Genomic DNA, 57,671 nt, shown 5'->3' with positions numbered 1-57,671 from the left:
TCTACAGCAACAGTGACAGCCGGCTCGTTGTCCACCGCAACCTCACAGGGCGTACCAACCTGCTGAGAACCGTGACGCTGCCCTTCGGCGGCCATATCCATATTGGCTACCAGCAGACAGAGCCGAATTTTGACATGCCCGGCCGCCGCTGGGTGATGTCCAGCGTGGAGACCACCGGCGGCTATACGGAGAACGGTGCCACAAGTACGCGCAGCGAGTTCACCTACGAGGGAGGCTACCGCGACCGCCGCGAGCGTGACTTCTACGGCTTCCGCAAGGTAACGACACGGCAGATAGACACGGAGAAGGAAAGCCACGACATCTACCGCTATTCTGTAGACACCTATGCCAACAATCGGGATTACTACCTTCACGGCCTTGTGACGGACGAGAGCCTCTATGACGGGGCCGGCAGGAAGCTGCAAGGTGCCTCCTATACTTATGAGACGGTGAAGGTACAGGATGCGCCCGCTTGTGCAGGTACTATCGGCAGCCACCACGACAATATGGAGGTGCTCTTCCCGGCCCTGACCAAGGTCGTCCAGTCGAACTTCGACGAGACAAGCGGCGACAGCCTGACCACGAAGGTGGAGAACACATACGATGATTTCGGCAACCTCCTCACCTATCAGGAGACAGCGGCCGGTGAGAAGCTCGATGCCAGAATTGATTATCACAAGCTGACGGACAAGCACATCGTCAGCGTACCGAGCCATATCACTGTCAGCAGCGGCGGCAGGACCTACCGTGAGCGCAGCACGAAGGTGGACGGCAACGGCGAGATCACGGAGATTACGCTCCACAATGGCGACAAGCCGTCCGTCTACGACATGACCTACGACAGCTACGGCAACATCACCCGTATGACCAAGCCGGAGAACTACAACCACCAGCGTATGTTCTACGCCTACACCTACGATGACCTCTACCACGACCTTGTGACGAAGGTCAGCGATGCCTACGGCTACAGCTCCACCACCACCTATGACGGATTGTGGAACGCTCCCGCCACCACCACCGACCTCAACGGCCAGCGGATGGAGTACACCTATGACGCATTGGGCAGACAGGCCACCGTGCGCGCGCCCTACGAGATAGAGAGCGGCCAGCCCTTTACCATCAAATTCGAGTATTTCCCCAGGGAGCGCAAGGCGCATACCATCCACTACACGCAGGACGGCAACATCGACACCTACACCTTTGCTGACTCCCTCATGCGTGCCATCCAGACCAAGCAGACGGGCGTGGTATGGAACGGCGGCAGTGCTTCCAAGGTGAGCATCGTCAGCGGCAGGGCCGTGCTGGATGCCTTCGGCAGGAACATCGCCGCCTACTATCCCACGACGGAGAGCTATGGCAATATCGGCACCTACAACACCGCCACGGGCGACCTGCAGGCCAAGACCGAATATGACACCCACGACCGCACCGTCAGCGTCACCCTTGCCGACGGCAGCACCACCAAGAGCGCCTACACCATCGGCAGCCACGGCGGCGTTCCAATGCTGGAGACGAAGGTGACGGATGCCCTCGGAAGGACGGCGGAGAGCTATACCGACGGGAAGGGCCGCAACCGTGAGACGGTGCAGCATGCCGGCGGTGAGAACATCACCGTGAGATATGCCTACAATCCCGTGAATGAGGTGACGACCGTGACGCACCCCAACGGCAGGGAGACGAAATACGAGTACGACCAGTTAGGCCGCAAGCTGATGGTGAGCCACCCCGATGCGGGCGAGACGGACATGACCTACGATGCGGCGGGCAACCTCCTTACCAAGCTCACGGCACAGCTCAGAAAAAGCATCTCTGACAAGGGCTGCATCACCTACACCTACGACTATGAGCGGCTGAAGGAAGTACTCTATCCCGAGAACCTCTTCAACCGGGTCACCTACACCTACGGACAGCCGGGCGACAAGTACGGCCGTGCCGGACGGCTCGCCCTCGTGGAGGACGCATCGGGCGGAGAGGCTTACTACTACGGTCGTCAGGGCGAGGTCACCAAGACCGTGCGCACCGTCATGGCGAGCGTGGCGGACATCCGCACCTACGTCTATGGTGCCACCTACGACAGCTGGAACCGTGTGAGGACGATGACCTACCCCGATGGCGAGGTGGTCACCTACCACTACAACGCCGCCGGACAGGTGGAGAGCCTGACAAGCAGCAAGCAGGGCAAGGAGAGTAGCATCGTGGCACAGATAGGCTACGACAAGGACGGCCATACCGTCTATCAAAAGCTTGGCAACGGCACCGAGACCACCTACACTTACGACAAGCAACGGCAGCGTCTGCAGGATATGACACTTACAGGCAGCGGCAGCACATTGATGCAGAACAAGTACCGCTATGATGCCGTGGACAACATCCTCGGTATCACCAATGCCGCCAATCCGCAAGGACTGACGAAGCTCAACAAGGCGAAGTTGGGAGGGGCGAGTACGCACACCTACCAGTATGACGAGCTGAACCGCCTGATTCATGCCACGGGTAAGGCGAAGAATGCCTCCTATGACATGGCAATGACCTTCGGTTTGATGAGTGAGCCGCTCACGAAGACACAGAAAGTAGACTCCACGGCTACGGCAAAGAGCTATAACTTCACCTACAAATATGAGGATGATAGCCATCCCACTGCTCCCACGCAGATAGGTCACGACCATTACACGTATGATGCCAACGGCAACCCAATACTTGAAACGAATGACAGTACAAATACTACAAGAGAGATGTACTGGGACGAGGACAACCGCCTGATGGTACTTTCAGACAACGGCAAGACGAGCCGCTACACCTATAACGCCGGTGGCGAACGCATCATGAAGAGCTACGGCACGATGGAGGGCGTGTATATCAACGGCGCACCGGAGGGCATCACGTTCCATGAGACGGATAACTTCACGCTCTACCCTGCAAGCATCCTCACGGTAAGCAAGAACCGCTTCACCAAACATTACTTCATCGGTAGTCAGCGCATTGCAAGTAGGATTGGCACAGGCACATTCAACAATGTCTATGGAGTAAACGGCAGTTACGTCACCGCCGGTCAGCGAGATTATGCCGAGCGCATGAACCAAATCCAGTCGCAGAAGGAAGCATACTACAAAGAGCTTGGCATCGCTCCGGGCGTACCAACGGAAAAAGGTGCCTACGGCGACCCGGAGAATACGGGTGTAGGCTACAACTCTGTCCTCACCGAACTTGGCAACCACGATGTGCCGCAAGGCTGGGTACAGACACCAAAGCATAACACGACAGAGGGCAGCACACCGGGGACACCCGTCAGTTGGAATGAGCCGAGCACTCCTGACGACCCACAGGCAGGCTATGGCTATATCCCGAATGATACTACTACGGAGGAGACTTTCTTCTTCCATAGTGACCATTTGGGTTCGACCTCTTACATCACGGACGGCAAGGGTAACATCACGCAATATGATGCTTACCTGCCCTATGGTGAGTTGCTCGTTGACGAACACTCGTCATCCGATGAGATGCCATACAAGTTCAACGGTAAAGAATTTGATGAGGAGACGGGATTGTACTATTACGGTGCGAGGTACATGGATCCCGTAGCAAGTATGTGGTACGGTGTGGATAAGTTGGTCGAAAAATTCCTTTCTGTTTCTGCGTACACTTATTGCAAGAATTCCCCTTTAAACTATAAGGATGTTCGTGGATTGTTTCCTAAGGGGATAGTGTCAATTCACTATGAAATAAGAGAATTGGCAACAAGCAGCAGCATTACTGGTACTATCACAACTACAAGGCAAAGAAAGGCATATTACCGCTTCACGGAATCCACAGCTCACCTGCTTTCACTCGTCTCAGGAGTATCAGAAACATACATTAGAAATGTTAAGTTAGAGGAATTTGCGGGGCAGCCAAAGAACAATAGCATCACTATTGGTGCAGATCCCATGAAAGTAAGGATGCTTGTCTCACCCACGTATTTTGACGAGTCTGGAAGCACCCAAAACGAATATTACGACTGGTGGATGAGAGAATTCTCGCATGAAGTCGGTCATATAAAGCAAATATGCAGGGATAAGAGCCTCACTCTATACCTGGTCAAAACAATTTTTGGTTATGTGTCGACATTAAGTCATGACAAATCTCCAAGGGAGATAGAAGCTGAAAAAGGATCTGAAAATTATGAAGACTTTAGAGATTATGTAAAAACAAATCTAAAATCAAATATTCTAAATTTGCTTAGAAGCAATAAATCTGAAAAGGAAAAAATACAGCAGATTGATAAATGGTGGAGCGAATATCAACAGAAAAAGAAATGAAGATTTTATCGGTAATTTTATTTTTTATCACAACCCTTGGATTCATATCATGTAGTGATGACAACAACTTTTGTGTAGACGAGAAGAAGCAAATCATCATAGTTCACAACCTGATGAGCTTTAAAATAGTCCGCGATAGTCCTGATGTCGTTGGAACACGTGAATATACAATAAGAAAAGCTAATGCATATAGTACAGAAAAGAGCGATACCATATTTTTTAATAGGAAGACAGAAAATCTTTCTATAAGGGCTTTTGATAGTTTAGGCGTGTATAGCCCGAATATCATAGAACTCTTACCTAATTCTAAATATATTTTAACTCATTTCGGAATGGGTGGTAGTGGTTATATCAAGCAATATATATGGACCGATTCAAAGGCAAATATACACACGAAATCGAACTTCAATGAAGCGGATTAAGTTCAAAAGATGTGATAGGACAAGGAGAACAGCAACCTTGTACTATCTATCAACGGAAAACCCAGTTACTGCGATGCCAGGTGATCTACGACCTTATTGGTCCGCAAGGTGATGATGAACCACCCATTTGCACATACACGTGAGACATCATTGACAATTTCTTGATTGCTGAAGGTCTTCTCAATATCCTGGTATTGGCGTAGAAAATCCATCCCCTTGAAAGTCACGATGTAGCTGTAAGCTTGTGTGAGAGAAACCTTCTTCTCGACAGCGAAATTGGTGATAACAGACACGACGAAATTGCTTTCCTCTTGGTTGAAGCCAAATCTGTCAATGACATTAATCTGCAATGCCGAACCCATCTTACCAAGAATGAATGATGCACCTCAGGCGTTATCGGTGCGCCATGTTCTATCTTCGACACGCGAGACTCTTTCAGGCCAATGAGCTTTCCAAGCTGGCCTTGCGTAAGACCTTTTTCTTCCGCTCCTCGCGTATAATCATCCCTAAACTATTGTTCTCCATATCTACCTAACTGTTGTTGTTTACCGCAAAGGTAAGCAAAACTTTCCAAACATGGAAAATTGTAGACGAGAAATTTGAACTTATAAAAAGTTAAAGGCAAGACTTGGACTCTTAATATTTCATAACAGCAAATAGAGTAGCTGCCTTAGTAGTCGCTAAACACAGCCTTTTTCGACATGCACATTTTTGTACCATTTACCTTGTAACTGTTTGATAATCAGGCTACATTTTATTTCCACATGAACACCGTCGTCCGCCAGCTCCTGGAGCAGAACACCGACGTGGTGATGGTCGATACCGGCGACTCTTACGAAGGCATCTGCCGCTATTTCAAAGGCACCTACATCACCTACTCAAAAGAGAAACCCATCTCGATGAATCCGTTCAAGATTACGGACACCGAGTATGCCCAGAACTTCGGCGAGAAGAAGAACTTCCTCAAGTCGCTCATCTTCCTCATCTTCAAGGGCAGCGAGGCACCCACGAAGATCGAGGACAAGATCATCAACCAGACCATCGTCGAGTACTACGAGTCCTACTTCACCCCCTTCAGGGCGTTCACCGACACCGAGCGCGAGCAGCTCCGCAAGCGTCTGCTCTTAGAGGACAAGAAGAACGGCACGTACGAGAAACACAGTAAGGAACTGGAAGAAAAATACAAACATAGTGAGTATGAAACAAACACCCTCGAACCAGAGTACCCCGGAACATCCGAAGATCCATCTGCCTTTGGCGGACCGGATAGTGAATATGATCCTCTCGATTTTGCTGCTGACATTCGTCTGGCCGGTGACGGTTCTCTACATCCTGCTCAGGAGAAGGAAGCTTACGCACGAATCCAGCGGAAAGTGAACAAGCTCCACGACCTCATCAACGACAAGGCCGCCACCGACGGCGAGAAGGTTGCCGCCAACCGCCAGCTCATGCGCCTGATGCCCCAGCTCATCGAGGGCAACTACCTCATCACCATCGAGCAGCGCATCGACCGCATGGAGAAGCAAAGAAGAAAGATGCACGTCGACAACCTCAGCTTCAACAGCTACTACGAGTTTGCCATCGAGCGCATCCCGCAGATCATGAGGGAGAAGAGCATCACGTTCGACATCGACAACTTCGCCGCCATCTTAGAGCAGTTCTACAAAGGCGGCGAGCTCGAGCACACGCTCAACAACGACGTTGATGCCAGCCTCTTTGACGAGAAGTTCATCGTCTTCGAGATCGACAAGATCAAGGACGACCCCGTCCTGTTCCCCATCGTCGTGCTCATCATCATGGACGTGTTCCTTCAAAAAATGCGCATTAAGAAAGGCCGCAAGGCCCTCATCATCGAGGAAGCGTGGAAAGCCATCTCCTCACCGACCATGGCAGAGTACATCAAGTACCTCTACAAGACCGTGAGAAAGTTCCACGGCATTGCCGGCGTGGTGACCCAGGAGCTCAACGATGTCATCGACAGCCCCATCGTCAAGGAAGCCATCATCAACAACTCTGACGTAAAGATTCTCCTTGACCAGAGCAAGTTCAAGGACCGTTACGATGCCATCAGTGCCATCCTCGGACTGACGCAGGTGCAGAAACAGCAGATCTTCACCGTCAACGCCCTCAACAACCACGACGGCCGCAGCTACTTTAAGGAAGTGTGGATCTGCCGCGGACAGTACTCCGACGTCTATGGCGTGGAGGAACCGCCCGAGTGCTACTGGGCCTACACCACCGAGCGCGCCGAGAAAGAAGCCCTGAAAGTCTATGAGCGGCACTACGGTGACATACAGACTGCTATCACGAAAATTGAGGAAGACCGCAAGAAACTCGGTATCAAGAAGTACCTTGACTTCGCGGTGAAAGTAAACCAAAAACAGAAAATCATGCCACTATGGGACAAATCAGACTGATACAGACAAAGTTCAAAGACAGCTATAGAAGCCGTTGCATAGTTACAGCGGCATTGCTCCTCTTTGCCACCACGCAGGCTTTTGCCGGCTGGCGTCTTGTCATCGACCCCAAGACCATCGGGCAGGTGACCGCCAACACCGCCGCGCAGAAGGCCATCGAGGATAAGCACAACGAGCGTCTGGACACCATCTCTGCCAAGCAGAAGAAGATATTGCAGTACACCGCCACCATGGAGGGCATCAAGGAACTCTACCACCTGACGATGACCAATGTCCGCGGCTTCGGTGAGGAGACAGCCTACTACAAGGAAATTTTTCTCCTTAGTGCCGACATCCTCACATCCGTGCCCACGGTAACAAAGTACATCTTCTCCCACCCCGTGAAGAACTACGTCCTCTGCCTTAACGAACTCTCGGATGTCGTCATCGAGACCGAGGGGCTTATCCACGACTTCATCGACGTGGTGAACAACGGCAAGGTACGCCTGCCCGACAATCCCATCATCCGCCAGAAGATACCCGACGGCGGCGGACGCTACAACATGGGTCAGGGCGACGGCTATAACTTCATGGACCGCTACACCCGTCTGACACTGGCCAACAAGATCTACTCCCGTCTCTATGAGATGAAGTGCAAGATGGACGTGATGGTGATGATGTGCCAGTTCGGAACATGGGGCGAGGTGTTCTTTGCCATCGACCCTGAGAGCTGGGCCGCCGTCTATCAGGCCAGCGGCATGGTGGACGGGATAATCAGAGACTGGAACGGAATCGGCATCTAAGAGCCACCACCCCCTCTCCAAAATAGAGGTGAGTAATTACCATCAAGAACCAAAAAGAACACCGAATGAACTATGAAGTACCATACCATTATAATATGCCTCTTGGCTATTGCCATCCTCTATCCCTCGAAAGCCCATGCCTTCGACTATCCGAATGACCAGCCTACCATCGAGGCCTTGATCTCGCTGCACAAGCTCATCAAGAAGGAAGAGGAGAAGGCACTGGAGAAGGTGGCCGTAAGCTATGGCGAGCAGAGTCTCGTCACCAAGGGCGCGACGAAGTTCAATGACGTGCGCATGACACTGAACTCTAAGCTCAACAACGCCTACAGCTACGTCATCCTCGGCGCGGCACTCGCCTCTACGGGTACCGACCTCTACTGTCTTATCGACCAGTATGCCACGTTCACGAAGAACACCGCCAAGTACGCCTTCAAGAAGCCGGCAGTGATGTGGTACTATACCGAGGCCAACTACGCCTGTGCGCGAGAGATAAAGAACATCAAGGCTCTCTACGCTACACTTACCGCCAGCGGACTGAACCTCATGCGTGCCAGCATGGACGAGAAACTGGAGCTTGTCAACACCCTCCACGGCTATATCTCCAACATGCTCGGCATCATCGACTCCGCCAACCTCTGGTGCAGTATCGTTGCCATGGGCGGCTTCCACTATGACTACATCTGGGATATCCTCAACAGTGATGTCAAGGATGAGATAGCGAAACAAGTCATTGACAAGTGGTACGGGGCGTAGTCAGAGAAAGATTTTAAATGATGATAGAATTACACACATGTAAAACGAGTAAAAAGCGACAATACCATGAAACATAGTCATTCTTCCATAATCTCCATAATGTGTACAGCTCTCGCTTTCCTCTTTGTGGGAAGCGGGAGCGCTTATGCGCAAAAGAAAGTGCACGATTCACAAAAAGAGAAACAGTGGCGGAGCATGGAGACCGGTCCTTGGGACTTCGAGCCCGGCTGGTACTACTACTTCCTCCACAAGAACTACTCCGGTGCCGAGACCTACTGGAAGTGGTCCGGCTTCAAGTCCGGCTACCGTGTCCGCTTCAAGGAACACAAGTCCAACGTCAAGACCATCATGCCGCGCCGCATCGCCCAGGAGGAGCTGCAGAAGGAGAAAGTCAAGAAAGCCGAGGAAGAGCGTGTCAAGGTCAAGGAGATGCACGACGAGGAAGTCGTCCGTGCCGCCGACCGCAACGTCGACCTTGTCTACTCCTCCTTCAAGGATGACTTCAACCGTATGCAGGGTGCCATCACCGAGGGCCTTACCTTCTGCCTTACTAAAAGTAAAGGAAAATTGTACCCTCAGGTTAACGAGCTCCAACGTCAGAACGACATGATTTGCCAGTCCATCGCCTACACCCATAAGCAAGGTATAGGCAACGAGCTTGAAAACTCCAAGCGTCAGGAAGCCTATGTGGAGTACAAGAAGCAGATGGAAGAACTCGTCTCACGCGTGGCTCACCTTGTAGGCATGGCACAGCAATATTATTAACCTTGAAAACCACAGAACATCATGACAGACATACTATTATCAAGTTCAATGTTCATCAACCAGCTGCTGACGATGGGTCTCCCTGCCATCGACGACAGCCTGATGCGCCTGTTGACGGCCATGGAGACCTTCCCCAAGTCCGCCGTCCTCGGCAGTGCCATCAGCTTTGCCAAGATGCTCGGTCTGTTGCTTGCCCTCTGCATGGGCTCCTACGAGTGCTGGATGATGATGCTCGGCCGCCGCGGCATGGACGTGATGAAACTCGCCCGTATCATCGGTCTCTCCCTGTGCATCACCTACAGCAGCTACATCTGCATGTCGCTCAAGATGCCCGGCAAGGGCCTGGAGGATGTGACCCGTCAGATGGCACAGAGCAAGAACCGGGAAGTGGCGGCACTGGAGCTGAAAGTCGCCCAAAAGCAGGACGACTACCTCAAGCGTCTCCGTCAGGTCCAGGACAGTATTGAGACCGCCAAGCAGGTGCAGGAGATCGGTGAGGATGCCCATTGGTGGGATAAGCTTATTTATAACATGGAGAACCTCGGCTCCACCATCAACAACTACGCCCAGCGTGCCGCCGTTGCCGCCGAGACCAAGGTCAGCGAGTGGATCAACGACGTTATACGCTTCGTCGGCGAGCTCATCTTCCAGATGTCCTACTATGGCATGCTTGTCGCCCAGCGCATCTTCATGACCATCCTCGCCACCTTTGCTCCAATCATGTTCGCCTTGAGCATCGTTCCGCCATGGAGCAACGCCTGGGCCCAGTGGATGGGCAAGTACCTGTCGCTTTCCCTATGGGGCTTTGTCGTGTACTTCTGCCTTTACTATATCGACTTCATATTGATGTACAACCTCATGGAGGACATCAAGGCCTACGACACCCTTTTGAGAGGCACCGTGAACTCATGGCAGCAGATCGGCGCCTTGGGCTTGCAGGGCATCGGCTCCAACTGTATGTACGCCATGGGCATGCTCGTGGGCGCCTACGTCCTCCGCTTCGTGCCCGAAGTAGCCTCATGGCTCATCCCCGGCGGCATCAGCTCAAGTGCGGGAACCGCTTCCGGCAGTATGGCACAGACCCTCGTCTTCGGTGGCGCCAGCTACGCCATGGGTGCCGCCACGACCACTGCCGCCGCAGGAGCCGCCGTAGCCACCGGCACCGCCTCCATCATCGGAGCCGCCCAGCAGTCCCACAGCGACGGTGGCAGTGGCTTCAACCAAACCGCCAGAACCTTCATGGCTCAGACTGGATTGGGAACATCCTACAGTCGTGGTGCCGACTCCGCTCGCAGTATAAACAATGTGGGCAAGTCCGACTCCAACTATAGACCTGGAGGAGCCGAAGGAAGTTAAGAGTTAAAAGATAGGAGTTGGGAGTTGTCAAGCCATGCGAGACAACTCCGACTCCTAACCCTAACTCAAAAGCTCCTATCCACGACTTAAAAACTCATAAACTTCTATCTCATAACTAATACAATTATGCTGATCCAATCCTTAGAACAGAAAACCAAACTGGCCCTGATGACCGTCATCCTCACGTTGGCGGCATGCACGGTCATCTGCATCTTCACCGTCTATCATAGCTCCAAGCTCGTCAGTGAGGAACGCAGTCAGATCTATATCCTCGACGGGGACATCCCCTTCCTTGCCGAGCGCAGTCTGCAGGAAGCCAACTTCGTGATGGAGGCCAAGGCGCATATCCAGCTCTTCCACCAGTACTTCTTCAACCTTCCGCCCGATGACGACTATATCAAGTGGACCCTCGGCAAGGCACTCTACATGGCTGACGGTACGGCAATGAAACAGAAGCAGGCCATGGAAGAAAACGGCTTCTACTCCGACATCATATCGAGCAGTGCCGTCTGCACCATCAAATGCGACTCCATCCAGTTCAACGAGCACGACAAGAAGTTCAAGTACTTCGGCACACAGCTCATTAAGCGTCGCAGCCGTGACCTCAAACGCTCCATCATCACCGTGGGTGAGATAGAGAACGTGCCAAGGACACAGAACAATCCCCACGGACTGCTCATCACCAACTGGAGAACTCTCGAGAACAAAGATTTGGATTATTGATAAATTGAATACCATGAAGATTTTTAAACGCACCAAAGCAAAGAAAGACGCCAAGATAGCGGAAGGCATCAAGTCACTGACCGACAAGTTCAAGCTCAAGGACAAGATAGCCAAAGCCAACCAATGGGCAGACAAGCACAAGAAAAGAGTGTCCGTCATCACGATCAGCATGCTCATGCTCTCACTGATTGTCGGCACGTGGCTCACCCTTACCTCCACCTACAACGAGTCCGACATGATGAGCGGTCTGTCCGACGTGAAGCCCGCCTTCGACGGCATCCGCCGCATCCAGCGTCTGAAGTCCATGCAGGTGGACCAGACCGTGGAACTCACCAACAAAGGCCAGCAGCTCAAGCATGACCTCGACTCCCTTGTCCGTCTGCCCGTCAAGAGCCATAAGGACTCCGTGGACATCATGGTGAAGTACCGCCAGCTCGAAATCGTGGTAAAATACCTCGACAATAAGCAATAAACACAAAACAATAAAAAACATATGATATGAACTTACAGAAACTCAAGCGTCTGAACCTCAGACAACCCAAGTACATTTTCCCTCTGGTCATCTTCCTGCCCCTGTTGGGGCTCATCTACTTCGGCATGGAGACCTTCAAGGGCAACGGCAAGACCACCGGGAACGTCGTCACCGACTCCATCAACATGAGCATCCCCGATGCCCGTGGTGAGGGCATGGACAACAAGATGACGGCGATGAACAAGCACTTCGCCGAGGACGGAGCCTTTACCGCCGTCGACGGCATCGGCGACGAGTACGAACAGAAGGACACCACCGGCAGCGGCTACAACGACGAGGAGCGGCAGAGTATCGATGCCGTCAATGCCGAACGCCTCCGTCAGCTGAAAGCCGAGGAGGACCTCCGCGAACGCCAGCGTGCCAACATGAACCGCATCAACGGCTATGGCAGCAGCGGCAGGAGCCAGCAGGAAGACCTCAACGCCTATGCCCGTGAGCTCGACCGCATCCAGAACCGCAGTATGGAACGACAGCGGCAGTACCAGGCCGAACAGGACCGTCGTGACAAGGAAGAGGAAGCCGAGGAAAGACGCCAGCGTCAGGAGATGATCGACGCGCTCACCGGCAACACCAGGAAGAAAGGCAAGAAGGAGGAGAAGGCAGAGATTGTCGAGAAAGTCAAGGAGGACAACTCCGAGAAGTTCAACACCGTTGCCAGCTCAGAGAATGTCGACGAGCCGCTTATCAAGGCGATGATAGACCGCACGACCAAGGCACGCGAGGGCACCCGTCTTTGCTTCAAGCTCCTCGACGACGTGACGGTGAAGGGCATCCGCCTGAAGAAAGGCTCCTACCTCTACGGTATCGTCACCGGATTCGGACAGCAGCGTGTCAAGGCGAGCATCACCAGCATCCTTGTCGGCAACAAGTTCATCAAGGTTGACCTCAGTGTCTTCGACAACGACGGCATGGAGGGCTTCTATGTCCCCGAATCCACCTTCCGTGAGATGGTGAGGGACGCTGGCTCCAATGTCGCTGCCCAGAATATACAGTTTGACGTGAACGGCACCGGCAGCTTGTCCCCGGAAATCATCGCCCTGCAGGCCTTGCAGAACATGTATCAGTCTGCCAGTTCCGCCGTATCGAAAAACATCCGCAAGAACAAAGCCAAAATCAAGTACAACACCATTGTCTATCTTATCAATACACAACAGGACTAAAAAACTAACTAACTCAATAACACTCAATCCAATATGAACATGAAGACAATATTCCTTTCACTCGCCCTTATGCTTTCAATGGCCATCCATGCGGCACAGCCCGATACGGTCAAGGTCCGTTACATCCACCGCCTCACGGAGGACGACGCCCGCATCTTCGAGCGCAACCTTCAGAAGACCGTCATCTACGTCAATGACCAGGTGACGACTCATCTCATCATGCCGGAGAACATCAAGCTCGTGGACATCTCCACAGACAAGCTTTTCGGCAACCAGTGCGCCGACAACATTGTCCGTCTGAAGCCCAAGTCCACGCTGATGGACAACGAACTGGCAGGAACGGTAACGGTCATCGGCGAGCGCCATATCGCCCAGTTCACCGTCTACTACACGAAAGCCCCGAAGCGTGCCCACTCCGTCTATACCGTCGGACAGGAGGACATCCGCGACTACACCAACCCAGAGGTGAGCATGACGCATGGTGATATGTCGCATCTGTGCTGGTCCATCTTCATGAGCTGCCGGAAGTGCTTCCGGGTGCACGGCAAACAGTACGGCATCCGTGCGCAGGTGAACAACATCTATACTGTTGGCGACTACTTCTTCATCGACTTCTCATTGGAGAACAGGAGCAACATCAAGTACGACATTGCCGAGATTCGTCTGAAGCTGATGGACAAGAAGGAACTGAAGGCGACGAACTCACAGACCATCGAACTGACACCTGTCTACATGGTCAACCATGCCGACCACTTCACGAAGTCCTACCGCAATGTCATCGTGCTGAAGAAGCTCACCTTCCCCGAAGAGAAGAAGCTGCGACTTGAAATCACCGAGGACCAGATCAGCGGTCGTGTCAGCTACCTCGACATCAACTACCGTGACATCCTCAATGCCGATGGCTTCGCGCCTGAGTTGCTGAGAAGCCTGCATTAAGTTCTCACCACAATATTTTTATATCTCGCCAAGTCGCTAAGTACGCAAAGTTTCAAGCCCGCAAGGATGATGGCTTTGCCTTCTCTTAGCGTCCTTAGCGCCTTTGCGAGAGATAATCCGTGCAATCCGTTTAATCTGTGAGAAGTAAAGAATACCTGTGAGACATCAACCGGTGTGCGCAACTCCTAACTTCTATTTCCTAACTTCTAACTTATCTAACTGTGGAAGAAACCCGTGAACAGCAACAGATGTACAACTTCTTCCGTTCGTGCATCTACCTTATTCTGATTGTTGAGATTGTGATGAACCTCCCCATCACCTCTGACAACCGCATGACCGCCTTCGTCCTTGAGCTCTTCCACCGCTTCAAGGTCTTCGACAGCGTCCTCTCCTGCAAGGTCATGGAGCTTATCTGTGTTGGAGTGACCTGCATCGGCACCAAGGCACGGAAGAGCCTGAAGTGGAATATGAAGACGATGGTCGTTTATCCGATGGTGGCAGGATGTACGATGACGCTGCTCTGCTTCGTCTTTCATAAAGGGGCATGGGACATCTATTTCTCCGGCTTCCCGTTGAACCGCTGCCTCTACGCTCTCTGCTCTGTCATCGGCATCATGCTGATCCACCAGAGCCTCGACGCTATTGCCAAATACTTCAACACAAAGATTGGCGATGACAAATGGAACTTCGAAGACGAGTCGTTCGAGCAGAGCCATAACAAGGAAGAGAACGAGTACAGTGTCAACATCCCTATGGTCTATTACTACAAGAAGAAGTTGAACCACGGCTGGATCAACATCATCAATCCCTTCCGTGCCACCATCGTCTTGGGTACGCCCGGCTCGGGTAAGTCCTTCGGCATCATCGACCCGTTCATCCGCCAGCACAGTGCCAAGGGCTTTGCCATGATGGTCTATGACTATAAGTTCCCGGCACTGGCCCGCAATCTCTTCTATCAGTACTGCAAGAACCGCAAGCAGGGCACGCTGCCCAAGAACTGCGGCTTCCGCATCGTCAACTTCACCGACGTGGAGTACTCCAACCGAGTGAACCCCATCCAGCGGAAGTATATCCCTGACCTTGCAGCAGCCTCCGAGACGGCAGCCACGCTATTATCCTCCCTCAACAAGGGAGGTGGTGAGAAAAAAGGTGGCAGTGAGGCCTTCTTCCAGAACTCCGCTGAGAACTTCCTTGCCGCCATCATTTACTTCTTTGTCAACTTCCATCCGACAGGCTACAAGAACGGTAGGAAGCTGACCCGCTACGTGCTGTGGAATAAGAGAAAACTCCGTCTTGTCATTCGCAGTTGGAGAGACTATAAGGCACTGGATGAACAAGGCAATGTTGTCCTTGACTTCATCGACTGCAACAGCAACAATGTCTCCACCGACAGCGACGATATGTTCGTTGACTTGAACGGCTTCTCCTATCTCAACGGCAACAAACAGGAGATACACATCGAGCGCAGTTGGTACGAGGACGAAGACGGCAACAAGGTGGAACCCGACACCATTACTGGCGAGTACTCCGACATGCCCCATGTGCTGAGCTTCTTAGGCCGCAGCTACAGCGAAGTATTCGACATACTAATGGACGACCCCAAAATCATGTCCCTCATGGCACCATTCCAGTCAGCCTACAAGAACAAAGCCAATGACCAGTTGGAAGGTATGGTAGGAACGCTCCGTGTCAATGCCGCCCGTCTTGTTTCCCCAGAGGCCTATTGGGTGTTCACCGGCGACGACTTCGACTTGAAAATCTCCGACAGGAACAGTCCCAGCTACCTCGTCATCGCCAACGATCCTGAAAAGGAACAGGTCATCGGCTCGCTCAACGCCCTCATCCTCAACCGTCTTGTCACGCGTATTAACAGCAAGGGCAATCTACCGGTAAGCATCATCGTCGATGAGCTGCCTACGCTCTATTTCCACAAGATAGACCGTCTTATCGGTACGGCGCGAAGCAACAAGGTGGCCGTCACCCTCGGCTTCCAGGAACTTCCCCAGTTGGAGGCCGACTACGGCAAAAACGGCATGCAGAAGATCATCACAACTTGCGGCAACATCTTCATGGGTGCAGCCCGCAACAAAGAAACACTTGAATGGGCGCAGAATGATGTCTTCGGCAAAGCCAAGCAGACATCGAAGTCCATTACCATCAACGACTCAAAGGTCAGCACATCCATCAGCGAGAAGATGGACAACCTCGTTCCTGCGGCTAAGATAGCCGACATGGCAACCGGCTGGCTCGCTGGACAGGCTGCCCGCGACTTCACTCCTACGGAGAAGAAATCCTTTGCAAACATCAACCTTGAGGAAAGCCCTGAATTCAGGACCACGAAGTATTTCTGCAAGACCAATTTCGATATGGGTAAGATACGCCGTGAGGAATCCCACTATGTGGAACTACCCAAGATTTACGCCTTCAAGAGCCAGCGTGACAAAGAAATCATGCTCAACAGAAATTTCAAGAAAGTAAACGACGAGATTGAGAACATGATACGGGATTTGTTAGGCAAATCAGAAGAGAAAAACTAAACCAACGATAACCAAACCACAACAAAATGACAAGAATTGAACTTGACAGAATCTGCTCAACTTGGGGGCTAATCCGGGAGTTGGGCTTGCGTCCGAGTGTAGAGAGAAGGGTAATAAATGATGTCATTCACTATGATATCAACACCGTCCGTGAATTATGTATGAAGAATGAGGATGAACTTCTTCGAATTCCCTCATTCAACGACGTGATGATTTCAAGTCTTGGTGATGCCCTTGCCAAGTACGGGTTGCACTTTGGTATGAGCGAAGCTGAACTTGACGATTACATGGACAGAGAGTACTTTAAGACTCATGGTATGCCGAAATCATTCAGTGGAACCAATTCCAAAGAGAAAGTGATATTAGAAAATGTTGCCTCGTCAGAAACAGCAAAGCTGGCTGATGATGACTCTGGTGAAAAGCCCGTTCCACATCGTCCATTAGTTGAAGTGAAGGAAGAACCCTTCATCAAGACATCCTATTTCGTCGCGAGTTTCTTGGGTGGAATGACGGGTTGTATGTTCATGATGATTGTAAAGCTGTTCTTTACCATCATAATCGACCTCTTCTAAGTAACGCGAAAGGCAACCGGTATTTTGTAGCAGGTTGCCTTTTTTGCGCTTCAGCCATACTGATGTAGCATCGGATAATGAATATCCCTTTTAGTTTTTGTTTTATCAGCTAAATAGACTTGCTCAAAGTCTATATTCCCCCTCCCTCACGTTCAACCATTTGGATTTACTCGTAATTCATGTATCTTTCTGACAACTATTGGGCTAATCATCATCTTCATCCGTATCGTTTTCGGCATCCTCGATGGCCTTCCAATCAAGCAGATTGTCATCGAGAACGTCATTAATCAAAGACTCCGGCCAGATTACCGTATAGTCATCCAGTGAGACGTTGTCCATTACCATCATCTCCTCTTCTGAATATACAGTGTTAAGTCTTGAACATATAATTCTGAGTTTTCAATTAATTTGTAGCGATAACCTTCTAAAATACGTTTTTCTTTGGTCTTCCTCTTTTCCTTCCTACCTTTTTCGACTTGTATCCCGGTTCACACCCGACTGGGATGTCAAGCCCCAAAGCCTTTGCAATCTCTACCTGCTTTCCGACGAAAGGTGTTATCTTAGAGGCATGCCCCTGCCGTTCGATACATCTTATGTTTCTCATCTCGTCAAGCATGTCCAGCGAAGAGGGGAACATGCTGTGAAGGTCTGTTGTCTTCCAGATGTGTCTGATATATGATCCGATGACCAGCCCGACGAACAAGACGAACAGCCTGCCGGTCTTGCCGTCCTCACTCCAATTCCGCTGTCTGTCAGAGCACATCTCCGTCTTCATCTGCTGGAAGTACTTCTCCTGCTCGTCTCTCAATTTGTAGTGGGCCAGAGCTTGTGGGGATGTCAGATCCAGCCCGAGCGTTACAATGGCAACAAACCCTAACAGTCTGAGTGAGTCGTTGTACTTCTTCTCGTTCTTCTCAAAAGATATGACATGTCTTTTCTTGTCCAACTTTACGTCAAACATGCAGAAGTCTTTCTTCAGGGTATCGTCGTCTGGTGCTTCTTCCTTGTCTTCAAGCATCTTCTGAAGACAGCTTCTCTGCCCTTCGACTTTCATGTCTATGTTGATTTGCCCTTCGCTTCTCCACGAGGGATTGAAGAACAGATTCAGGCGCATCTTGCTTGCTGCCTTTTCGGACTTACCCTTTCCATGTACCTTGTAGTCAATGTCGTACTGCTTGTAGTACAGCTTGCTGTCAAGGTCTATCTCCATTCCGTCCGGACGGACATTGAAGTCTCCGAGGCTGTCTATTTTGTCGCTGATAAACTTGTGGCCGGTCTTCATGCACATTATAGCGGGCCGGCCATGAAGGATGTTGTCCTCAAGGATTTGCACTGTCCCATAGCCCCTGTCCGTTATCATTACGTAATTCATGAAACCAGCACAGCGAAGGTCAGACTGGATGACACCCATTGTGCGTGAGTCAGGAATGTTACCGGGAAAAGACCTGTAATAGATGGGCATGTGGTTGCTGAGAGTATAGACTACAACTTCATTCGTCTGCGCCAAAGCAATGCTCTCTTTGTTGTGCCCCCAGCGTATGTCGGCCAGGCTGCTTCCGTAAGCAGACCTGCTTGTGGAGTCAACAGCACAGAGCTCCATCTTTCCAATTTTTTCAGAACGAAGACGTAACAAGGCCTGGCGGTCTTTCTCGGTGATAGATTGCGTAAGACGGGTGATGTCTCCCGGCGACATTTCGCGCGCGGACGGAGTCTTGGTGTATCTCTGCCAGCGAGCGAGTCTGCTGTAAGAATAGCTGGAAATATATGGGAACATGGCAAGTGTCATGATATTATCCACTTTCTCCTTGTTTCCCTCGAACACCTTCTCCAGATCCTCGCGTATCTTGGTCTTCTCCGCAACTCTTTCCATAAGCCACACGTCGCCATACAGACGGTTCTGCGCATCTCCATTGTGGGTAGGCCTCCCCGCTTTCCTCGTGCTTGGCAAAGAGTCCAGTTCGCTCAAATCCCATCCCTGTGGGAATACCAATTGCTTTCGCTCGGCAGGAGGCATGTAAAGATATGCCTTGTCTGGAATGAACTTCAAGCTTTCGGTCACTGTGCCTAAATGAATGCTTTTGTTCATACGCTTACCTGTTGCCTCGTTCGTTACACGTGGGCGTAGTGCTGCATATCTATATCCGTTATTAATGTGAAGCGTCACCTTGTGAGCAGTCTCATCGCTTATGGGTCTTGCCATTGTGCTACATCTTTGATTATCGCTACAAATGTAACAATAATAAATGAAATGGCAAAACATAATAAGTTAAATGTATACTGATTTATAGATAATTAGCTTTTCGACCAGCGTTATCGCTACAAAATAATCGAAAATTCAGATTCTTAGGGTCGCAAGTGAATCCGAATGATTGTTCGACTTTCTCCTGCGACATTTTTGATATCTGTTCATTAAGCTTGGCATAGCCGTTTGCCATTGCCTCCAACAATTCTGGTTTCGTTTTGGGATTTGCCATAGTCTTATCATTCTATATTTGTTACTACCTGTTATCTCGATTCGCCGGTTTAGACTCGTCTGGCATTCAGGTTGGCTTTAATACACTAACGTCTTACATACCATAATATTACTTCTTAATCAATCAATCCCCAAAATATGATGCATGGAACGTATTTGATGCCACAAAATTACTAATAATTTATGCAAAAGGCAATATTATAATCATATTGCATGCGTAAAAATATTGTATATTTATCATTTCGTTGCTTCGCATACGCACGTCATCATATTATTTTGAATGTGTTAGAATAATAGAGTTTATTATGATACTTATGTACTTAAAATACTATTTCAATATTAATTAGGATTATTATTCACTTTTGATAATACTTCAAAAAACAGCATTTTTGTAGAGAAAATATTAACCATTAAATTATCAGCATACTTATTTAGCTTGTTTTAACAACCTATATAACATGTTGATTTTATGAGTAATACACATCTGTTTTCTAATTCAAGGTATTCTATTACCTTTAAGAGTATTCTGTTGTATTGTCCTACAAGCAAATTTTCACAAATTTGCAACATGAATACGATAGGTAAAAATACAAAGAAAGTCAGAAAAACGGGTCATCTGATATTTCCAGTGGGTTGATGATTGTTTTATCCCAGTACAGTCACAACCCTATACACGAAGAAAGGAACATCGTTTACTCCCTTAAGCTCTGATCTGAAGCACTTGATCTTTGAGTTTAGAGACTCTGCAGAAGCATTCGTATCCCTGTCGATAAAGTAGTTGAGTATCTCATCTTCATAGAACTTGACCGTGTCTCGGACAGCCTTGATTTCCCTAAGAGTGCATGCATTTACTTCTTTGTACCATTCCTCGAACTTAACCTTGGCTGTCTCCTTTGTAAGAGTAGTGCTTCTGAAGATAGAGCGCAGCTTGTTGATAAGGTTGTATGCTTCTTCAAGTTTCGGATAGAACTTAAACAAAATTTTAGCTCTTGCTTCCTGATACAGAGACCACTTCTCACGACTCTTCAGCAGCTGCTTACTACATTTAGTCAATACTTCTATAAGCGTCTCACCATTAGCAAGTCTCGGCGGCGTGAAACGGCTGTTCTTACGCATAGGTTTACGTCCACGGTTGCTCTTACGCCACTTCTTTCCGTACTTTCTCTTCATTCTGTCCTTGTATGCCTTACGCTGCTTATCGAGTCGCTCAAGTTTCTGCTTGAATCCTGTCAACAGTTTCCTCAACCTCTTAACAGCCTCCCGTTTCAGGCGCAGGCGTATCTCATCTATGGCTCCTCCACAGTTCTTTATCACATGGAAACAATCACGTGTAACACGAGCCTTAGGGAAACACAAACCAGCAATAGAGCGCATACTGTCCGACAAGTCCATAGTAATGCTAGTTACTTTCACTCTTTCCTCCAGAGGTATCTGGTTGATGATCTTTGCTACGTCATCAGGCTTAGTGCCTTTGACCATTGCAACGACAGCGCCCTTCTTGCCATGAGCCGCCTTGTTATGAAGGATAGTGTAGACATCATTGCCGATGCTGGTTTCGTCAATACCAAGACGGTGACCCGGATTTTCCTCTTTGAGCACCCATTCCTCTGCATGGTCCTTCTGATTCCAGCTTCTGTAGTCGCTCAGGATGTTCTTGTAGTTTTTTTTCAAGAGTATCGCCATTAATGCCATAGGTCCCATCCTAATGCTCTGGATGTTATAGTCCCGTTATCTAAGCGTTCTCTTTAAAAAAGCGCGAAATCCTTAGAATATCGCGTACCGAAATGAGCCAGCTCATACCTGTCTGTCAGATCTACTATGAAAGTCGTACCATCAGGCTTTAACCAACGACGACGCTGCACATGAAGTATCATACGATGAGTGCGGACCGGGAAGTCCAGCAGCTGCATCTCGGCTGTGTAGCCGTTGCTTGTAGCATCGCTCATGTCCGGAGTTCGGTTATCCCGTTCTTTAAGATAAACATGCAACTGCTTCTTGAAGACCTTGTCTTCATTATCCAATGTCTCTTTAACGTCTGCTACGTCAAAGTAATCGAGTACACCTGGAGGCAAAAGGAAACTTGCCAATGTAATTAATGCGTCGTTCTGCTGTTTCATAATGCAAAGGTAACAATAAAAAGCAGTGCCAGCAACACAAAGATAGGTTCTTTTCGTCAATTTATACCCACTGGAAATATCTTATGCGCCGAAAACCGTGACCTGAGGACAAAGGCGAAATCATCCGAAACGAGTGCTGACTCATGGAAAGCTAAGTACTCAGACATGAAGAAAGACCGTGATGCTAAGGATGCCGAACTCAAAAAAAAACTTCGTTTGAGAAAGAGGGCAATGGAGGAACTGTCAGACTCTCTTTTACGCCTGTCAAAGGACATTCATACTGCAAAGAAGTAATCTCATTGGCTATATCGATGTATGTGTGCATGAATTGCGGCTTTAGGTCTGTAGTTAAGGGACTTGAACTTTTCAACAATTTTCTAAGCGGTGCGTTGGGTAGCCTGCCATGTCATCAGTCGATAGAGAACTGGCTGCTGAAGGTCGGTATTGTGGAATATCTTGATACATGTTCTTTTTTCAAGGACAAAAGGTATGCTATCATTGTGGATGAGAGCATAACTGTAGGAAGTCAGAAACTGCTTTTGATATTGGCTGTACCAGCGGACCATGTCGGGCATGCTCTTAGTTATAGCGATGTTAAGGTCCTGGCGGTCCTTGTTTCTTCATCTTGGAAGGCTGAAGATGTTGAGAAGGAAATTAGCAAACTCTGTGATAAGATAGGCCATGCTCCTGAATATATGATAAGCGACAATGGCCACAATCTCAGAAGGGGTGCAGAACTTGCAAATGTACCCCGGCACCGCGACATCAGCCATACCATAGGTATAATAATGAAGGAAGAATATGATAACAGGTCTGATTTTAAGGAATTTATGGACATTATGAATAAGAAGCGGCTCTCGTACCAACTTACCGATAACGCATATCTCCTCCCGCCAAAGTTGCGTGCAGTAGCAAGATTCATGAACATGTCTAAATGGGTGGCATGGGGTAAATCTATCCTTGATTCTTTTGACAATCTTGACAAGAAAAGACAAGATGCATATTCCTTTGTCCTGAAGTATAGAAATTTGATAGAGGAACTTCATCAGCTATTATCCAATGTCGATTTCATATGTTCAAGATTCAAGTGTGACGGATTGTCTGAGTTCTCAGCTGGGTTCTGCTCTGACTATGTATCGAAATCCTTGATCGATTGCGATAATGCAACAGAGGGAGGTGCACGGGTAGGACGTAAGATATTGAATTACATTAAAGATGAACTATCCTTGATTCGCAATAAGCAAGAGTGTCATAGTATTTCTTCTGATATAATAGAGTCAACGTTTGGAATGTATAAAAACATGCAGCCGAACAATAGACTCACAGGCATAACATATATTGTTTTGGCTATACCTCTGTACGGAAGAGTTAATAGCATAGAAGACAGAAAGAATCTGAATGTCAAAGACAAACTTGAGAGTGTCAGAATGGTTGACCTGAAAGATTGGAAACAGATGACGCTATTTGACAACTGGCAAGTTAAAAGAATGCTGGATCTCAAAAAAGTAATTTGAAAAGCAGACTAAATTTTTGACAGCCTAATTCTTAATATTATACTCTAATCCTGTAGATCGTTTAGCCCTGAGTATGACATTCCTTATCGTATCTATACACAAATAGCCCGAGTCCTTCCATTCTTTTTTTGACTTGAATAGGATTCTCGCTACATTAGTCCCCAATTCTTCCGTCTGCTCATCTACATAAAATGTATGTTCTTTTACGAATTTCTCGTCCATATCAGAAACAAAATCATGATAAAGCATATTTTTGAGATTGCGGAAGTCACACCCAGCAGTCTGATCTTTAAAGGTAATAATGCTCTCCAAGGGATCAATTTCAAAGAATTCGTTCTTTCTTACCAGTCCTTTACTCGCAAAACGGTACAACACCGTATTATCAATATTCTGTGTCTCGTAGTCATACTTTTGCACTACATCGTTCCTATATTTTTCCGCTTTCGTCTTGACAAAATTCTTCAGCATAGGTTTGATCCAAGCTGGCTCTCCTGCATAGTTCACCACAATCTCCGAAAGCATTCGTATAGTCTGCTCCAGAAACAGCGTGTCAGGTAGCATTTTTACGCATATTTTCTGATAGTTAACATGTGAGACGGTAAGACTATCAAAGGTAAAATCCAAATTTACGCGCCCCTGTTGGTCACTGAATGTGCTTTTCACTTTCCCTTGATAAGTTGTATAGATACTTGCCCTGCTTACAGGAACATCATTTACTTTATCCCACAGCACAAAATGCCTCTGTGCGTATAAACCCACAGATAAAAACAAGGAAACAACTATGATAGAAATTCGTTTATTCATTTGATATATCAATTATATTGTATTCACTAATTGTTTTTAATAATAGAGATATAATATTCAAGGAAATCTTTTGATTGCCTTTCACAAGTAAGTTCATTTTGTTCCATATCTCCTCCATAGATGTATCATTTGTACTCAATACCTTCTTTATTAAAAATGAATATCCGCAATCATCCAAATCAGTAAATCCGATGCTTGAAACTCGTCCTATAAGTGCATGCGCAGAGCTCAAGCCTGTCGAACAGATGAAATCCGAAATATCTTCGATTGAACTTATAGCTGAACTCGTTGAGGTAGAGCTGCAGGAAATCTGCTTTGACATCGTGATACGTGTCAAGGATACTCCTCTTTGCATTGCTTATGGATATGTGTACCCATGGAAGCACCTTGCCGACCATGGTCTTGTCCCTCATCTTATATGCTTTATGCTTAGCGACAATTTTGTTCGCTGTAAGTGCCGCGTAAGACTTCGTGGCATCTGTGGTGGCATCAGCTCCGGCATCTATAGAGAATTCTTTATTTTGTTTTCCTCCGTAGCCGCCTTCAAGTCCGGTATGACTTCCATCTTGATATGACCGACCCGTTTCCCAGTGCTGTACTTTTTCATTGGTGTGTTTGTAGGAACAGAACTTTCCGCCATGACAAGCACGGCCGTCTTCCTTTGGCTCCCATGTCCACGCTTGAGAGAATGCCATTTTTCACTGTCAGGCGTCTCCGTGGAGAAGAATCCTTCATCAAGTTCCACTTGGTCAAACAGCCTGTAGAGACTGTCACGCTTACCCATCACATCACGCAGCTTATGCATCATTTCCCAGACGGGTTGGTAGCGTTTCCTTCCCAGCTGGCGCTGTACCTCCAAGGCGGATATGGCCCGCTTCGTACTTACTATCAGAAACATTGCCACGAACCAATCGAAAATTGGCAGATTGCTGCCTTGCATCACTGTGCCGGAACGGAGGGTAACCTCATGACCGCAATCCATACATGTCCAAGACTTATGGCTCGGATTCCAACTGAGGTGCAAACCGCCACATTCCGGACAATAAAGAGTACGGCATTCACGAAATTCCTTAAGAGCATGCTCGCAAGCTTCCTCGTTAGGATAAACTTCATAGAAATCCGTCAAATTCATAATCATTCCTTTCCAATAGTCAAACATAAGCCCGCAATTTTTATACCAAGGATTGTCCAGGCTGTATAAACTTTGCTAATTTGGATGATTGCGGATATTCATTAATTTTTAGTTATAACGGAAAAAGTGGGGAATTATTTGCTCAGTCAGAAATCAATTTTTCAACCGTACAGGTCGAACTTTTGCGTATCTTTGTAGGGCACTTAGACAGCAGACTTACTGTCAGGTCTCCCATTTGGCTAACTATGTCTGACATTTTTAACTATTACTTTGATACTGGAACACTTTGTAAAGTTACTAATAATCAGCTAATTAGACATTTTTTATCAGTTAATAATATGTAATAAAAAATACTTTGTTTTTTATTTGGAATAAGCCTCATATATTAACGATTTTAACTAAAAAGCTACCGAACTATTGCTTATACAACCAAAGGGAAACGGAGTCCTATTTTCCGCGGATATGAACCAGACATTCCCCCATTTACATGTGTTTACAGTGCTTGAAATGTTAAAAATGCACTTTCTGCAGAAATTTTCTCTGATTTTCTTGTCAATTCCATTTTGATACTTTATCTTTGCAATATTAAAGTAAAAGATCTCGAAGTATGGAATGCTTGCGAACCATTTTGTTATATATCATGTATATGTCGCATATCCTTCCGATACGTGGCGTTTAACTTTTCGGTTGGTCTACCGCAGTACCAACTTTTTTCTTATCATAGAATCTCTAGCCCTTAGTATTTGGTATTGTTAAATATCCTATATAAGTTCAAATTCTTATTAATAGAAATGTTTTATTTATAAGCATCCATTTTAATAGTTAACTAAAATTATAAACCGATGAAAAATAAAGTTACTTTACTGATGCTGCTGTTTGTCTTTACTTATACTAAAGTACAGGGACAGACGGTTGTTTACACATATAATGCACAAGGTAGTTGTACTTCCCGGGTTATTAGGGGAACACTTCCAAAAGCCAAGAAAGCTCCGAAAACTTCTACAGACACGAAATTGTTAAAAGTAGACCTCTCTCCATCACCGACTTTCCAAGATCAACTTTCTATCTCTGTTGTGGGATTGCCTTCAGACCATAATTTATCATACATCATGGCAAATGTATCAGGTCAAGTTGTCTTCAATGGTTTAATAGGGAATGGAACTATTACCTTAACGACCACAAACCTGCCAAAAGGAATTTAACAGAGTTATAACAAATTGCCATCTACTTTCGTCGACGGAATATTCTTGCTGCTAATGGTGTTCTTTTTGAACTTCATATTCTATAAAAGAAGGATTTGTTTTGGATCACCAAGCACGTAAACCAAGTATATCAATAGGCTCCAATCTTATCGGACAGTAATAATAAAAAAATAGTGTCTAACAAATTCTTTGACTTTTTGCATATTCTTAAATTAAGATGAATAAACTCAATATATTATATATGCTTATCTCTACGATATTTACATTTGTTTCTTGTACCCGTGTCAAAAACAAAGACTTGAAAGTAAATATTCTTGCTCTGACTGAATCAGAAAGTGTCTATTTCATTCAGAAAGCAGATACAATAGAATATAAATGTTATATTGTTACAGGAGATAACGATAAAATAAGTATAACAGTACCATATAGTACTAATGATTTTATTGATGATTTAAAGAGAAAGGGCAAGGGCCTTTCAGCTTTTCCAATATCCCAAAGACAGAGGGGGTATAGAGAAACTTTGCAAGAAATGAATACATGTTTAAAAGTTATTTTAAGCAAGTATTCAAAAGAAAAAAACATCAACATACATTGTGATCTGTCTGATTTTAGTGATATTGCCATCATTGTTTCGCAATGCCTCCCAGAATATAAGTGTAAGAATAATTCTCAGATAGAAGAGTATATAAACCATACTACATTAGCAGCAGATTTGACCGCAATGTTGGGAATGTATAATATGAGCGTACAATCCATATCATTAGACTCAGAAGCAAAGGGTATTTATATGAATAAGGAATTATTTTTATCAAATCACACTACATCTATTAAGGATATACCTCAAAAAATTCTTGCTGTTCCAATCAAAATAAATATCGTAGATAATCAAAGTGGTATAAATATAGAATAACGAAGAAACAATGAACTGTAATAAGAAAAACGAATATGATTAACGAACTTTAGCAATTCGAGCCATTCCTTGAGGGCTTCTCGCCCTCAAACTCCTCGGTGTTTTCAGGTATTAGATTATCCTTCAACACCCAAAGAAATCTCAGCAGAGCCTATCGTTGATACATATCCATCGACATAGGGCCTCTCATGAGTGACAACGGCAAAAGCCGGCCTGACAAGCTTGTTGGCAACAGCAATGACAGCGACTTTCCCGGGCTTTCCGTTATACCGCAGCCGTTCGTAACAAGCCCTGCATTCCCTGTTGCATCTGAGAGATGTCAAGGCGGCAACATAGAGCTGGCTTCTTAGAGAAGCATCTCCATTGCGGTAAATGTGACCTTTGAAATTGACTGACGTACCGGACTGTTGATAGTTTGGCGATAAGCCCAGATAACGGGTGAGTTGCTTGGCATTATCAAAGTAGGGTGTCAAGTTTGTAGTAAACAATCTTTGCCAAAAACGGGTTGATGTCTAGCCTTTTAGAACTTTAAGAATACCTCATGTTGTAAACATAGCTTAACATAATATATTTGCATATTTCGTTGGAAATCAGTAACTTTACAGAATAATTATAACGTTAATCCATAAAGAAAATGACTGTTAAGAGAGGTGAAAATAATAAGCTAATAGCTAAGCTTCAGCGTAAGTTGGAAGCTCGGGAAAAGGAGATTGCAAAATTGAAAGCAGGACGTAAGGCTGACAAAAAGCAGATAAAGAACTTACAACGTGAGAACAATAAAAAAAAGACAAGACGGTAACTCTGACAAGGAGCCAAAGCAGATTACTTTCAGAACTATTAGGGGATTCAAGTTCAAGGAATTCGTAGTCAGCCTCGCTACCCGCCTGAGGGCAAGGGTCAAGGTCTGTGGTGTCCGCTCCATAAGGTCAATCCTGGATATCGTCAACGAATCTTTCCATGGGGAGCTGTTCGATGAGACTCCCAGCCACCAGACGATAGAGGACTGGTGTGAGAAAGCGGGTCTGGATGTATGCACCGGGGCAAAAGACCTGTTCAAGAACGAAGAGTATGTAAGCATTGTGGATGAGAGCATATCTGTAGGCAAGCAGAAGTTGCTGTTGGAGCTTGCTGCTCCTGCCAAACACCCCGGCAGGCCGTTGAAGCAATCCGATGTAAGTATAGTGAGTATGGCAGTCAGCCCCTCATGGAACACAGAAGCGACAAAGCAACAAATGGACAAGACGCACAAGCGCATAGGGCATGGCCCTAAATACTCCGTCACCGACAACGGATATAACTTGTGCGGTGCATGCCGGCAATTGGGCATAACGCACCACCGTGACATCAGCCACACTTTTGGAGTGATACTGAAGAAGCACTACGGTAACTGCATTGACTTCAAGAAACTTACAGAAATAATGGAGAAGAACAGACTGAAATACCACTTGACGGACAAGGCCATATTCCTGCCACCAAAGCAAAGGGCGATTGCAAGGTTTATGAACTGTTCCCAGTGGATTGGATGGGCAAAGAACACGGTTGGCAAGTACGACACGCTAACATCGGAAGGAAAGGAAGCATGCAAGTTCGCGAAAGAATACGAGAGCCTTATTACGGAGTTGGACGCGGTCATTGAGTGCATGGCATATGTAGAGAAAAGGTGCAAGCAGGATGGATTGAGCAAGAACTTGGCATATTTTCTTCAATGGTACATTGCGAGAACCCTTGTCACTGCAAAAGGTGCCACGCACAGAATGAGAATGACGGGCATAGACATGTACGAGTACTTGCGTGACGAATGCAAAGTTCTGAAAACAGATAAAGACTTGCATATAATATCTTCAGACATAATAGAGTCGTGTTTCGGGACGTTCAAGGCAACCAAATCGCCAGACAAATTATGCGGCATTACAAAGCATGTGCTGGTCTTGCCTCTGGCTATGCTGTTCACTTCGAGACAAAAGCGTTTGGAGTTTGACTTCAAGGCCGCTATGGAAAATGTGCATTACAAGGATTTGAGGGAGTGGAAAGACTTAAACCTATACGGAAATCCAGCAATGGAACGAAGGGATATCCTCCGAAAAGCTTAATGATTAATGAATATCCGCAATCATCCAAATTAGCAAAGTTTACACTGCCTGGACAATCCTTGGTATAAAAATTGTGGGCTTATATTTGACTATTGGAAAGGAATGATTATGAACTTGACTGATTTCTATGAAGTTTATCCTGACGAGGAAGCCTGTGAGCACGCTCTCAGGGAATTTCGTGAATGCCATACTCTTTATTGTCCGGAATGTGGCGGCTTGCACCTCAGTTGGAATCCGAGCCATAAGTCTTGGACATGTATGGATTGCGGTCATGAGGTTACCCTCCGTTCCAGCACAGTGATGCAAGGCTGTAAACTGCCAATTTTCGATTGGTTCGTGGCAATGTTTCTGATAGTAAGTACGAAGTGGGCCATATCCGCCTTGGAGGTACAGCGCCAGCTTGGAAGGGAACGCTACCAACCCGTCTGGGAAATGCTGCATAAGCTGCGTGACGTGATGGGCAAGCGTGACAGCCTCTACAAGCTGTTTGACCAGGTGGAACTTGATGAAGGATTCTTCTCCACGGAGACGCCTGAGAGTGAAAAATGACTTCCTCTCAAGCGTGGACATGGGAGCCAACGGAAGACGGCCGTGCTTGTCACGGCGGAAAGTTCTGTTCCTACAAACACACCAATGAAGAAGTACAGCACCGGGAAACGGGTCGGTCATATCAAGATGGAAGTCATACCGGACTTGAAGGCGGCTACGGAGGAAGACAGAATAAAGAATTTCATAGATGCCGGAGCTGATGCCACCACAGATGCCACGAAGTCTTACGCGGCACTTACAGCGAACAAAATTGTCGCTAAGCATAAAGCATATGAGATGAAGGACAAGACCATGATCGGCAAGGTGCTTCCATGGGTACACATATCCATAAGCAATGCAAAGAGGAGTATTCTTGACACGTACCATGACATCAAGGGGGACTTTCTGCAGCTCTACCTCAACGAATTCTGCTATAAGTTCAACCGAAGATATTTCGGATTTCACCTGTTCGACAGGCTTGAACTTTGCGCATGCACTTATAGGACGAGTTTCAAGCATAGAATCTACTGATTTGGATGATTGCGGATATTCATATAATGATTTGTAGTCAAAAACTTGACACTCTACTTTCAAACACTATACCGTCATGGGCTTGTTACGAGTCCGTGGCGGTTGTTGCGTATAAAATGTACATGATATGATTAGAAAACAAGTTGTAGATCCACTGTTCTCAAGCTGCCCGATTAGAAATGTGCTTTCAAGGATTGGTGACCTCTGGTCGTTGCTGGTACTGTTGACCCTATAAAGCAGTTCGCAGCCCATGCGCTTCCGCGATCTCTGTAAGGCGATACCCGATGTGTCGCAAAAGATGCTGACATCGACACTGCGTGAATTGGAAGCTGATGATCTTATCAAGCGAACTATCTATCCGGAAGTGCCATCTCGCGTGGAATATGAACTGACGAAGCGCGGGTTGTCGCTCATCCCTCTTCTCAACCAACTTGTAGATTGGTCGTTGGAGAATATGGATGCCATTGTCAATCACAGAAAGAAATTTGCATTGTAAGCATGATACTCAATACTGGAGGACGGACTGATACGGTGAATAATTTCTCGGAGTGGCTGTTGAACCACTTCTGGGAAGGCTATGCCTTTAGCCGTAATCCATTCTACCATGATGTGGTTAACCGGACAGAACTTTCGCCGGAAACCATTGACGTGGTAGAGTTCTGCAGCAAGAACTATCGTCCGATTCTGCCACGGCTGCATGAGATTACCGGCCGGTTCAACTGCCACTTCCACTACACCATTACCGCCTATGGGAAGGACATAGAGCCAAACGTACCCGGCATTGACGAGAGTATCGAGACCCTGAAAGAACTGTCGGCTCAGGTCGGCAAAGAGAAAATCATTTGGCGGTATGACCCAGTGCTGCTGACCGCTAAATACGCCATTGAACGGCATTTCGAGACTTTCGACTATATGGCAGAGCGAATAGCACCATACGTGGACCGTTGCCTTTTCAGTTTCGTGGTGTGGTATAAAAAGTTGCACATGCCGGAGCTGCTGCCAATTTCGGAACAGCAGAAAGATCAGATTGCAAAAGGCTTGGGTGAGATTGCCGCCAAGCACCATCTGTATATTCAAACATGTGGGACAAAGGAAAGCTATGAGCAATACGGCATCCACGGCAGTGGCTGTATGACGCGAGCTGTCTATGAGCATTCACTCGGCTTACATTTCAAGAAGATAACAGAGAAGGACAATCGCCCAGGATGCCGATGCATGGAAAGCCATGGGCTCGGCGATTACAACACCTGCATCAACGGCTGTCGATACTGCTATGCCAACTACGACCATGAGAAGGCAAAGGAGAATTACAGTCTCCATGCCCCACTTTCTCCTTTGATGATCGGTCATCTAAAGCCAACAGACAAGATCGTTCCCCTGCATCAAGAGAGCTACCTTGACAAAGAACCCCGACTGTTCTAACCAGTTATCTCCGCCACTTTGCCTGCTGACTTTGCTCATCGTCTACGTCATTCACGTTCATGCCTTTGCCGACCTCGTATTCACGGTTGGCATACTTGGAACCGGCATTGTTATCCATAGAAGAAGGACGAGACACCGAAGACGATGGCTGCGGCTTCAGCTCTGTTTTTGGATGAATAGGTATCGCGACCTTGGCGATTCCTTTCGACTCCAAGTAGTTGTCATGAAGTTGGTGAACAACAGACTCGCGTAGGTTGATGGTCTCCCCACTCCACGACACGGTGCCTCTGTGGATGCGAATACCGAATTGCCGATAGAGGATACGGTTGATGTCGGCTGTAGTGAGCTTCGGGTTGTCGGCAAGCAGCTCATCGATGGTCTTTTCAATTTTGGCAAAGCGAGTGGCTGCATCTTCGAACTGGAGCAGCTCCTTGATGCTAAGGAACTCCCCACCTTTGAAGACCGTCTTGTTTTTATGGTCAACGAGGATGTAACCATAAGGCGTGTCAGCATTGCCGACGAAGACAAGGCTGATACCGAACTTCTTCTTCATGTGGGCGGCCAGCTCTTCCTTATTGGCAGAAAGGTTACGGTATTTTTGCAGGATGGCGCGCAGCTGTTGACGTCGCCTATTGTCAGGTCTGTTCTCTTTCAATGCGTGCTGCATGATAAGCTGAACCTGTATCGTTCCGAGCTCTTCACCTCCGCGATGAAGATATACTAATGGCTTTTCGTCATCGTCCTTGCAATCATAGCCTAAGCTTTCCATGATGGCACAGAACTGAGCTTTGGAAGTATAGCGATAAGAGAGTGCGTCATTTGCGATGTCGTTGACTTCCGGTTCCTGCTTCTGACCCGTGTATTCCTCCATTATCTTTTGCGTCACCTGATGTGAACGCCGCTTCTCATGATTGTGGTCTATCTTGTGACCATCGGGTGCCACACGGGAAGTGACGATATGGATGTGGTTATTGTCTGTGTCGTGGTGAGCATAGACCAGCAGCGGCTGGCCTTCCTCGGCATATCCCATCTCTTTGAGATAACGGTGTGCAATATCGAGAAGCTGCTGGTGGGTGTACTCTGTTCCCTTGCAGCTGACAGCCACATGGAACTGGGCGTTTTGAATGTGTGTGTTCCATGAAGAGTAGTCAAGAAAATATTGCCGGAGCTTTTCGGGTGTGTATGCCCCTGGTCTCAGTCCGAGGATGTTCTGAGCCTCCAAGAACGTAGCCACGCCTTTCTCAACCTTCATCTCATTGTAGGCGATTGCATGGAAGTTAGCGGAAGAGGGCAGGATAGTGATTATCATATTTTGGTCTGATTGTTTACGTTTCTTCTTGCTTGTCGTGGATGGCATCCAACTCAGCCTTGATGCTCATGATGGCTTTGACGGCATTCCGAGTTTCAGGTAGAAGGATGCTGCGGAAGTAATTCTCGGTGAGTTCACCGGCTATGGCCAGCTCGTTAGCGCGGTGCATACACTGGTTGAAATTACCACCCAACCACGAGAGCTGTTGTTGATATTTTTTGTAGAACTGTAGGAGTGCCTCCATCGTCTCTATCTTCCCTCTCGTCCGCTTGTCATCGAAATGTCTGACCGCGTCACGCACCATGGCGCTCATGTTGCCACCATAGTTCTGTGCCTTGTTTTGGAACATCTGAGACTCATCTTCTGTGAGACGGATTTCCAAACGGATACATTTCTTCTTCATACTTTGATGGTTGGTTTATAGTTCATCTGATAAGGATTAGGGAGTTGCGACCGATTATCCTCCCAGCTCTGCTGGCAAGTGACTTTTGAAGTATACTGAGGTGTTAACCGAGGTGTACGTACAAAAGTACAACTTGCTACTCCCAATGGACTGCCGTGGCGGTAGCAAAGCCAAAGGATTAGGTTCGTATGTTGGTTTTCAAGCGGATATGTCATTTCTTCAATAAAACTTGCGTAAGCGGGTTTTCATCAGTTTTTCGCAGACTTAGTATTTTACTGGCTCAAACTATGCGATTGATTACTTTTATCATGTGATAACTATGATAAGTATGATAACCTTTATCACGTGATAACCGTGATAACCATGATAACCTTTATCACGTGATAACCGTGATAACCATGATAACCTTTATCACGTGATAACCGTGATAACCATGATAACCTTTATCACGTGATAACCGTGATTACTATGATAACCTTTATCATGTGATTGCTTTTATCATTTTATAGGAGGTTAGGACTCGGGAGGTAATACCCATTTTGAGTCACCCTCCGAGCCCCAGGTAATTGAATTACAGATTGAGCATGTGATATTTTGTCAAGAAATCTACATTAAGAAAAACACCATTCTGACTATATCCATGCGTGAAAATGTTTTTGCATTTCACGTTGTTGTCAGCAAAGGACAGCAAATCCTTGGGTGACAGCCGAGAGACATAATTGTCATCCGCCTGCCATCCGTTTGCCACTCCTCCCTCAAAACGAAGATAGAGCACATACTCGCCCGATGAGATCTTGATGTCCCTACAGAGTATCGGGTTGCGTTTCGTCGCAATCTTCATTTGCCGCCCCATAACCTTATCGAAGCACTGTTGCAGAAACTCATTTCGGTGCGTTGTCGTGTCGAACGGCATGTTGGTCATGTTGGTACCACCAGGATGCTCCTTGTGCAGCGGTGACAGAATCAGCGTAATACCATCCATCGTAGCCTGCAGCTCCCTCTCCAACTGCTTGCAGAAGAGTGCTACAAGCAAGCAGTGGAAAGGCGTCTCTACCGACTTGTCCACGATGGTCAGCTTACAGTCCTTCCGTCCGGCGAAGACACTGCGGAAGACAGCCCAGTGGCAGGGATCCTTTGATACGATACTTGGGAGGAACGACTGAGTGGTCGTGTCCTCTCTGAAGAACACATTGAATGTCAGAATAGCCTTCTGACTGTTTGGAGCGGTTTTTGTACTCATAATAATTGTGTTTTTGTCTCTCGGACAGATAGATATCTATTGCATATTTATTGAAAATAACGGCTCAAAAAGTTGCGTATGTCGTAAAATATTCGTATATTTGCATAGTATTAAAGGGTTAAACAACATAATTATTCACCCTCAAAAAGATGTCATCATGTTCGCACTCTTCTTCCTTTACGCACTCATCATCGCCGTCGCTGTCTTTGTCTTGAAGCTTATCTTATGGATTCTGTTGATTCCCATTCTGTGGACTTACTTCACCATTGCTGACGCCATAGACAGAAAGAAAAAGGTAGCCAGGCAGCGCAAGTAACCGCACTGCCTGTGCCCTCTGTTGCCGGCTCAAGACATCTTGAGCTGGTAGGATTGGTCTGCCAGTTGCTCTATGATTGCTTTTTCCCTCATGTAACGGATATACTCCTTGGCAGTCCTGGGCTGCACCTCCATAGAGTCTACAATAGCCTTCACCATATCTCCATAGGCCAGCTTGTCCACCTTTTCATAGATACTGACAGCAAGATTTCTGAGGTCAGCCGTCTTCTGCTTCTCCTTATCCTCCTTGGACTTAGTACCCATATAGACAAACATATCCTCTTTCTTGTCCCACCCGAATGACATCATCGGGATGTCCAGCGGACTGCCGTCGCGAACCTTGATGCATTTGACCACTGAGTATGCAGGATTGGTGTCCTTCTCAATGGATAGAATACCCGCAGCCTTACGCTGCAATTCCGATCCTATATGACCTCTGAGCTTCACACCGTTCGGTACGAAGTGCAGCACACAGACTATGCAGCAGTGGTAGAATCCGGCAAGACGGTACAGTTCGTCGATGACATCCACGCTCTCCAGCTCATCGTTGGCCGACCGCACCAGATCCGCCACACCGTCTAAGACGACCAACTGGATGCCATGGTGCTCATGGAAGTTCATGTCGAGAGACGTGCGGATGATGTCCAGCCGCTCCTTACGAGACTGCTCCGAGAGATGATAGGCATGGAAAAAGTCCGGCTTGTCTTGGAGATAAGCCCGCTTTATAGCCTTGTGAACATTCTTGTAAAGCTGATGCTCAGATTGTTCCGTGTCAAAGAGGATGACGGCCTTACCCGACGGATTCGGGATGATGGTAAGGCCCAGCGTGCGCTCGGAATCCAGCGCACTCTCTGCTATAGTACCGGAGATGATGGCAGCAACGAAGTTGCTCTTTCCCACGCCTTCACCTCCGGTGAGACAAAAAAGGTTGTCACAGGTGCCGACGGGCACATCATTGACCTCGACAACAGACGAGGACTTGGCAGGCGGATTCTTATAGTCCAGCTCGCAGGACTTGAAGATGACCGAGCTCTTGCGGTAGAGGTTGTGAATGAGATCACTGATGAGATCTTCCAGCTCCTTTGCCGTATGTCCCAGGGCAAAGAAATCAGAAATGTCCTTCTCACTCTTTGTCCCCGACAGTGGCAGCTCCAACCGCTTCACGCCATATTGTTTCAGCGACTGTTCAATCCTTGCCGCACTCTCCTTGCCGGTCTTGTCAGTGTCATAGAGCAGAACAACGTGCTTGAAACGACGGTGAAGATTCTCAATGATGTTGATTGGCGGCACGGTAGTCTCGCTGTTGAAGCACACAGCGTCGAAGCCATGTGCCGCGAGCGACATGACATCCTTCTCACCGCCGGTGATGAACACCATGTGTCCACGCGCCGGCAGATGCTCCAGTCCATATACATACTCTCCGCTTGGTCTGTGCGCATACATGAACCGCAGCTTGCTCTTCGGCATGTACACCTTCACCGCTTCATCAATGGTGTGATAAACGAACATCGGTTCAGCTACACGGGAAGAAATCTTATATTCCTTTCCCTCTTTGGAGATGCCGGTCAGAAACCGCGCGCTGCGCACCTTGAACCTTTTCAGCACGTCTTGCGTAATGCCGTATCGGTGCCAATAAAGAAGTTCATTCTCGCTGAACTCCTTATAGGTCAACGTTATATTAGGCTGTGGTTGGACATCCTGCTGCTTGTCAGAAAGTTCTTGCTGCTCCCTGATAACAGGGTGGGACAGTATGGTCCCATGCCTGTGCCCGCTATTATATGATTGTGTGGGATCGAAGAATACTCCGAGTCCCATGTCATCGTTAATACGACGGAGTATCTGGACGAAATCATTTTTCATGTCCAGGTTCAGAAGCCTCGCCACGAACCAGAAACAGTCTCCGGAGTATTCCATATCTCCGAAGTCCTTCATCATGTAGATTCCCGTCTTCTTGCTCAGATGAATATAGCATGAAGCCTTTGTGTCATGATATAACGGATTCTTGAACTTCTTGTCCGGCGAGAACTTGAAGGCAATGTAGTGGTGAAACACATCCAATCCTTGACGTGTTTTGTTCAGAATCTGAATTTTGTAGTCCATATTGAATAAGAAGCATGATTATTCGTCAAAAGTCAACATGGACGCATTGCCTGAATACATGAGTATTCTCTCCAGTGCCTTAATTCTATCCAGACCTTTACAAGTCATCTGTCCACTCCAGATGCCCTCATAGATTTTCACCAGTGGATAGACAACATGGTTGCGGGACAAATACTCGAAAGGCAGTTCGCTGTTCTTTCTCCATCTCTTCAGTGTGGTCTCAGAGATTTGCAGTATTCTCAGCAGCTCTTTGCTTCCAACCTTAATGTTCTTGGCCGACAGAACGTCCAGCTCTTCCTCCATAGGCGGCTGCTTGTTATCCATTGGTGGTGGAATGTCATCCCCTGATGACAAGGCTTGGTGTAACGTGTTAACCTCAATTCTCAGCACCTTGACTTCCTCATGCGTCTTAGCCAGCATTCGGTGCATCTTCTCCAGTCGTTCAACTAATTGAGCGTTCATCGCTTTTTCTTTTCTTGTAATTTATAACATAAATGTCGAACGTTTAGCAAGTCTGTTATAAAAACAGTCCGACAGCTATCACTTTGATAGCCGTCGCAAAAATAGAAAGAAAAATGAAAGCATACAAATAAAATGGTTGACAATGGTCTGATTATCAATCATTGTCAATCATTATCAATCAAAATTTCAAGTTTTTGACGAAATCGTAAATCAATTTTTCCTTATCCTTGAGAGCTTCAAGAGGCTTGTTGGCTATCTTGCAAGCTGGAACGGTAAGGTTATGTGCTTCTGTGACGATGTTGCCTGAAGAGCTTATCAACAGTCCGTTGCAGGCGATGATATTAGCCCACTCAGCTTTGATGAGAGATTGTTTTGAGAGCTGGTAAAGGAAGAAAGCAACGAGGTTGTTCTGGTTCATTCTGAGACGAGCGCACTCCTCGTTGTAAAGAAAAGCCTTCACTTCATCAGTGCTGATATCTTTGCTGAACAACCTAATCTGATTGGCAAAGCTCGCTATGGATGCGATGATCTCCTTTGGGATAGGAGTCTTGATGAGCGTCGCCTTGGGAATCTTCATTTGGTCGACATCTTTCAGTGTTTCTGTGAACTTTCGTTTCTGCTCATCAGTCAGAATGGCATGACAATTGTTTCCCTTCTGTTCTTTTGTGGTTCCTGAATTTTGAGCGACATACTTGCTTCCCAGTATCTGCTTCAGCAGCGGGCAGTAGCATCCTATAGGATTCTTCTCGAAGTACTCTCGTACCAGGTTTTCTTTGTTGGTGAGGGAATACTTGACAATACCGTATGAAAATCTGCTTATCAGGTCATCCTTGATACATCCTCTCGCTTCCACCATCTCCGTCAGCACAAAGAAGATGTTGTGATAAATGCCGTAGTCCAATTGGCTGTCCTTGACGGAATTCAGATAGAAAGCATGCGCTTTGGCATAATACTCATTGATTGTCTTTTCAAGCAAGTCGAAATCAATCGACTGAATCTGTTGGGCCATTAGCCCGTACTGCATGGCGATTTTTTCTAAGTACCGTCTCATCCTTTTCTTTTGTTCAAGATTAATTTTAGTCTATAATATATCTATAATATAATTGACACACCATATAAGGGATGTCTATTAGTCGGTTCTTCCGTTAAATGAATAGATAGGCTGTTGTATATATATTAAAAGAGCTGGTATTATGTATCTTTGTAGTGCCCAAACTCCAAGAACATGAATACCAGCATAATGCAAAACGCCTTAGGCGTCTCCCGACAGGAATGTCAGGATATGCGCTACGAAGGTAATGAATTAGTTTTGGAAATCCAAACACCCAGGGAAAAACTTTGTTGTCCAGCGTGCGGCAGCCATCATGTTGTTCTTGACGGCAGCCACATTCGTCGCTTTGTAAGTGTGCCAATCGGCTTAAACAAGACTTATCTGGACATGCATGTACAACGTGTTTTATGTCATGACTGTGGGTGTATCCAGCAGGAGAAGATTGATTTTGCCAAGGGGAAACGTCGACATACACAGGCCTTTGCGAACATGGTACTTGACCTGTCACGCTTTGCAACGATCCAGGACATTTCCTGGTTCCTGCAAGTATCGTGGGACGTTGTACGTAACATTCAGATGGAGTTCTTGCAGGCAGAGTACGGAACTCCGGACCTGTCCACATTAAGACGAATATCCATTGATGAGTTCGCAACCCATAAAGGCCAGGTATACAAGACCATTGTGGTCAATCTCGACAATGGTCACATCGTGTATGTAGGAGAGGGAAATGGCAAGGCATCCCTTGATGGGTTCTGGAGCAGACTCGGAGATGACAGACACCGTATAGAGGCTGTCTGCACAGAGACTTATCCGCCGTATATACCAGGACTGTGACCGAACATCTGCCCCAGGCAGCACTGGTTGTAGACCATTTCCATGTAACTAAGCTCATGAACGAGAAACTCGACCAACTCAGAAGGCAACTCTGGCATGCGGAACGGGATGTCAACAAGCGCAAGGTAATAAAGGGTACCAGATGGCTGTTGCTGAGAAATGGAAATGACATCTTCGATCATCAGCACAGGAACAGATTAGAGAATGCGTTGAGTTTGAACAAGCCTTTGATGACAGCCTATTATCTCAAGGAAGATCTTAAGGAGATATGGAACCAGTGCTGCAAGGACGATGCAGAGAAAGTGCTTGACGAATGGGTCAGACAGGCTTTTGATGCAAAGATACAGCCACTGGCAGTCATGGCATCAACCGTCAGGGCATACAAACCCTACATTCTTGCATGGTATGACCATTATATCTCAAATGGGAGAATAGAGGGAATCAACAATAAGATTAAAGTGCTGAAAAGACAGATTTATGGGTTTAGAAATGATGAATACTTTACCCTAAGACTATATGCATTGCATGATAGGCGTCTACGCATTTAACGGAAGAACCTATTAGTCTCTCAAATTTGTATTGGCGTACCGTCGCCTGTGGCTGTTAGCTATCGTCCGCTTCTTCATGCACAAGGTTTGCTATCTCATCGATACATTTCTTCAATATCTCAATGAGATTTGCGTCTTTACCTCCACCTTTGATTGCGCCTGAAGCGACCTGTATGAGTTCATAGATTGTGGTGAATACTTCTGTTGAAACATCTTTTATTGCAGAAAACTCTCTGAAAAGATAGGGCATTGCAGTGGCAGTCTTTTTACTGGGTATCTGCCATATGTGACCGACCATTTTGCCAAAGTAAGCAATTTTTCTTCTGAGACCAGACGATTTAACGACGGGCACGAGGAAGTATACGAGGTCAAGGCCTTCAGCAATACGATTCAGGGAACTTATTTTGAAATCCACATTTCCATTCAAGATTTTGCGGATCTGCCTTTCGTCTATACCACTTCTATCAGACAGGGCCTTTACCACATCCTCACCTGAGGGGAGAAATCCTTCCGGTGTACAAAAGACTACATCTTTCATCCACGGTACAATAACTTCCCGTTTTGTATTTTCAGCTTCCTTTAGTGGCTTAGCTTTCTTTTGTTGCGTTTTGGCAACCTCTTGTTTTGAAGTAATCTTTTCTTCCATTTTGCAAAAATCGGATATATTTCCCCAAACTCGTATACACTGCAATGTCTCTTAATATGCACTGCAATGCAGACGCAATTAACAATCCAACGATAACATATTGTGAGACAGAAGAAAATGATTGCTTAGTGTCGATTAAAAAAATGCATTGCAATGCAGTTTCTCTACTTGTAAGTCGGATAACAAAATAAGATTTTCCTACATAATGGTAGACGATCATGTGGGGTTAGTCAGAAATTTCCCAAAGTATAACGATGTAGGATTATCAAGACGCTGATAAGTAGTCACAAGACTGTGTATTTGACGAAAGAGGCCTTATATGGACTGATGATTCCTTTGCTTGGTAAATTCTTTTGTGTTATGTGGCTATATCTGTTTAGTTAGAGATTTGATGGTTGACACCGTATATCACGCTAAGCACATTTTTCCTTATTTCCTCTGTTATTTCAAGAGGCTTATCTTCTGAAGGCTACCGAATACAATTGATATTCAAAAGTTATTGTGAAAAAACTAATATGATATTTGCTATTGTCGAAAATATATCGTAAATTTGCGACAAAATAAATAGGGAAAATATGCAAGAAAACATTGGTAAACAGATTGTTAGTAGCATGAAGAAGTGCGGAAGGGGTTCTATCTTCTTTCCGAGCAGCTTTACGGCCTATGGTGACATCAAGTCTGTCTCCAAGTCTTTGGAGCGGTTGACCAATGACTCTTTCATAATAAGGTTGGCTAATGGCATCTATTTATATCCGAAGATAGACAAGGAACTTGGACTGGGCGTATTATATCCGTCTGTCGAAGACGTTGCTTTGCAGGTCGCAAAGAGAGACAGAGCACACATTGCGCCGACCGGTGCTTATGCCATGAACCTTCTCGGGCTGTCTACCCAGGTACCCATGAACGTGGTATTCCTAACAGACGGCTCGCCAAGGAAGATAAGGCTCGGCAACCATAGAACAATAACGTTTAAGCATACTGTTCCCAAAAACCTTGCTTTCACGAACAAGACAGCTCAGCTGGCAACATTCGCATTGAAGGAGATAGGTCAAAACAGTGTCAATGAAGAGCATCTGAAAACACTGAAACATGTATTCACAACCATTAACGAGAAGTCCATTGAGGCGGATTATAAGCTGATGCCGGCATGGATTAGAAAAATAATAAAGAGCTTTTATGAATAGTTATTTCGATTTACGTGATGACCAAAAGAAGATGGTTATCACGCAGACAGCCAACAAGATAGGACTGCCTGTCCAAGCAATTGAAAAAGACCTATGGGTTTCCACCATACTCAAAGTAGTATTCACGTTGCCTTTTGCGGATAAGCTAGTCTTCAAGGGTGGCACCTCTTTGAGCAAGGTTTATAACCTCATCGATCGGATGTCTGAGGACATTGACCTCGCGATAGACAGAAATTTCTTTGGATTAACCGGCGATCTGACCAAGAGACAAACCAAGAAGTTGAGGAAACAGTCGTCTCTGTTCGTCAGAGATGAATTCGCAAGTCAGCTTGAGGACAGACTGAAAGAATACGGTCTGGAGCAATATCTTACCGTGGAACCTGAACCTGACGGTGAAGGTGACAATACTTATCCCGAGCCACGAAAGATTCATATTAGATACAATGCACTCTTCGGTGAGCCATCTTACCTAAATCCGGAGGTGATGTTGGAAATCGGCTCCCGTTCTCTTTTTGAGCCAACAGAGATTGCAAGAGTATCCAGTCTTGTGACTTCTTCTTTCCCTCAGGTAAACACTGACGTGGTAGATACAGATATTCGGACAGCAAAGGCTGAAAAGACGTTCCTTGAAAAAGCATTTTTGCTTCACGAGATGTTCACAACGGAAAGAGCACATGTCGCAGACAGAAAATCACGTCACCTGTATGACCTTGAGAAAATGATGGACGAGCAATTTGCCATTAATGGCATTAATGATGATGAGTTGTGGAATACTATCGCACATCATCGAGAGGTTTTCACCAGCATTCACGGCGTTGATTATACCCCAGACATTCGAAAAAGAATAAAGCTGACTCCACAAAAAGAATATCTTGACGTATGGAAGAAAGATTACGAAGCTATGCAGCTCTCCATGATCTATAGCAATTCACTTCCTTTCGATAAATTACTTGAGCGAATGGTTGAACTTGAAGGCAGATACCATAGCATATAAGGTAAACCATCAAACAGCGTGCAGAAGGCCAAAGCCAGCGCTTGCCATGGTACATGAGCAGTGCAGGGTGCAAGGTCTATTATAAATATGACCTCGCACCCTGCACTGCTTATGTACCAAAACGCAAGATAAAAAATTGTCTCTCAAATATTTGGTGGTTAGTTCATTTTTTGCTAACTTTGAACCCAAATAAAAGAGATCTTTAAATTTCGGCTTGATTACTGCCTTCGGGTGTGTTTTTCAAGTCATGCAGGGTTAGGAAATGGTCTGTAGAGGGTCTGTAGATGGTCTAAAAAACGGTACAGATACGGTACAACTCAATTCCTTGACTTTATAAGCAATTGAAATACAAGATTTTAGCGGAAAAGGTGGGGGTTCCTCTCTCTCCGCTGAAAGGAATTTACAAAACAAGTAATTCATTTCACGAATTAAGTTAGGTCCCGTAATTCCAACAAGTTACGGAACTCTTTTCTTTAAAAACTCAGGACCCTTTCTGACCACCTAAATAGTCACTACATGGTCTGATTGTGGTTACACATACGGTATAGAAAATCCGGAAGCTGAAAATTGTACCAAAGTGTAGCGTCTCCGCGTATGCGTAGGCCTAAAAAAGATAAAGCCCGTGGCTATTAACCATGGGCTTACTATCTAACTTTTCTTCTTCCACTTGTCAGGCAATAGATCTCTGTATTGTTCTATTGGTGTTTTCGGTTTCATGCGGGCAACTTTGTCTATAACGTCAGCAAAATACTCGGAGGTATCAATGCCGTTTAACAGGCATGACAAGGTAAGCGAGTAGAACATAGCTTCCCGCTCTGCACTCTCGTTAGTAATAATAAAGAACAGGGAGTTGCGCCTTGACTTTGAGACATACCTGTTCTGCTGCTCACAGAGATTGTTGTCCAGGGCAGTGTCTCCACGAGTGAAAATGCCTTCCATGGCTTTCCATTCGCTATCCAGATAATGTACGGCTTTATAAAAATCGTCTTTTGGCGGAAGCACTTCATCGGGAAGGGAAAGAAAACGATCAAGCTTCTCTCTTATTTCTCTGAGTATCGGTGGAGCGTATTCCTGTCTCCATCTGAGATTGTCCTCAACAGTCCAGTTTCTGTCATTCTTATGCAAGTGCTCTTTTCTGTAGAACTTGTTGAGTGGATTTCCTATGCTTCTTGCTGCCTTGTTCTTTTCACCGCAGTCATTGAACTTCCTCTTTATATGCTGCAGACAGGCTATTCAGAATATATCCCTGTACTCGTCAGTCTCCGTCTTCTTGTATGCGGAGTAGCCGTCAGACTGTACATATCCATGATAGTCGGCAGTTCGTCAAGGATGATCTTCTCTGGCCTCGATCCGCCCTCATAGATAAAATAAGACAGTCTCAAAGCTGAGCTGGCAGCAAGTCACAGGTGGCCCTTTCTTGATCCCCGCACAGCGGAAGCGTCATTCATACCTGTTTCCTGAGCTGAATCATTCTTATCCATATCCTTCCTATTAGCAAGGTCCTCGCCTGAGGCCTCCTTGTCAGAGTTTTCGTCTTTCATATCTGTTTTCTTCTCAGACAATATCCTATGATATGTCCCGTCTATATTGAGATAATCGGACTGACGAACGGCGATTCGGAGAGCCTTATAGAGACTCTCCGGTATTCTGACAGTCTTCCTGAACAGTCCGTCTGCTGTCTTCCTGTTCATATTGAAACCATCTTCCCGCAGCATGCAGCAGATGCTCTCTATACCGTCATGCCATAGCCGAAACGCATCCGCATAAGGAAGGATATTGCAGAAGACTCATATGAAGAATTGAGAAACAGAGTCCCGGGAGCCTTTCCACGATACATATGTTTTTTCTGCTTGTACAGGGGAGCACGATAGAGGACCATTTCCATAAATCTTCTATGATAACGGTATCTCTTGCTCTCAAGATATGCATTTGGTTGCCGTTCTGATCTGCGCCTCCTGTCAGTTTGGCCAAAGTAACATTGAGGTCCGGATCATCGGGTGTGACATCATAGATATCCTTGTGTGTGCTGCGTTCTCTGGGTGTGTGTCTCTCTTAGCCCTGTTGTTGCCGCGTGCCTTAGTTGCAGCAGCACGGGCAGCCTCCAGCGTCTTTCTGTCCTCTTCAGATGGCTTCAGCTGCCGTTTCTCAGACTTATTGCTGATAATCTTTGAAAGGCCTTTGTTTATATTCTCAGCTTTTGTCAGATTAGCATTTCTGGCATCTATGGCCTCATGGAGGGAATGTGCCTTTTTCTTTAGAGGAAAGATGAACATAAGTTGTTCCAAATTGTGGTGCATGATGAATTATTTTCCATTTCCTTCGCATACAAACAAAAAACCGGCGCAGTCATCATGACAATGACCACACCGGCATAGGAGATTTATATTGAATCGACAATAGCAAAAAGAGGACTGCCCTCCTGATGAGAACAGCCCCCGAATATCACTGAGCCAACCGCAAGGCGGTCACACCACTTCAATACGTTTGGTCTCTTTCTCCACCTTGGCAGTGCGAGGAAGCGTTACATGAAGCACACCATTATCAACCTTTGCTTCGATTTTGTCTTTCTCAACATCGTCGGGTAGCGTGAGAGCCTGCTCGTAGTTGCTGTATGAGAACTCACGGCGCAGGTAGTGCTCCTTTTTGTTCTCATCCTTCTTGTCACTCTTGTGCTCCATCCTGATGGTGAGGCAACCGTCCTTGTCGACGTTCACCTTGAAGTCATCCTTGGTGGTGCCCGGAGCAGCAACCTCTACCTCGTAGCTCTTTTCTGTTTCCTTGACATTGATAGCAGGTGCCGTGACATTCATACGCGGCATCCAACTTGTGTTGAACATATCGTCGAAATCATTGCTCAACCAATTGTTCATGTCTCTTAAAACTGGATACAACATAATGCAAACCTCCTGATTATATTTTAATTAAATATTTACTTTCTGTACGTCCATCGTCCTTAGGATTCCTTTCGTCGTCCCTCGTCCGACTTCCGAACTTCATTTGTATTCATACAATATGTATGCCGGATCGCACAGTTGTTTCGGGTGTGTCGAATTTGGCTGATTTTGGCAGCAAGACTTAAAAATTTTCAACATTACTGCCATCATTGGCACGATTTGTCATAGGGAAGACTTCTGCAACAGGAGCATTTACCTGGGGGTAGCTGTCGCCTGTATTTGACTCATCTTGTCAATGTTAAGTTGATATTTTTGGGGGTCGGTTACGCTTTCAAATTCACAGATTTTGTCTATGACGGACTTGTAACCTTTGCTGTCCGTGTTGGAACGTAGTTACTCAACCGGATGTTGCACCGCTGTACGACGGCATCGAGCTTGGCTAGTTTGCGTACGATCTCATCGTCAAGATCGCAGCTGCGCCTGTCATACTGGCGCGCAGCTGCTGGATGCGTTTCGGCGGGACGAAACTACCACGGACAAGTTCCTTCATCATGCATTCCGCTATCTACAGAGTATCCTTGACATCACTCTTGTGGCTGGGAAGTTGTTTGATGAAATAAGGGTTGCTGAGCTTCAACCTGAGATGCGGCTCCAGCATCCGCCATATGGGAATCCAATAGACACTTGTGCTTTCCATGCCAACCTCCTCGGCATGATGTGTGCGCATCAAATCACATATTTCTTGTAGCTGGAAGGTTAAAACACCAAAAATTTTCTTAATAATTTCGCCTGTACTGCTCAAAATACAAAGATAAATGCTATCTTTGCGCATGTCAAGGTCGCATACGATTCTTATAAGCCTACATTTTGAGGATTAAAATACCTCTCCAATATAATATAAATTGTGCCACGAGCACGTGTTTAGGACAAGGAATCTATGCTGGCCTTGACATTTTTCCATCACAGGGGGAACCGTTCAGGAATTTATTTTCGGTTTTTTTATTCGTACTGGCTTATAAATCACAGTTTTTATGTAAATTTGCTGCAGATATTGTAACCTCAACCCTCTACAACTATGGCGAAACAACAGAAGAACGAAGTGTGCAACAAGAACAAAGGGTACCTACTTCTCGGAACGCTTTAAGAGGCTTGCTGCAGGACGGGGAAAGAAACGCGCGCTGGTAGCAATCGCGGCGGAAATGCTCAAGGTCATCTGTCACATGCTCAAGGACGGCACCACGTATCAGGAGCAGATAAAGAAACTCACCGGAGAGGATTCTCCCGGTAAGGAAAGCGCATAGAGGCGCACGAATCCTAAGGCCGATTTTTACTGGGACACCAAGCCCGAGAATGAAACTGGCCTGAACGACTGAGAGGCAAAGATTGTTGCTCAGAGCACGCGAATGAAATTTCCTGTTTTCCGGTCGTTTTAAAACCATAAAAGCCTTCCGATAGCCGCAGACAGCATTATGCAGCCTGCTAATTCTCTTGTTGTGTCAAATCAAATAAGTTAAATCCGAATGCCCGATTTATCGGGTGTTCACAATAGAATCATTTTCGAATGAAACTCATATTATTGTCGTTAATTATACAAAGCTTCATAGGATATGTTGCAACGTATGACAAATATGTATGCATTTCAAATAATGACACACATGCTTACAATATCACAAAATGTCCAGAAGATACGTTGACAGGATTAATTCTTGATGATAATCGTAATCCTGTGCCATTCGCCTCCATCTCACTGCTGTCAAAAATAGACTTCTCTCTCATTACTGGTGGAGTGAGTGATGAAAAAGGTCGATTTACCATTTCGTGTCCTCACGTTCCGTTGGTTGCTAAAATCAGTTGCATCGGATACAAAACAATGGAATTGTCTATAACCGCAAAAAATATAGATACCATTCGTATGTCGGCAGATGTCCACCTTTTGAACGATATCACCATTGTTGGACATCACAAATACATTTCTAGAGAAAACGGCAAACTTACGCTCAACATTCAAAACTCTAACTTGCAAAACATCGGCAAGGCTTCCGATGTCATCAAGTACGTTCCAGGAATGCTTTATACTAATGGTAAATACGAGGTGTTCGGAAAGGGTGAACCTATGATTTATATCGATGGCAGAAAGGTGGCAAACGTTTCTGAACTTTCGATGATCTCCTCTTCCAATGTGAAGTCTGTCCAACTTATCACTAATCCTGGGGCAGAATACGACGCAGACATAAGGAGTGTCATAGCCATCAATACCATACGCCATAAGTTCGATGGGCTTTCAGGCATAGCCCGTGCGGAACTTTCAAGGCACAAGAATTGGTCTCATAATGAGGACATCAACCTCAACATACACAGAGGTGCAATGGATTTCTTTCTTGCCTATCAGTATGACAATGCGAGAAGCGACATCCGCTATGACATCGACCAAACCAATTACGAGCAAGACGTTTTCCATGAGGTTTCTGCTTCGGAATACTCCGACCGTTCTCGTTCCCGTGACTACAGTGTGGGCATGAACTATGCTGTCAGCAAGAACCACACCATTGGTGGCAAATACATGGGGACCATCTCCAACTACAAATTGCTTGATTCTCCATACGACTATATGGTGACTTATAAGAATAACAAACTTTTGACTTCGACGGACAACAAGACCAATGAGTCGGAAAAGGAAAGGTTCCATAATGTCAATGTTTATTACATCGGCAAGCTGTCAGACAAGTTGCAGCTTAATTTGGATGCTGACTATGTGTATTCCCAATTGAAGCATCAGCAACAAGTAACCGAGACAAGTAAAACGGATGCAACTTCGGAAATCACACACATGCAAAACGACCAAAGAAATCGTGCAGTAGCATTCAAAGGTGTGTTTGCTTGGAACATAAACGAAAAACATGGACTTGACTTCGGTACGGATTTCAGTAAAATCTCGTCATGGGGAACTTCCGTGAACGTAGAAGGGAAGATTGCCGACGACCAATTCAAGAACAAGGAAACCAAGTATGCAGGATCTGTATCTTATCACTTTTCAACAGAGAAATGGAGAGGAGGTCTTGGGCTTCGCTATGAGTATGTGCATGCCATCAACACCGACCAAGGAGAAGTAAAGAATAAAACAAATTACTCGGACTTATTGCCTTCTTTCTCGCTTTTCACTTCTCTCGGCAAAGTAGATTTGAACCTCGATTTCAGTAGTAGGGTGAATCGCCCTTCGTTCCGACAGTTGAATAACAGCGTGAGTTACAACAACCAATACCACTACGAGCAAGGCAACATTTACTTGAAGCCGCAATATGTATATGACACGGAACTTAGTATGAATTATCGCATCTTCGACTTCAAGTTAGACTATCAGTATATCAAAGACTATATCCATCCTACAGTTATGGCGATTTCTAGCAAATCAGGAACCGTTTCTTGGATGTCAACCAATGCCAAGGACTTCCAACAATTAGGTGCACAATGTATAGTCTCACCTGTCTTCGGCTGTTGGCATCCAACTTTGACTGTAGGTGTCTATAAGCCATTTTTTTTATTGACATATAATGGGGAGCAAATGGATTATAATCATCCATACGGTCTGTTGGCTCTTCAAAACATGTTGGAGTTAAAACGCGATTGGCTCTTCCGTATTGATTTTTATTGGAACATCAAAGGACATCATGGCATCTATGAGCAAAATAGCCATGCTACTTTCAATATGATGATTCAAAAACAACTGCTCAATAAGAAACTGACTATTACACTGAAAGCTGAGGACTTGTTTGATTGGTCGAAATTGAATGATGTGAAGAAAGTAAATTTCGTGGTACAAAACAGAATGGTAAACAACTTCAATCGTTGCCTTATCGCCTCCATTAGCTATAACTTCAACAGCTTCAAGGATAGGTACAGCGGCAGTGGTTCAGCGGATGATGAGATAAATCGCTTTTAGTATACTATACCCCAATTTTAGACAACGTTTAACTTCTATCTAAATGTCAAACCGCGAGATCAGCCGTACCCTTGGTATGGACCGCAAGACTATCAGGAAGTATATACACCTGGCAGACAACGATCCGCTGGGCCTTGACGGGCTGCTTAAGCTTGACGATCCGGTACTTGAGAGACGTTATACCGGAGGCAATGCAGCATACAGCGGGAAGCGGTTCCGGGATCTCTCAGGACATTTGGAGTACATCGTCAAGGAACTGCACAAGACCGGTGTAACTTTGTATCTTCTTTGGGAAGAGTACAGGAAGGATTACCCCAACGGCTACAGCTACACTCAGTTCTGCTATCATGTAGGGCAGCATCTCAAAGCACATCATCTTTCGTATGTGCTGACAGAGAATCGTGAGGGCGGAAGGGAGATATTTTTTGACTTTACCGGTCAGAAGCTCAGTTATGTTGACCGTGATACGGGTGAGGTCCATCAGTGTGAGGTCTTTGTAGCAAGTCTTCCTGCATCTGATTACGGCTATGCGATAGCCGTTCCTTCACAGACCATAGACCATGGAAGCACCTTGCCGACCATCATCTTGTCCCTCATCTTATATGCTTTATGCTTAGCGACAATTTTGTTCGCTGTAAGTGCCGCGTAAGACTTCGTGGCATCTGTGGTAGCATTAGCCCCGGCATCTATGGAATTCTTTATTTTGTCTTCCTCCGTAGCCGCCTTCAAGTCCGGTATGACTTCCATCTTGATATGACCGACCCGTTTCCCGGTGCTGTACTTTTTCTTTGGTGTGTTTGTGGGAACAGAACTTTCCGCCATGACAAGCACGGCTGTCTTCCGTTGGCTTCCATGTCCACGCTTGAGAGGATGCCATTTTTCACTGTCAGGCGTCTCCGTGGAGAAGAATCCTTCATCAAGTTCCACTTGGTCAAACAGTCTGTAGAGACTGTCACGCTTACCCATCACGTCACGCAGCTTATGCATCATCATTTCCCACATGGGTTGGTAGCGTTTCCTTCCAAGCTGGCGCTGTACCTCCAAAGCGGATATGGCCCGCTTCGTACTTACTATCAGAAACATTGCCACGAACCAATCGAAAATTGGCAGATTACTGCCTTGCATCACTGTGCCAGAACGGAGGGTAACCTCATGACCGCAATCCATACATGTCCAAGACTTATGGCTCGGATTCCAACTGAGGTGCAAACCGCCACATTCCGGACAATAAAGAGTATGGCATTCACGAAATTCCTTAAGAGCATGCTCGCAAGCTTCCTCATCAGGATAAACTTCATAGAAATCCGTCAAATTCATAATCATTCCTTTCCAATAGTCAAACATAAGCCCGCAATTTTTATACTAAGGATTGTCCAGGCTGTATAAACTTTGCTAATTTGGATGATTGCGGATATTCATAAAAAAAATATGATGTTCAAAGCATCTACATATTACGTTTGGCTAGGGGCAAGCTGCGACTACGCCCATAAGGAACGTGTAAGTAGCGGCACCTATCGTGCCGAAATTAATGGTAAGCTCATCGACTGTTTTGTCTGTACCGATGACTATACCACCGAGTTCCGCATGCTGCTCACTGCCATGATCCATGCCATGGAGACTTTGCCAGCTTCCTCCGATATCGTATTTATGACAAACGTAGCTTATCTTCAGAACTTCAACAGAGAGCCAACGTCCGAGACTGCCAATGCAGACTTAATCAGCCGATGCCATGAACTAATCCCACGACATGCGACTGTATCGGTGAAGATTGTCCCTTACCACAAATACCCAATACTCGCAGAGCTCCATCAGCAGACACATCAGGCGATGGATGACTATAGAAAGAGCCGTTAGCGTGAAAAAAAAATCTCTATCAGAATAATTCGTTTACAATCCCAGCAACTTTCTCAAGTCCTTCCTTGTCCTCCTCACTGAATGTATTCAACTCGGTACTGTCAACATCCAATACAGCTACGACCTCATCATTCTTCTTGATCGGCACTACTATCTCTGATTGAGATTTCGAAGAACAAGCGATGTGGCCGGGGAATTGCTCAACGTCAGGAACAACGATCGTCTCAGCCTTCTCCCATGCAGTACCGCATCCGCCCTTGCCTTTGTTGATGGTGTAACAGGCGACGGGTCCTTGGAATGGTCCGAGATCCAGTTGACCATTCCTTACAATGTAGAAGCCAACCCAGAAAAAATATGGCAGCGTGTCATGAAGCAAAGCAGTTACGTTAGCCAGTGCTCCAGCCTGATTGTCAATGCCATCAATCATGGACTTAACTTGAGGAATTACCTCTGCATAGAGTTGTTTCTTCTGTATATTGTTCGGGTTGCTCATACTTTCACGCTAATTTTTCGACAAAGATACAAAAATCTATTGGATGACATCGATTTGTCAAAAGAAATAATTAAATTTGTGGGCATCAAACCATCACATAAAACAGAAAAGTTATGATACTATCCACAACACCGACTATTGAAGGTCACCCTATTCTTGAGTACAAAGGCATCGTTACCGGTGAAACGATCATTGGAGCAAACGCCCTACGGGATTTTGCGGCGGGGTTGCGGGATTTCTTTGGCGGTCGTTCAGGCAGCTACGAGAAAGTACTGCGCGAGGCAAAAGACACAGCTCTCAGTGAAATGCAGGATCGTGCCAGTCAGCTGGGTGCCAACGTCATCGTTGGTATTGATATCGACTATGAGACCGTCGGTCAAAGTGGTTCTATGCTCATGGTTGCAGTCAGTGGTACCGCAGTTATCATCTAATTGGTGAATTCAAATTTTGTCCTGTTAATTATGTTACCCATTAAAAAGACAAAATCATAGGTTAGCTTTGAGAAAAGAAGTGTAAACACAATGAGCAAGCTTCGTGCAGTCATAGAACGCATTACCTATCAGAGTGCCGAGAATGGTTACAGCATCCTGAAGGCTAACGTGAAGGGATACAACGAACTTGTCACGCTCGTCGGCAACATGCCCGAAGTAATCGTCGGCACGGTGATGGTGGCTGAAGGCGAATGGAAAGTCAACAAGCGGTATGGCTCCCAGTTCGTTGTCAGTACCTATGAGGAAGCCATGCCCGCCACGGAGTTCGGCATCGAGAAGTACCTCGGCAGTGGACTCGTCAAAGGTATCGGTCCAAAGTACGCCAAACTCATTGTCTCAACTTTTGGTCTCGATACATTCGATATCATTGAGAAGGAGCCGAAGAAGCTCAGCGATGTGCCGGGCATTGGTCCGAAACGAATCAAGAAGATCCACGACTCCTGGATGAAGCAGCTCGACGTGAAGGAAGTGATGGTGTTTCTTCAAGGCAACGGGGTGAGCACTGCCTACGCTGCAAAGATCTACAAGGCTTACGGCAAGGATAGCATCAAGAAAGTGCAGGACAATCCCTACTGTCTTGCCGACGACATCTGGGGTATCGGCTTCAAGACGGCTGATAGCATTACGGAGAAGATGGGCTACACGAAGAACGACCCGCGCCGTTGCAAAAGCGGCATTGCCTATACGCTCAACCAATTGTCCAAAGAAGGTCATGTCTATGCCGAGCGTAACCAACTGCTCGATGCCGGAGTTCAACTCCTCGGTGCTGACAAGGACTCTATCGAACAGGTCCTTGACAAGATGATCGCCTCTGAAGATCTGAAAATCGAAGGCGGAGCCATCTATCTGTCCCCACTCTACTACAGTGAAGTGGGTGTAGCCAACAAACTGAGACTGCTGATGCAGGACAACTCCAAGACGCTCTTCCAAAAAGAGCCCGACATCAAGGAGATTCAGAAACGTACGGGCATCACCTACGATGACTTACAGACAGAGGCCATCCGCCAGGCAGTGAAGTCAAAGGTCATGGTGTTGACCGGTGGTCCTGGTACAGGCAAGACAACGGTTACCCAAGGCATCATCGCAGCTTGGCAAACCATGGGCTTGGAGATTCTCTGTGCTGCGCCTACCGGCCGTGCTGCCAAACGAATGACGGAGGCAACAGGCATGGAATCGAAAACCATCCATCGCCTTCTCGGCTTCAACCCGTCCGAAGGCTATAAGTACAATGAGGACAATCCCCTTGAAGGTGACGCGTTGATTGTCGACGAAAGCTCGATGATCGATATTGTACTGATGAACTCTCTTCTCAAGGCCCTTCCACAAGGCATGCGCTTGTTGCTCGTCGGTGATGTAGACCAGTTGCCATCTGTAGGACCGGGCAATGTTCTGCGTGATATCATCTCTTCTAATGTCGTCCCCGTTGTACGTCTTACCCGCATCTTCCGTCAGGCTCAGACAAGCCGAATCATCATGAATGCCCACGCTATCAACAAAGGCCGCTTCCCCGATATCAGCAACGGCAGGCAGTCCGACTTCTTCTTTATGGAATCTGAAGATCCGGAGCAAATAGCATCCACCATCGTCAGCCTCGTAAAGTCCCGCCTTCCCCAAGCCTATCATGTGCCTCCGACAAGCATCCAAGTCCTAACGCCGATGCAGCGTTCAGTCATCGGGGCCAGTAACCTCAACATCTCCATTCAGCAGGCAGTCAACCCTGTAGGTGAAGGCCTGCAGCGTGGCGGTTACATGTTCCGCAAGAACGACCGTGTCATGCAACTCAAGAATGACTATCAGAAGGAAGTGTTCAACGGTGACATGGGTATTGTCACGCTCGTCAACATGGAAGACCGGACGTTGACTGTAGATTTCGATGGCAAGTCTGTTGAATACGAGTCCTCAGAACTCGATGAGCTCAGCTTATCCTATGCTACGACTATACACAAGAGTCAGGGCTCGGAATATCCCATCGTCATCATTCCCGTCCACTTCACCAACTATGTCATGCTCCAGCGTAACCTCATCTACACGGCCGTGACACGAGCCAAGAAGATCTGCATTCTCATCGGTACCCGCAAAGCGTTATGGTATGCCGTCAACCACAATACCGTCACCCAGCGTAACACCCTCCTCAAGGAACGGCTGCAAGGAAAGATCGTAGCAGTTTATCAGCAGAAGGACGATGAAGAGAATCTTGAGATGGCAGCAGAAGAGACTAGCAAATAAGGTGGTTCTTTGTCTTGTGCTATGGAACAGACGTTTTATAGGGATTTCCCGTATCTTTTAGGGTATTTCCTTTACAATTCTTAATTATTTTCACTAATTTTACATCAGAGTAATAACTATAACGACCCAACGATGAAAAAAGTTCTCTTATTCGCAGCCGCTGCTATTGCTATCCATGCAAACGCTCAAATCGATTTCGGTGATACTCCTCAGATCAAGAAGGAGACAAAGCCTATTGTTTACGACGCTAAACACAATATTGACCTCCAAAACAACAATGGGGACTATAACCTCGCTCATCTGGTCGGACAGACGGTTACGTATCTTGGTATCAATGACAAGACGGACTTCTATACCAATGATCCGGCAGCTACAAACTCAGAAGAATCCTACTGGCCATACAAAGATCTGCAAGCTTCTACAATGAAGTTAAAGTCATTCCGTGTGGTGGATGCAGGTCTTGATGTTTTCTGTCTCTTTGAATCTGGAAAGACAGACTCCATCTTCGCTTCTGGCGACCTAAAGAGTCAACCAGCAAGTGCAATATTACACATAATATTTGTAAAACTCCTGCTTTGGTGTTGAAAAGTTCAATTTTTCCCTTGGTCTTCTGTTGATTTTGGCCTGTATCATCTTAATTCTTTTGTCTGTGACGGTACTTATATCCGTCTCTTTTGGAATATATTGTCTGATGAGCTTGTTGGTGTTCTCTACAGCCCCTTTCTGCCAAGAAGAGTATGCGTCCGTGAAATAGATATCCAGTCCCAACTTCCGTGCCATCCACTCATGTTCGGCAAACTCACTTCCGTTGTCCGTAGTGATGGTCTTGAGATGCTCTCCCTTGTATGGCATGAGCAGCCTCCATACGGTCTTTGCCAGCGGCATGGCCTTCTTGCCATGCTTGAGTTTCTCCATGATGAGGAAGTTCGTGCTGCGTTCTATCATCGTGAGGATGGCGTTGCCGTCCTTGTCGACAATCAGGTCCATCTCCCAGTCCCCGAACCTCCTGCCGTCTGCCTCCTTCGGACGTTCGTGTATGCTTACCCTGTTTCTGATACTCGGCGCCTTGGTTTACATGCCTGTGAGAGGGACTGCGGTGATACTTCATCTTATGGCGGCAGTTGGCGGCAAGTGTCCCACCCGTATCGTTGCGGATCATCTTGTAAATGGTTTCGTGGGAGATCTTCACACCCTCCTTGCCCAGGTAGCCGGATATCTGCTTGGGGGACCATTGCTCTCCGGTGATGAGCTCACGCACGCGCCAGAGGAGCAACCGGCTCACGGAACGATTGCCCGGAGCACGGTGCATGCGTTCTTGGGAAAGGGCATCGGCCTTGTCCCAGACATACTTGCCGTTCTTTGTCGCATTGCGTTTCAGCTCACGACTTACGGTTGATTCACTGACCCCTATCAGCCGGGCAATTGCTTTATTGGTCTGTTCTTTGTTTTCCCAGGTAGATTGCGTACCTTTGCTCACGGGTTAAGTGCTTGTACATAGGCAATACAAAAGTAATTTAATCCTTGGGAGACAGCGGTCTCCTTTTTGTCTTTTTTGCATTGTCGGTTGTTTTTTATTCCTCCGTGTCGGATGTGGCCAACCTTGTCGCTTCGCGCCAAGAACGTCCGAATCCGACACGGAGGTCAACTCTTACAATCACCCATTAATAAGATATTGCACTTCTATCTTGAATGTTTACGGTGCATTACGACACAAGTATGACTTTGGAGAATGACGACTGGACGGACAATGTCGGCACAGTCTCCGGCTCTCGTCTATGCCTGTTGTTTGAAACACCGCACTATGGAAAGATCTTGGCGCATATGCAAAGTTCCGTGGAAGGACTACCTAAAAAATCTTGAATACCCTGTACATGAAAAGGTAAAGTTTAGTACCTTTGCACCATCATGACACATACAGAAGATAAGGAGTTAAAGCTATACAAGTTCTTTGCCGATTTCTTTTTGCCGGCAGGGATGCCTGATTATTTTGAGTTAGAGAGAATGGTAGAAAGTTCCCCCTCAAGGGAAACTATTGCCAAGGGTGCAGAGTATTCCAGCATACTTGACATTTACCTGAAGGAGCTTGACAACCGTGACGAGTCCCAGCAAGACTTACAGATGAACGGCTACACCGAGTACACAACAATAGAAGACTTTCCCACACGCGACAGAAAGGTTCGTCTCCATATACGCCACAGAAGATGGCTTGATAAGGACGGCAAAAGTATTATCATAAGCGCATATCGCATTAAAGAAGACGGTTCCCGCTACTCACCGGAGTTTGCGGCTTTTTTAAAAGAAGCGCATGGACTCGACACCAGTCACGGCGAGAAGCTTGGGGAGAACGTACTACGTTAACGGCGACAATCTCGGGCGGATCTATAAGAACCATCTGAGCGGTTACGCGGATGACAAACATAAGGAACTGTACATAAAATGGGCTCTCAACATTAAAAACATGGGCATTCACCTTGGCATAGATGAGACAAAAATCGGGCGCAATGTCTATACGATACTCATCAACAAGGATGCGCATGGCCATGCGGGAACCATCATTGCTTATAGCGTAAGTACACAAATAAAAACGGTTCTTCCGTTAAATGCGTAGACGCCTATCATGCAATGCATATAGTCTTAGGGTAAAGTATTCATCATTTCTAAACCCATAAATCTGTCTTTTCAGCACTTTAATCTTATTGTTGATTCCCTCTATT

General features: G+C 46.4%; 50 protein-coding genes and 9 pseudogenes (1 of these 59 running past the window's edge). 33 read left to right on the top strand and 26 right to left on the bottom strand.

Going from position 1 to position 57,671, the window contains the following annotated elements:
• On the top strand, window positions 1-4,295 hold part of the coding region annotated (locus PREMU_RS15620) for an RHS repeat-associated core domain-containing protein (RefSeq protein WP_007574210.1) (this coding region is incomplete at its 5' end). The annotated region extends 178 nt beyond the left edge of the window; 4,295 of 4,473 annotated nt are visible.
• The gene (locus PREMU_RS07130; RefSeq protein ID WP_007574209.1) at window positions 4,292-4,717 is read left to right on the top strand and encodes a hypothetical protein; all 426 of its coding nucleotides are present in this window, start codon (window positions 4,292-4,294) and stop codon (window positions 4,715-4,717) included. The genes PREMU_RS15620 and PREMU_RS07130, both read left to right, overlap by 4 nt.
• 65 nt (window positions 4,718-4,782) lie before the next feature.
• Here the strand turns inward: PREMU_RS07130 and PREMU_RS07125 are convergent, their stop codons facing one another.
• On the bottom strand, window positions 4,783-5,079 hold the full coding sequence (locus PREMU_RS07125) for a DUF3791 domain-containing protein (RefSeq protein ID WP_050796383.1): 297 nt from the start codon (window positions 5,077-5,079) through the stop codon (window positions 4,783-4,785).
• Between the two features lie 35 nt (window positions 5,080-5,114).
• Window positions 5,115-5,189 (bottom strand): annotated as a pseudogene (locus tag PREMU_RS15965) (hypothetical protein); the annotation flags it as partial.
• Window positions 5,190-5,475: 286 nt separating this feature from the next.
• Between PREMU_RS15965 and PREMU_RS07120 the strand changes: the two are divergent.
• The 11 genes and pseudogenes from PREMU_RS07120 to PREMU_RS07070 form a co-directional block, all read left to right on the top strand.
• Window positions 5,476-7,134, top strand: a pseudogene (locus tag PREMU_RS07120) (TraG family conjugative transposon ATPase); the annotation flags it as partial.
• Window positions 7,116-7,916: a hypothetical protein gene (locus PREMU_RS07115; RefSeq protein ID WP_007574207.1), complete on the top strand. Its 801-nt coding sequence runs from the start codon at window positions 7,116-7,118 to the stop codon at window positions 7,914-7,916. The pseudogene PREMU_RS07120 and the gene PREMU_RS07115, both read left to right, overlap by 19 nt.
• Window positions 7,917-7,988: 72 nt before the next feature.
• Window positions 7,989-8,672, top strand: coding sequence for a hypothetical protein (locus tag PREMU_RS07110; RefSeq protein WP_007574206.1), 684 nt, complete (start codon window positions 7,989-7,991; stop codon window positions 8,670-8,672).
• 66 nt (window positions 8,673-8,738) lie between these two features.
• Window positions 8,739-9,437, top strand: a complete 699-nt coding sequence (locus tag PREMU_RS07105; RefSeq protein ID WP_007574205.1) for a DUF5045 domain-containing protein — start codon at window positions 8,739-8,741, stop codon at window positions 9,435-9,437.
• Between the two features lie 21 nt (window positions 9,438-9,458).
• Complete coding sequence (locus PREMU_RS07100) at window positions 9,459-10,793, top strand: TraJ family protein (protein ID WP_007574203.1); 1,335 nt, start codon at window positions 9,459-9,461, stop codon at window positions 10,791-10,793.
• A 126-nt stretch (window positions 10,794-10,919) separates the two neighbouring features.
• The gene (gene traK, locus PREMU_RS07095; protein WP_007574201.1) at window positions 10,920-11,516 is read left to right on the top strand and encodes a conjugative transposon protein TraK; all 597 of its coding nucleotides are present in this window, start codon (window positions 10,920-10,922) and stop codon (window positions 11,514-11,516) included.
• A 13-nt stretch (window positions 11,517-11,529) separates the two neighbouring features.
• Window positions 11,530-11,988, top strand: coding sequence for a hypothetical protein (locus PREMU_RS07090; RefSeq protein WP_007574199.1), 459 nt, complete (start codon window positions 11,530-11,532; stop codon window positions 11,986-11,988).
• 26 nt (window positions 11,989-12,014) lie between these two features.
• Window positions 12,015-13,208 (top strand): conjugative transposon protein TraM, encoded by a 1,194-nt coding sequence (gene traM / locus PREMU_RS07085; RefSeq protein ID WP_007574198.1) that lies wholly within the window; start codon window positions 12,015-12,017, stop codon window positions 13,206-13,208.
• Between the two features lie 33 nt (window positions 13,209-13,241).
• Window positions 13,242-14,144: a conjugative transposon protein TraN gene (gene traN / locus PREMU_RS07080; protein WP_007574197.1), complete on the top strand. Its 903-nt coding sequence runs from the start codon at window positions 13,242-13,244 to the stop codon at window positions 14,142-14,144.
• A gap of 248 nt (window positions 14,145-14,392) precedes the next feature.
• Window positions 14,393-16,681 carry a type IV secretory system conjugative DNA transfer family protein gene (locus tag PREMU_RS07075; RefSeq protein WP_040558731.1) on the top strand — a complete coding sequence of 763 codons (2,289 nt, stop codon included), beginning with the start codon at window positions 14,393-14,395 and terminating at the stop codon, window positions 16,679-16,681.
• Window positions 16,682-16,707: 26 nt separating this feature from the next.
• Window positions 16,708-17,253, top strand: coding sequence for a hypothetical protein (locus PREMU_RS07070; RefSeq protein WP_007574195.1), 546 nt, complete (start codon window positions 16,708-16,710; stop codon window positions 17,251-17,253).
• A 204-nt stretch (window positions 17,254-17,457) separates the two neighbouring features.
• Here the strand turns inward: PREMU_RS07070 and PREMU_RS15845 are convergent, their stop codons facing one another.
• The 5 genes from PREMU_RS15845 to PREMU_RS07055 form a co-directional block, all read right to left on the bottom strand.
• On the bottom strand, window positions 17,458-17,592 hold the full coding sequence (locus PREMU_RS15845; RefSeq protein WP_262502455.1) for a hypothetical protein: 135 nt from the start codon (window positions 17,590-17,592) through the stop codon (window positions 17,458-17,460).
• An 85-nt stretch (window positions 17,593-17,677) separates the two neighbouring features.
• Complete coding sequence (locus tag PREMU_RS07065; RefSeq protein ID WP_007574193.1) at window positions 17,678-19,453, bottom strand: IS1634 family transposase; 1,776 nt, start codon at window positions 19,451-19,453, stop codon at window positions 17,678-17,680.
• A gap of 82 nt (window positions 19,454-19,535) precedes the next feature.
• The gene (locus PREMU_RS15380; RefSeq protein WP_007574191.1) at window positions 19,536-19,727 is read right to left on the bottom strand and encodes a ClbS/DfsB family four-helix bundle protein; all 192 of its coding nucleotides are present in this window, start codon (window positions 19,725-19,727) and stop codon (window positions 19,536-19,538) included.
• Between the two features lie 644 nt (window positions 19,728-20,371).
• Complete coding sequence (locus PREMU_RS07060; RefSeq protein WP_169311315.1) at window positions 20,372-21,397, bottom strand: transposase; 1,026 nt, start codon at window positions 21,395-21,397, stop codon at window positions 20,372-20,374.
• A 74-nt stretch (window positions 21,398-21,471) separates the two neighbouring features.
• Window positions 21,472-21,843 carry an ISAon1 family transposase N-terminal region protein gene (locus PREMU_RS07055; protein ID WP_007574188.1) on the bottom strand — a complete coding sequence of 124 codons (372 nt, stop codon included), beginning with the start codon at window positions 21,841-21,843 and terminating at the stop codon, window positions 21,472-21,474.
• A 299-nt stretch (window positions 21,844-22,142) separates the two neighbouring features.
• Here PREMU_RS07055 and PREMU_RS14990 point away from each other — a divergent pair, with 299 nt between their 5' ends.
• The gene (locus PREMU_RS14990; RefSeq protein ID WP_156803979.1) at window positions 22,143-23,357 is read left to right on the top strand and encodes a hypothetical protein; all 1,215 of its coding nucleotides are present in this window, start codon (window positions 22,143-22,145) and stop codon (window positions 23,355-23,357) included.
• 24 nt (window positions 23,358-23,381) lie between these two features.
• Here the strand turns inward: PREMU_RS14990 and PREMU_RS07050 are convergent, their stop codons facing one another.
• Both PREMU_RS07050 and PREMU_RS07045 read right to left on the bottom strand, forming a co-directional pair.
• Window positions 23,382-24,161: a hypothetical protein gene (locus PREMU_RS07050; protein WP_007574186.1), complete on the bottom strand. Its 780-nt coding sequence runs from the start codon at window positions 24,159-24,161 to the stop codon at window positions 23,382-23,384.
• Between the two features lie 179 nt (window positions 24,162-24,340).
• Window positions 24,341-25,293, bottom strand: a pseudogene (locus PREMU_RS07045) (IS1595 family transposase).
• A gap of 842 nt (window positions 25,294-26,135) precedes the next feature.
• Here PREMU_RS07045 and PREMU_RS07040 point away from each other — a divergent pair.
• Complete coding sequence (locus PREMU_RS07040; protein WP_040558111.1) at window positions 26,136-26,495, top strand: hypothetical protein; 360 nt, start codon at window positions 26,136-26,138, stop codon at window positions 26,493-26,495.
• Between the two features lie 217 nt (window positions 26,496-26,712).
• Window positions 26,713-27,405: a hypothetical protein gene (locus tag PREMU_RS07035; RefSeq protein WP_040558110.1), complete on the top strand. Its 693-nt coding sequence runs from the start codon at window positions 26,713-26,715 to the stop codon at window positions 27,403-27,405.
• A 116-nt stretch (window positions 27,406-27,521) separates the two neighbouring features.
• On the opposite strand, the pseudogene PREMU_RS07030 reads toward PREMU_RS07035, so the two are convergent.
• A pseudogene (locus tag PREMU_RS07030) lies at window positions 27,522-27,869 on the bottom strand (transposase); the annotation flags it as partial.
• Window positions 27,870-28,039: 170 nt separating this feature from the next.
• Between PREMU_RS07030 and PREMU_RS15240 the strand changes: the two are divergent.
• From PREMU_RS15240 to PREMU_RS07010, 5 genes and pseudogenes are all read left to right on the top strand, one after another.
• On the top strand, window positions 28,040-28,204 hold the full coding sequence (locus tag PREMU_RS15240) for a hypothetical protein (protein WP_007574179.1): 165 nt from the start codon (window positions 28,040-28,042) through the stop codon (window positions 28,202-28,204).
• Complete coding sequence (locus PREMU_RS07025; RefSeq protein ID WP_007574178.1) at window positions 28,173-29,495, top strand: hypothetical protein; 1,323 nt, start codon at window positions 28,173-28,175, stop codon at window positions 29,493-29,495. Before PREMU_RS15240 ends, PREMU_RS07025 begins: the two co-directional genes overlap by 32 nt.
• 108 nt (window positions 29,496-29,603) lie before the next feature.
• Window positions 29,604-30,554 (top strand): annotated as a pseudogene (locus PREMU_RS07020) (IS1595 family transposase).
• 127 nt (window positions 30,555-30,681) lie between these two features.
• Window positions 30,682-31,050: pseudogene (locus tag PREMU_RS07015) on the top strand (winged helix-turn-helix transcriptional regulator).
• A 2-nt stretch (window positions 31,051-31,052) separates the two neighbouring features.
• Entirely contained in the window at window positions 31,053-31,976 is a 924-nt protein-coding gene (locus PREMU_RS07010; RefSeq protein WP_007574177.1) for a DUF1848 domain-containing protein, read from the top strand.
• 4 nt (window positions 31,977-31,980) lie between these two features.
• On the opposite strand, the gene PREMU_RS07005 is transcribed toward PREMU_RS07010, so the two are convergent.
• From PREMU_RS07005 to PREMU_RS06995, 3 genes are all read right to left on the bottom strand, one after another.
• A complete protein-coding gene (locus PREMU_RS07005; RefSeq protein WP_007574176.1) occupies window positions 31,981-33,285 on the bottom strand; it encodes a relaxase/mobilization nuclease domain-containing protein in 1,305 nt (434 codons plus the stop codon).
• A 16-nt stretch (window positions 33,286-33,301) separates the two neighbouring features.
• Window positions 33,302-33,688, bottom strand: a complete 387-nt coding sequence (locus PREMU_RS07000; RefSeq protein WP_007574175.1) for a ribbon-helix-helix domain-containing protein — start codon at window positions 33,686-33,688, stop codon at window positions 33,302-33,304.
• 571 nt (window positions 33,689-34,259) lie between these two features.
• Window positions 34,260-34,928 (bottom strand): hypothetical protein, encoded by a 669-nt coding sequence (locus PREMU_RS06995; protein WP_007574174.1) that lies wholly within the window; start codon window positions 34,926-34,928, stop codon window positions 34,260-34,262.
• A gap of 157 nt (window positions 34,929-35,085) precedes the next feature.
• On the opposite strand from PREMU_RS06995, the gene PREMU_RS14985 reads away from it, so the two are divergent.
• Window positions 35,086-35,244, top strand: coding sequence for a hypothetical protein (locus tag PREMU_RS14985; RefSeq protein WP_007574173.1), 159 nt, complete (start codon window positions 35,086-35,088; stop codon window positions 35,242-35,244).
• A 29-nt stretch (window positions 35,245-35,273) separates the two neighbouring features.
• Here the strand turns inward: PREMU_RS14985 and PREMU_RS06985 are convergent, their stop codons facing one another.
• The 3 genes from PREMU_RS06985 to PREMU_RS06975 all read right to left on the bottom strand — a co-directional run bounded on the left by PREMU_RS06985 (window position 35,274) and on the right by PREMU_RS06975 (window position 38,856).
• The gene (locus PREMU_RS06985) at window positions 35,274-37,343 is read right to left on the bottom strand and encodes a toprim domain-containing protein (protein WP_007574171.1); all 2,070 of its coding nucleotides are present in this window, start codon (window positions 37,341-37,343) and stop codon (window positions 35,274-35,276) included.
• An 18-nt stretch (window positions 37,344-37,361) separates the two neighbouring features.
• Window positions 37,362-37,805 carry a hypothetical protein gene (locus tag PREMU_RS14140; protein WP_007574169.1) on the bottom strand — a complete coding sequence of 148 codons (444 nt, stop codon included), beginning with the start codon at window positions 37,803-37,805 and terminating at the stop codon, window positions 37,362-37,364.
• Window positions 37,806-37,983: 178 nt separating this feature from the next.
• On the bottom strand, window positions 37,984-38,856 hold the full coding sequence (locus tag PREMU_RS06975; RefSeq protein WP_156803978.1) for a hypothetical protein: 873 nt from the start codon (window positions 38,854-38,856) through the stop codon (window positions 37,984-37,986).
• 174 nt (window positions 38,857-39,030) lie between these two features.
• Here PREMU_RS06975 and PREMU_RS16065 point away from each other — a divergent pair.
• A pseudogene (locus PREMU_RS16065) lies at window positions 39,031-40,238 on the top strand (ISL3 family transposase).
• A gap of 55 nt (window positions 40,239-40,293) precedes the next feature.
• On the opposite strand, the gene PREMU_RS06965 reads toward PREMU_RS16065, so the two are convergent.
• Window positions 40,294-40,884, bottom strand: coding sequence for a helix-turn-helix domain-containing protein (locus tag PREMU_RS06965; protein WP_007574166.1), 591 nt, complete (start codon window positions 40,882-40,884; stop codon window positions 40,294-40,296).
• Window positions 40,885-41,459: 575 nt separating this feature from the next.
• On the opposite strand from PREMU_RS06965, the gene PREMU_RS06960 reads away from it, so the two are divergent.
• The gene (locus PREMU_RS06960) at window positions 41,460-42,068 is read left to right on the top strand and encodes a DUF6088 family protein (protein ID WP_007574165.1); all 609 of its coding nucleotides are present in this window, start codon (window positions 41,460-41,462) and stop codon (window positions 42,066-42,068) included.
• Entirely contained in the window at window positions 42,061-43,062 is a 1,002-nt protein-coding gene (locus PREMU_RS06955) for a nucleotidyl transferase AbiEii/AbiGii toxin family protein (protein ID WP_007574164.1), read from the top strand. Before PREMU_RS06960 ends, PREMU_RS06955 begins: the two co-directional genes overlap by 8 nt.
• A 648-nt stretch (window positions 43,063-43,710) precedes the next feature.
• On the opposite strand, the gene PREMU_RS14135 is transcribed toward PREMU_RS06955, so the two are convergent.
• The 5 genes from PREMU_RS14135 to PREMU_RS15605 all read right to left on the bottom strand — a co-directional run bounded on the left by PREMU_RS14135 (window position 43,711) and on the right by PREMU_RS15605 (window position 46,683).
• Window positions 43,711-44,286 carry an IS66 family transposase gene (locus PREMU_RS14135; RefSeq protein WP_262502472.1) on the bottom strand — a complete coding sequence of 192 codons (576 nt, stop codon included), beginning with the start codon at window positions 44,284-44,286 and terminating at the stop codon, window positions 43,711-43,713.
• A 176-nt stretch (window positions 44,287-44,462) separates the two neighbouring features.
• Window positions 44,463-44,753: a hypothetical protein gene (locus PREMU_RS14125; RefSeq protein ID WP_244863873.1), complete on the bottom strand. Its 291-nt coding sequence runs from the start codon at window positions 44,751-44,753 to the stop codon at window positions 44,463-44,465.
• A gap of 267 nt (window positions 44,754-45,020) precedes the next feature.
• Window positions 45,021-45,335: a hypothetical protein gene (locus PREMU_RS06945; RefSeq protein ID WP_156803976.1), complete on the bottom strand. Its 315-nt coding sequence runs from the start codon at window positions 45,333-45,335 to the stop codon at window positions 45,021-45,023.
• A gap of 192 nt (window positions 45,336-45,527) precedes the next feature.
• Window positions 45,528-45,956, bottom strand: coding sequence for an Hsp20/alpha crystallin family protein (locus PREMU_RS06940; RefSeq protein WP_007574163.1), 429 nt, complete (start codon window positions 45,954-45,956; stop codon window positions 45,528-45,530).
• Between the two features lie 565 nt (window positions 45,957-46,521).
• Window positions 46,522-46,683: an IS110 family transposase gene (locus PREMU_RS15605; protein ID WP_223918567.1), complete on the bottom strand. Its 162-nt coding sequence runs from the start codon at window positions 46,681-46,683 to the stop codon at window positions 46,522-46,524.
• A gap of 834 nt (window positions 46,684-47,517) precedes the next feature.
• Here PREMU_RS15605 and PREMU_RS06930 point away from each other — a divergent pair.
• Complete coding sequence (locus PREMU_RS06930; RefSeq protein WP_007574162.1) at window positions 47,518-49,893, top strand: outer membrane beta-barrel family protein; 2,376 nt, start codon at window positions 47,518-47,520, stop codon at window positions 49,891-49,893.
• Between the two features lie 43 nt (window positions 49,894-49,936).
• Window positions 49,937-50,542, top strand: coding sequence for a hypothetical protein (locus PREMU_RS14975; RefSeq protein ID WP_156803975.1), 606 nt, complete (start codon window positions 49,937-49,939; stop codon window positions 50,540-50,542).
• Here PREMU_RS14975 and PREMU_RS06920 read toward each other — a convergent pair.
• Window positions 50,452-51,210, bottom strand: a pseudogene (locus tag PREMU_RS06920) (IS1595 family transposase); the annotation flags it as partial. The gene PREMU_RS14975 and the pseudogene PREMU_RS06920 sit on opposite strands and share 91 nt — an antisense overlap.
• Window positions 51,211-51,321: 111 nt before the next feature.
• Between PREMU_RS06920 and PREMU_RS06915 the strand changes: the two are divergent.
• Entirely contained in the window at window positions 51,322-51,747 is a 426-nt protein-coding gene (locus PREMU_RS06915) for a hypothetical protein (RefSeq protein WP_007574160.1), read from the top strand.
• 19 nt (window positions 51,748-51,766) lie between these two features.
• Here PREMU_RS06915 and PREMU_RS06910 read toward each other — a convergent pair whose 3' ends face one another.
• Complete coding sequence (locus PREMU_RS06910; protein WP_007574158.1) at window positions 51,767-52,240, bottom strand: GAF domain-containing protein; 474 nt, start codon at window positions 52,238-52,240, stop codon at window positions 51,767-51,769.
• Between the two features lie 113 nt (window positions 52,241-52,353).
• On the opposite strand from PREMU_RS06910, the gene PREMU_RS06905 reads away from it, so the two are divergent.
• From PREMU_RS06905 to PREMU_RS06895, 3 genes are all read left to right on the top strand, one after another.
• Window positions 52,354-52,671 carry a heavy metal-binding domain-containing protein gene (locus tag PREMU_RS06905; protein ID WP_007574156.1) on the top strand — a complete coding sequence of 106 codons (318 nt, stop codon included), beginning with the start codon at window positions 52,354-52,356 and terminating at the stop codon, window positions 52,669-52,671.
• Window positions 52,672-52,761: 90 nt separating this feature from the next.
• Window positions 52,762-54,957: an SF1B family DNA helicase RecD2 gene (recD2, locus tag PREMU_RS06900; protein WP_007574154.1), complete on the top strand. Its 2,196-nt coding sequence runs from the start codon at window positions 52,762-52,764 to the stop codon at window positions 54,955-54,957.
• A 132-nt stretch (window positions 54,958-55,089) separates the two neighbouring features.
• The gene (locus PREMU_RS06895) at window positions 55,090-55,542 is read left to right on the top strand and encodes a hypothetical protein (RefSeq protein WP_007574151.1); all 453 of its coding nucleotides are present in this window, start codon (window positions 55,090-55,092) and stop codon (window positions 55,540-55,542) included.
• Here the strand turns inward: PREMU_RS06895 and PREMU_RS06890 are convergent.
• Window positions 55,504-56,453: pseudogene (locus PREMU_RS06890) on the bottom strand (IS30 family transposase). The gene PREMU_RS06895 and the pseudogene PREMU_RS06890 overlap by 39 nt on opposite strands.
• A 409-nt stretch (window positions 56,454-56,862) precedes the next feature.
• On the opposite strand from PREMU_RS06890, the gene PREMU_RS14120 reads away from it, so the two are divergent.
• Both PREMU_RS14120 and PREMU_RS06880 read left to right on the top strand, forming a co-directional pair.
• Complete coding sequence (locus PREMU_RS14120) at window positions 56,863-57,315, top strand: ISAon1 family transposase N-terminal region protein (protein ID WP_007574149.1); 453 nt, start codon at window positions 56,863-56,865, stop codon at window positions 57,313-57,315.
• On the top strand, window positions 57,293-57,565 hold the full coding sequence (locus tag PREMU_RS06880; protein ID WP_040558098.1) for a hypothetical protein: 273 nt from the start codon (window positions 57,293-57,295) through the stop codon (window positions 57,563-57,565). Before PREMU_RS14120 ends, PREMU_RS06880 begins: the two co-directional genes overlap by 23 nt.
• On the opposite strand, the gene PREMU_RS15235 is transcribed toward PREMU_RS06880, so the two are convergent.
• Window positions 57,554-57,671, bottom strand: a 118-nt coding sequence (locus tag PREMU_RS15235; protein ID WP_174262884.1) for a transposase, incomplete at its 5' end; no start/stop codon positions are given. The genes PREMU_RS06880 and PREMU_RS15235 overlap by 12 nt on opposite strands.

The sequence above is a fragment of the Hallella multisaccharivorax DSM 17128 genome, from assembly GCF_000218235.1.
In the GTDB taxonomy this organism is placed as follows: domain Bacteria; phylum Bacteroidota; class Bacteroidia; order Bacteroidales; family Bacteroidaceae; genus Prevotella; species Prevotella multisaccharivorax.
Note: the sequence above shows the minus strand (reverse complement) of the source record. Positions and strands in the feature narration are given on the sequence as shown.

Excerpts from the sequence above, each read along its gene's own strand:
- PREMU_RS06960 (WP_007574165.1), top strand. The coding sequence starts at position 41,460 with ATGCAAGAAAACATTGGTAAACAGATTGTTAGTAGCATGAAGAAGTGC.
- PREMU_RS06915 (WP_007574160.1), top strand. The coding sequence starts at position 51,322 with ATGATGTTCAAAGCATCTACATATTACGTTTGGCTAGGGGCAAGCTGC.
- traM (WP_007574198.1), top strand. The coding sequence starts at position 12,015 with ATGAACTTACAGAAACTCAAGCGTCTGAACCTCAGACAACCCAAGTAC.
- traN (WP_007574197.1), top strand. The coding sequence starts at position 13,242 with ATGAACATGAAGACAATATTCCTTTCACTCGCCCTTATGCTTTCAATG.
- PREMU_RS15605 (WP_223918567.1), bottom strand. The coding sequence starts at position 46,683 with ATGCGCACACATCATGCCGAGGAGGTTGGCATGGAAAGCACAAGTGTC.
- PREMU_RS07090 (WP_007574199.1), top strand. The coding sequence starts at position 11,530 with ATGAAGATTTTTAAACGCACCAAAGCAAAGAAAGACGCCAAGATAGCG.
- PREMU_RS15845 (WP_262502455.1), bottom strand. The coding sequence starts at position 17,592 with ATGGACAACGTCTCACTGGATGACTATACGGTAATCTGGCCGGAGTCT.
- PREMU_RS06965 (WP_007574166.1), bottom strand. The coding sequence starts at position 40,884 with ATGGAAGAAAAGATTACTTCAAAACAAGAGGTTGCCAAAACGCAACAA.
- PREMU_RS06995 (WP_007574174.1), bottom strand. The coding sequence starts at position 34,928 with ATGAGTACAAAAACCGCTCCAAACAGTCAGAAGGCTATTCTGACATTC.
- PREMU_RS07110 (WP_007574206.1), top strand. The coding sequence starts at position 7,989 with ATGAAGTACCATACCATTATAATATGCCTCTTGGCTATTGCCATCCTC.
- PREMU_RS06940 (WP_007574163.1), bottom strand. The coding sequence starts at position 45,956 with ATGTTGTATCCAGTTTTAAGAGACATGAACAATTGGTTGAGCAATGAT.
- PREMU_RS07130 (WP_007574209.1), top strand. The coding sequence starts at position 4,292 with ATGAAGATTTTATCGGTAATTTTATTTTTTATCACAACCCTTGGATTC.
- PREMU_RS14975 (WP_156803975.1), top strand. The coding sequence starts at position 49,937 with ATGTCAAACCGCGAGATCAGCCGTACCCTTGGTATGGACCGCAAGACT.
- PREMU_RS15380 (WP_007574191.1), bottom strand. The coding sequence starts at position 19,727 with ATGGCAAATCCCAAAACGAAACCAGAATTGTTGGAGGCAATGGCAAAC.
- PREMU_RS07100 (WP_007574203.1), top strand. The coding sequence starts at position 9,459 with ATGACAGACATACTATTATCAAGTTCAATGTTCATCAACCAGCTGCTG.
- PREMU_RS06905 (WP_007574156.1), top strand. The coding sequence starts at position 52,354 with ATGATACTATCCACAACACCGACTATTGAAGGTCACCCTATTCTTGAG.
- PREMU_RS07065 (WP_007574193.1), bottom strand. The coding sequence starts at position 19,453 with ATGGCAAGACCCATAAGCGATGAGACTGCTCACAAGGTGACGCTTCAC.
- traK (WP_007574201.1), top strand. The coding sequence starts at position 10,920 with ATGCTGATCCAATCCTTAGAACAGAAAACCAAACTGGCCCTGATGACC.
- PREMU_RS14985 (WP_007574173.1), top strand. The coding sequence starts at position 35,086 with ATGTTCGCACTCTTCTTCCTTTACGCACTCATCATCGCCGTCGCTGTC.
- PREMU_RS06985 (WP_007574171.1), bottom strand. The coding sequence starts at position 37,343 with ATGGACTACAAAATTCAGATTCTGAACAAAACACGTCAAGGATTGGAT.
- PREMU_RS07000 (WP_007574175.1), bottom strand. The coding sequence starts at position 33,688 with ATGAAGAAGAAATGTATCCGTTTGGAAATCCGTCTCACAGAAGATGAG.
- PREMU_RS07040 (WP_040558111.1), top strand. The coding sequence starts at position 26,136 with ATGAAAAATAAAGTTACTTTACTGATGCTGCTGTTTGTCTTTACTTAT.
- PREMU_RS07010 (WP_007574177.1), top strand. The coding sequence starts at position 31,053 with ATGATACTCAATACTGGAGGACGGACTGATACGGTGAATAATTTCTCG.
- PREMU_RS07070 (WP_007574195.1), top strand. The coding sequence starts at position 16,708 with ATGACAAGAATTGAACTTGACAGAATCTGCTCAACTTGGGGGCTAATC.
- PREMU_RS06955 (WP_007574164.1), top strand. The coding sequence starts at position 42,061 with ATGAATAGTTATTTCGATTTACGTGATGACCAAAAGAAGATGGTTATC.
- PREMU_RS07005 (WP_007574176.1), bottom strand. The coding sequence starts at position 33,285 with ATGATAATCACTATCCTGCCCTCTTCCGCTAACTTCCATGCAATCGCC.
- PREMU_RS06930 (WP_007574162.1), top strand. The coding sequence starts at position 47,518 with ATGAAACTCATATTATTGTCGTTAATTATACAAAGCTTCATAGGATAT.
- PREMU_RS14140 (WP_007574169.1), bottom strand. The coding sequence starts at position 37,805 with ATGAACGCTCAATTAGTTGAACGACTGGAGAAGATGCACCGAATGCTG.
- PREMU_RS06975 (WP_156803978.1), bottom strand. The coding sequence starts at position 38,856 with ATGAGACGGTACTTAGAAAAAATCGCCATGCAGTACGGGCTAATGGCC.
- PREMU_RS07125 (WP_050796383.1), bottom strand. The coding sequence starts at position 5,079 with ATGGGTTCGGCATTGCAGATTAATGTCATTGACAGATTTGGCTTCAAC.
- PREMU_RS07050 (WP_007574186.1), bottom strand. The coding sequence starts at position 24,161 with ATGAATAAACGAATTTCTATCATAGTTGTTTCCTTGTTTTTATCTGTG.
- PREMU_RS07115 (WP_007574207.1), top strand. The coding sequence starts at position 7,116 with ATGGGACAAATCAGACTGATACAGACAAAGTTCAAAGACAGCTATAGA.
- PREMU_RS14120 (WP_007574149.1), top strand. The coding sequence starts at position 56,863 with ATGACACATACAGAAGATAAGGAGTTAAAGCTATACAAGTTCTTTGCC.
- PREMU_RS07075 (WP_040558731.1), top strand. The coding sequence starts at position 14,393 with ATGTACAACTTCTTCCGTTCGTGCATCTACCTTATTCTGATTGTTGAG.
- PREMU_RS07105 (WP_007574205.1), top strand. The coding sequence starts at position 8,739 with ATGAAACATAGTCATTCTTCCATAATCTCCATAATGTGTACAGCTCTC.
- PREMU_RS14125 (WP_244863873.1), bottom strand. The coding sequence starts at position 44,753 with ATGAACAGGAAGACAGCAGACGGACTGTTCAGGAAGACTGTCAGAATA.
- PREMU_RS06895 (WP_007574151.1), top strand. The coding sequence starts at position 55,090 with ATGAAAAAAGTTCTCTTATTCGCAGCCGCTGCTATTGCTATCCATGCA.
- PREMU_RS06945 (WP_156803976.1), bottom strand. The coding sequence starts at position 45,335 with ATGTTCATCTTTCCTCTAAAGAAAAAGGCACATTCCCTCCATGAGGCC.
- PREMU_RS06910 (WP_007574158.1), bottom strand. The coding sequence starts at position 52,240 with ATGAGCAACCCGAACAATATACAGAAGAAACAACTCTATGCAGAGGTA.
- PREMU_RS15240 (WP_007574179.1), top strand. The coding sequence starts at position 28,040 with ATGACTGTTAAGAGAGGTGAAAATAATAAGCTAATAGCTAAGCTTCAG.
- PREMU_RS07035 (WP_040558110.1), top strand. The coding sequence starts at position 26,713 with ATGAATAAACTCAATATATTATATATGCTTATCTCTACGATATTTACA.
- recD2 (WP_007574154.1), top strand. The coding sequence starts at position 52,762 with ATGAGCAAGCTTCGTGCAGTCATAGAACGCATTACCTATCAGAGTGCC.
- PREMU_RS07055 (WP_007574188.1), bottom strand. The coding sequence starts at position 21,843 with ATGAAACAGCAGAACGACGCATTAATTACATTGGCAAGTTTCCTTTTG.